The following is a 57,671-nucleotide window of genomic DNA, read 5'->3' on the forward strand; positions in this document are numbered from 1 at the left end:
GCACAAAATTCGAAACCAGCCAAAAAAACCAGCCCACCACACGGGGTGCGGCAGACCAGCCAATTCAACCAATCAAAAAACAATCGGTATCAACAAACTTGGCACACTATTGAGTTCTCAAACAACAGGCACTACCGGCACCACACAACCCGACAAAACCAGGCCATCCTCGCTCCGGAGCAACTTCACAAGCCTACCCGCACCCAACCATCCCCGCAAATCGGCTGGTTTCCACCGTTCCGGCTGTTTCCAGCTGGACCCCCAACCGGCTGGATTCTGGGATCGAAAGATCCCGTTCCCAACCGTTCTTGTGGTCGCCATCCGACCGAGAACTTCGATCAGCGCGGATATAAACACTAGCACCCTTGAGCGCTGAATGTAAACCTCCGCCGGACCTCGGTGAGGCCCGGCGGAGGCCGGATAAGCGGGTTACGCCTTAGCGGTCCGGGGCGCCAGGTACAGGACACCCAAGGGGGGAACGCGCAGATCCGCATGGGCCGGCTGGCCGTTGTGCCCACCTTCGATGGCGGTGATGGTGCCGTTTCCGACCCCTGACCCGCCGAACTGCTCTGCGTCGGTGTTGATGACCTCGGTCCACTCCCCCGCCCAGGGCAGGCCGACGCGGAAACCCTCGTGCGGGCCGCCGGCGAAGTTGGCGATGCAGACGAGCGGGTTGCCCTGGTGGTCCCACCGGATGAAGGAGAGGGTGTTGCGTCCGCCGTCGTTCTCATCGATCCACTGGAAGCCGGCCGGCTCGTTGTCCCGCGCATACAGCGCCGGGGTCTCCCGGTACACCGTGTTGAGCGAGCGCACGAGTTCCTGCACACCGCGGTGCGGCGGGGTATCGCACAACCACCAGTCGAGGCCGTGCTGTTCCGCCCATTCGGACTCCTGGGCAAACTCCGAGCCCATGAAAATCAGCTGCTTGCCCGGGTGGGCCCACTGGAAGGCAAGGTAGGCCCGCACATTGGCCAGCTGCTGCCAGCGGTCCCCGGGCATCTTCCGCAGGAGGGAGCCCTTGCCGTGCACTACCTCGTCATGGCTGATGGGGAGGAGGAAGTTCTCGGTGTATGCGTACACCATTGAGAACGTCGCCTTACCGTGGTGGTAAGACCGGTTGACCGGGTCTTCGGCCATGTACTGGAGGGTGTCGTGCATCCAGCCCATGTTCCACTTCAGCCCGAAGCCCAGACCGCCTGCGCTCGTTGGCCGGGTGACGCCCGGGAACGCCGTGGATTCCTCAGCGATCATGACGATCCCCGGTGCCCGCTTGTACGCGGTGGCGGTCACTTCCTGGAGGAAGGAGATGGCCTCAAGGTTCTCCCGTCCGCCCAGCCGGTTGGGCCGCCACTGGCCTTCCTCCCGCGAGTAGTCGAGGTAGAGCATGGAGGCGACCGCGTCGACCCGCAGCCCGTCGATGTGGAACTCCTCAAGCCAGTACAGGGCATTGGCGACGAGGAAGTTCCGCACCTCCCGGCGCCCGAAGTCGAAGATCAGCGTTCCCCAGTCCATGTGCTCGCCCAGCAGCGGGTCGCCGTGCTCGTAGAGGGTCCCGCCGTCGAACTTGGCCAGAGCCCACTCATCCTTCGGGAAGTGCGCCGGAACCCAGTCCATGATGACGCCAATGCCGGCCTGATGGAGCTTGTCGACGAGGTACTTGAAATCGTCGGGGTGCCCGAACCGGGACGTCGGCGCGAAGTACGACGTGACCTGGTAGCCCCAGGATCCGCCGAACGGGTGCTCCGCGACGGGCATCAACTCGACGTGCGTGAATCCCTGCCAGGTGACGTACTCGACGAGCTGCTCCGCGAGGTCGCGGTAGCTCAGGCCGACGCGCCAGGAGGCGAGGTGCACCTCATAGACGCTCATTGGCCCGTTGTGCGGGTCCTTTGAGGCGCGTTCGGTCATCCAGGCGTCATCTTCGAAAGCATAGCGTGACTCAACGACGCGCGAACCGGTCAGCGGAGGCACCTCGGTGCCGCGTGCCATGGGGTCGGCCTTCTCCCGCCATTGCCCGTCGCTGCCGAGGATCTCGTACTTGTAGACGGCACCGGCCTGAGCGCCGGGGATGAAGATTTCCCACACTCCCGAGCTGCCGAGCGCGCGCATGGCGTTGATGCTGCCGTCCCAGCCGTTGAAGTCGGCCTTGACCCGCACGGCTCGAGCGCTGGGCGCCCAGACGGCGAAGGAGACGCCGTCGATCGCCCCGAGCACCGAGGAGTAATGCCGGACGTGGGCGCCCAGGGCGGTCCACAGGGTTTCGTGCCTGCCCTCGGCAATGAGGTGCATATCGATCTCGCCGAGGGTTGGGAGGAACCGGTAGGGGTCATCCACCAGCTGGGGCTCGCCGTCGTAGGCGACCTCCAACCGGTAATCCGGAACGTGGCCCGGAGTTTCCGCCGCGACTGTCCCGACCCAGACTCCATTGTGCTCGTGCGTCAGCTCTGCCCGCCCACTGCCGGTCACGACGACGACGGAACGCGCCAGCCGGCGCAGGGTGCGGATGGTGACGGTCCCGGAATCGTCGAGGTGCGCACCGAGCACCGCATGCGGCTGGTGGTGCATGCCGTCCGAGACCTGCTGCAGCACATCCTGCGGCACCGGGATGGGAGTGGGGTCCGACGGCGGACCGGAGGACGCCGAGGTGCCCTTCGGCGCGCCGGATGCGGAACCTCCGGCCAGCGACGACGACGCCGGCGCACCACCGCGAGCTGGTCGGGTGCCGGAGGTGGAGCCGGCACCCGATTCGGCTCCGGTGGGAGCGGGCGGTGCGGTAGGGGGCTCGGCCGCGGCACCTGAGGAAGCGGGAGTACCGCTGGGCACCGCGGCCGCCATGACGCCTACGGGCACGGCCAGGGGCTGCCCGGTCAGGGCGTGGCGGACGTCGCGCGCCGGCATTTCAACCCACTCGGGCCGGTTCCGCAGTTCGTAGACCACCTCGTAGAGGGCCTTGTCGAGCCAAAGTGCCCGGAACAGGGGCGAAGCGGGATCGACCTCGCGGCCCGTCTCGGAGGCATATCCGGCAAGGAATGCCGAGGTGGCCGCGGCGGCCCACTGCTCACCGGCAAGTGCCTCCGGAGAGCCTTCGGGTGATGCGCCGCGGGACGCGGCGGCGTATTCGAGGGAGCGGACCATGCCCACGACGTCGCGCAGCGGCACATCCGGGACGCTCCGCTCGGCGGTGGGACGAAGCGGTTCGCCTTCGAAGTCGAGCATGAGCCAGGAGCCGTCCGGGGCCCGCAGGATCTGCCCGAGGTGGAGGTCTGCATGGATCCGCTGCAGGGCGGGCAGCGCCTCAAGTCCGCGCACCTGGGCGAGGACGGCCTCGATGTCATCTTCAAGCGGCCCGACGGCCGTGCCTGCCTCGGCCCAGGCCCATTCGATGCGCCGGGTGAGTGCATCCTTGAAGGCCTCCTGCTCGGCGGCGGAGGCCTGGCTGCTGCCGAAGGCTCCCTCAAGCTGCCGGTGGATCCGCGCCACGAGGGCGCCGAGTTCGTGGGCCTCTGCGCTGAAGTCGGTTCCCGCCGAGGCGGCCAGGGCGGCGACGCGCCAGGCGTCGGTGCTGTCCTCGATAAAGTCGCGCAGCACGCTCAGGTGGCCGGTGACGTGATTTCCGGGCTCCGCGTGCGGCAGCTGCCATTCGCCGGTGACCCAGCCGAAGGTGGCCGGTACATCGGTTGAACCTCCAGCCGTCAGCCCCGCGCACACCTCGACGTCGGGGCTCTTCCCCGCCGCGATCACGCGGAAGAACTTCACGATCATCGATGACGGTCCGGAGCCGACGACGACCGAGGTGTTCGACTGTTCGCCCTTCAGCACCTTGATCGGCTGCTTCGGGGTGGGTGCCGGCAGGTTCTCGAGGGCCAGGCCCTTCACGCGTCCGTCGGCGCTGGCGCCCGAAACGCGCATCAGCTCGACCCAGGCGTTAACGAACGCCGGGTCGTGGGTGGCGTCGTAGACCCAGCGCCTGCCGAGTTCCGGATGGTCAATCTGCCCGACGAGCCCGGAGGCCGCCTCCGGAAGGGGCTCCGCCCGGTAGCTGAGCGGGACGTGGACGACGTCGGTGCGCCGGCCGGAGCCGACGGCGAGGAAGTTGACCTCGAGGGCGGCCTGGCCGGTCGGATCGTCCAGGACGGTCCCGCCGACAACGGTGAGTGAAATGTCCTTGCCGCGGGCCGGGAACCAGCGCTGTGCCGGGAGCCACTCGGTGAGGATTTCTGGAAGGAAAGGCGTGTGGGTTCCCATTACTTAATAGCCTCCGGGATAGGTATGACTGGCAGCGCCGCAGTGTGGGGCGATGCGCTGTTCGAGCTTGCCGATCGCAGCCGGAGCCAGTAGAAGGCATGGCTTCCAAGGGTCAGGGTGATGTTGCCGTCCTTGGCGAAGGCCGGGAAGGGCATTCCGCCGAACAGGTCCCGCAGGCCCCTGCCGGCGAATTCGGGCAGATGAAGGTTTGCTGCAACGGGGTGCTGGGAGAGGTTAAAGATGCAGAGCACCACTTCCGGACGCTCGGCCTCGGAGTTGCCCTCGTGGACCTCACGGACGAACGCGAGGACGGAATCCGCCTCGGTGGGCACATTGCGGTAGTCCCCCAGCCCGAAGGCCGGGTTGGCCCGGCGGACGGCCAGCATCTGGCGCATCCAGTGAAGCAGGGAGCTGGAGGTGGCAAGCTGCGCCTCAACGTTGACGTGGTTGTAGTGGTACACCAGGGACTGCACCACGGGCAGGTACAGCTTGCCCGGGTCGGCGGTGGAGAACCCGGCGTTGCGGTCGGGGTTCCACTGCATCGGGGTCCGGGAGGCGTCCCGGTCCTCGAGCCAGATATTGTCCCCCATGCCGATCTCGTCCCCGTAGTAGAGGAACGGGCTGCCCGGCAGGGACAGCAGCAGGGCGTGGATCAGCTCCACCTCGGACCGGGAGTTGTCGAGCAGCGGCGACAGCCGGCGCCGGATGCCGACGTTGGCGCGCATCCGGGAATCCGGCGCGTACCAGCCGAGCATCGCCTCGCGCTCTTCGTTGGTGACCATCTCAAGGGTGAGCTCGTCATGATTGCGCAGGAAGGTCCCCCACTGGGCTCCGCCGGGGATCGACGGGGTCTCCTTCATCGTCTCGATGATGGGGGCGGCCTTCTGGTCCCGCAGCGCGTAGAAGAGCCGGGGCATGATCGGGAAGTGGAACGCCATGTGGCACTCCGGCCCGGTCTCGTCGCCGAAGTATTCGACGACCTCCTCCGGCATCTGGTTCGCCTCGGCGATGATCACGCGTCCGGGGTAGTTCTCGTCAACCATGGCGCGCAGGTCCTTGAGGAACTCGTGCGTCTTGGGCAGGTTCTCGCAGTTGGTGCCCTCCTCCTCGAAGAGGTAGGGGATGGCGTCGGCACGGAACCCGTCGATGCCCTGATCGAGCCAGAACCGCACCACGTTGAAGATCGCCTCGATCACCTTCGGGTTTTCGAAGTTGAGGTCCGGCTGGTGGCTGAAGAACCGGTGCCAGAAGAACTGTCGGCGGACCGGGTCGAAGGTCCAGTTGGACTCCTCGGTGTCGACGAAAATGATGCGCGCGTCCTGGTACTTCTCGTCGGTGTCGCTCCAGACGTAGAAGTCGCCGTAGGGGCCCTCGGGGTCCCGGCGCGACTCCTGGAACCAGTGGTGCTGGTCCGAGGTGTGGTTCAGGGGCAGGTCGATGATGACGCGTACGCCACGGGCGTGCGCCTCGGCCACCAGCCGCTTGAAGTCGCTGATGGTGCCGAACTCATCGAGTACGTCGTAGTAGTCGGCGATGTCGTAGCCACCGTCGCGCAGCGGTGACTTGAAGAACGGGGGCAGCCAGAGGCAGTCCACGCCGAGCCACTGCAGGTAGTCGAGCTTGTCGATCAGCCCGGAGAAGTCACCCGACCCGTCGCCGTTGGCGTCCGCGAATCCCCGCACCAGTACTTCGTAGAAGACGGCCTTGCGGTACCAGTGGGGGTCGTGCGCAAGTCCGGGTGCATTGAGTTGGAAGGGGTTGGGCACTAGTGCTTCCTCCTGACATAGAGAATGTGTGCCGGTTCCACATGGGCGTCCAGCCTGACGTAATTATGTTCGCCCCAGTTCCAGCTCGAACCGGTGAGGAGGTCGTCGACGCGGAACGTGCCGTCCTCGTTGCGGTCGCCCGGATCGATCGACAGGGCGTCGAGATTGAGGGACACGGTGCTCTCCCGGGCACTGTGAGGATCGACGTTCACCACGATGATGAGCGTGTCCTTGCCCTCCGCGGTCTCCTTGTGCTTGGAGAACACGACGGTCGCAGAGTCGGTGCTCGAATGCACCGTGAGGTTCTCGAGATCACCGAGCGCGGGGTGCGCGCGCCGGATGGCGTTGAGGCGCGTCAGATACGGGGCCAGCGAACGCCCCGCGGCCTCGGCCGCCGCGTAGTCCCGCGGACGGTATTCGAACTTCTCGTTGTCGATGTACTCCTCGGCGCCCGGGCGGGCGACATGCTCGAACAGCTCGTAGCCGGAATACACGCCCCACAGCGGGCTCGCCATTGAGGCAAGCACGGCGCGGATCTTGAAGGCGGCCGGTCCGCCGAACTGCAGGAACGCGGTGAGGATGTCCGGGGTGTTCACGAAGAAGTTCGGCCGGAAGTACGGTGCCGAGACCTTGCTGACCTCGGTGAAGTACTCCTCGATCTCCGTCTTGGTGTTCCGCCACGTGAAGTAGGTGTAGGACTGCTGGAATCCGGCGCGCCCCAGGGCGTGCATCATCGCGGGGCGGGTGAAGGCCTCGGCGAGGAAGACGACGTCGGGGTGCTGAGCATTGACCTTGCCGATGAGCCACTCCCAAAACTGAACCGGCTTGGTGTGCGGGTTGTCGACGCGGAAGATCTTCACGCCGTGCTCCACCCACAGCAGCACGATCCGCAGGATCTCCTGCGGCAGGCCCACCGGATCGTTGTCGAAGTTGATCGGGTAGATGTCCTGGTATTTCTTCGGCGGGTTCTCCGCGTAGGCAATCGACCCGTCAACACGCGTCGTGAACCACTCGGGGTGCTCGGTGACCCAGGGGTGGTCGGGGGAGGCCTGAAGCGCGAAGTCGAGGGCGACCTCAAGGTTGAGCTCCGCGGCCCGCGCCACGAAGGCGTCGAAATCCTCGAAGGTGCCGAGGTCCGGGTGGATGGCGTCGTGGCCGCCGGCGGCCGAGCCGATGGCCCACGGCGAGCCGGGATCCCCCGGGGCCGCGGTGAGGGTGTTGTTCGGGCCCTTGCGGTGCGTTTCACCGATGGGATGGATCGGGGGCAGGTAGACGACGTCGAAGCCCATGGCCGCAACTGCGTCGAGCCGCTTGGCGGCCGTGCGGAAGTTGCCGGAGATCCACCGCGCGTCGGCGGCGTCATACTCGGCGCCCTCGGAGCGGGGGAAGAACTCGTACCAGGCGCCGCGTCCGGCCCGGTCGCGCTCCACCAGAATGGGGTAGGCCTTCGACGGGGTCACCATGGAGCGGATCGGCTCGCGCTCGATCGCATCGAGGATGTCGGGCGTGCTGCCTGCCGAGAGGCGTTCCTCGACGCTGAACGCCGTGTCCTGGAGGGTTGCGGCGGTGCGGCGGAACAGCTCGGCGTCGCGGGGTGAGCGGTCAGCGGCGGCCCGGGTGAACAGGGCGGCCCCTTCGGCGAGCATCAGTTCGACGTCAACGTTCGCGGCGATCTTCACCGTCGCATCGTGGACCCAGGTCCCGTAGAGGTCGGACCAGCCCTCGATGGTGAAGGTGTTGAGTCCGACGGTGGTGGGGCGGAGCAACCCCTGCCACCGGTCCAGGCCTGCGCCCACCGGCTGCAGCCGGATCCGCTGCGCTTCCTTGCCCTCCGGGCCGTACAGCACCGCTGAAACACCCAGTTGATCGTGGCCTTCACGGAACACGGTCGCGCCGACGACGATGTCCGCCCCGGGCACCGCCTTGGCAGGGAATTGGCCGCCCTCGACGACCGGGCTGACGCCCGTGATGGGAATGCGGCCGAACCGCAGGCCTTCCGCATACGTGCCTTGACGTGGTAGTTCGCTAGATAGGGTCACCCACAGCACGTTAGCGAGTATTGAAGCGAAATGCTAAGGGGGCTTGGCGTAATACAACGAGATGTTCGGCGATTACGTAAGCGGTTACGCCCGTGGCTCCCCCAGCTGAACGCAAGTGCGCTAGCGTAACCAAAGTGAAGGCAATCCGTAGATTTACAGTCCGAACCGTCCTCCCCGAAAGCATTGCCCCGCTGGGCAAGCTGGCGGGCAATCTGCGCTGGTCCTGGCATCTGCCAACAACGCGCCTGTTCGAGGACATAGACCCTGCGGCCTGGGAAACGAGCAACCGCGATCCCGTGACCTTCCTCGGCTCGGTGACGCGCGAGCGCCTGCAGCAGCTCGCCGCCAATGAGGAGCTCGTCGCCCGCATCCAGCAGCTCGGCGCCGACCTCGACAGCTACCTGACCGAGCCGCGCTGGTACCAGTCCCTCGGCGAGGACGCTCCCCGCTCCATCGCCTACTTCTCCCCCGAGTACGGCATCAGCGCCGTGCTGCCCCAGTATTCGGGCGGCCTCGGGATCCTTGCCGGCGACCATCTCAAGGCGGCCTCCGACCTCGGGGTGCCCCTGGTCGGCGTCGGACTGCTGTACCAGGCCGGCTACTTTATGCAGTCGCTCTCCCGCGATGCCTGGCAGCAGGAGACCTATCCCGTGCTTGATCCGGACGGGCTTCCCCTCACTCTGCTCCGCGAGGAGGACGGCACGCCGGCCCGCGTGGTCCTCCCGCTGCCCAACGGGCGGCAGCTGATCGCGCACATCTGGCGCGCCGACGTCGGCCGCGTTCCGCTGCTGCTGCTCGACTCCAACCTGCCCGCCAATGACGAGGCGGCGCGCACCGTCACCGACCGGCTGTACGGCGGCGGCGGGGACCAGCGCCTCCAGCAGGAACTCCTGCTGGGCATGGGCGGGGTCAAGGCACTGCGCATCTTCCAGCGCCTCACCGGCGCTCCGGCGCCCGAGGTGTTCCACACGAATGAGGGCCACGCCGGTTTCCTCGGCATCGAGCGGATCCGCGAACTGATGGATCCGGCCAGCGAATCGCCCATGAGCTGGGAGGAGGCCCTCACCGCGGGCCGCGCCTCGACGGTGTTCACCACCCACACCCCGGTGCCGGCCGGCATCGACCGCTTCGAGCGGGCGCAGATCGAGCACTTCTTCAACGCGGGCCTGGCCCCGTCCGTGCCGACCGACAAGGTGCTGGCCCTGGGCGCCGAAAACTACGAGGGCGGCGACCCGGCCAAGTTCAACATGGCGGTCATGGGCCTGCGGCTGGCGCAGCGGGCCAACGGCGTCTCCAAGCTGCACGGCGAGGTGTCCCGCGGCATGTTCTCCGGTCTCTGGCCGGGGTTCGACACCCGCGAGGTGCCCATCGCCTCGGTGACGAACGGCGTGCACGTCCCCTCCTGGGTCGACCCGCTGATCGCCGACTTCGCCCGCGAGAACTTCGGGGCCGAGTCGGTCCTCGACCAGCGGTGGGCCCGCGTGTACGACGTCGCCGACGAGAAGATCTGGGCGCTGCGGCGGAGCATGCGCTCCAACCTCGTCGACGACGTCCGCGGCCGCCTGCGCTCCTCTTGGAAGAAGCGCGGGGCCGCCGACGCCGAATTGGCATGGACCGATACGGTGCTCGACCCTGATGTGCTGACGATCGGGTTCGCCCGCCGCGTCCCTACCTACAAGCGCCTGACCCTCATGCTGCGCGACCCCGCCCGGCTCAAGGCGCTGCTGCTCCACCCCGAGCACCCCATCCAGCTCGTGGTCGCGGGCAAGTCCCACCCGGCGGACGAGCAGGGCAAGCGAATGATCCAGGACATGGTGCGATTCACCGACGATCCGGCGGTCCGCCACCGGATCGTGTTCCTGCCCAACTACGACATCGCCATGGCGCGCGTCCTGTTTCCCGGCTGCGATGTCTGGCTGAACAACCCGCTGCGCCCACTGGAGGCCTGCGGCACCTCCGGCATGAAGGCGGCGATCAACGGCGGACTCAACCTTTCGGTGCTCGATGGTTGGTGGGATGAGATGTACGACGGCGACAACGGATGGTCAATTCCAACGGCCAACAACGGAGCCTCCGCCGACGAACGCGACGACATCGAGGCGGCGGCGCTCTATGACCTGCTCGAGAACCAGGTCGCTCCACGTTTCTACGGTTCGGTGACCGCTGCCGCAGCCGGTTCGGCCGGCCCATCGGAGCCGTCGCACGACGGCATCCCGCACCAGTGGATCGCCATGATCAAGCACACCATGGCAACCCTCGGCCCGGCCGTCTCGGCCGAGCGTATGCTCCAGGACTACGTTGGCCACCTGTACCAGCCGGCCTGGCGGGCCGGCCGGGATGCCTCCGAAGATCGGTACGCGCTGGCACGGCGCACGGCCGCGTGGCGCACCCGCATTCAGGGCGGCTGGCCCGCCGTCCAGGTGGAGCACGTCGATTCCCTCGGCGTGAGCGAGGATCCGCAGATCGGCGACGCGCTCACGGTCAACGCCTACGTCGCCCTCGGCAACCTCGATCCCTCCGATGTTGCGGTGGAGGTTGCGTACGGCCGGGCCGCCGGTGACGACGAGCTCAGCGATGTGACTCTGGCCGAACTGCGGGTCGCCGAGAACCTGGGCAGCGGGCGGTACCTCTTCACCGGGGACACCCGGATCGAACACTCGGGTTCGTTCGGCTACACGGTCCGGGTGCTGCCGCGGCACGCGACCCTGGCCTCCAGCGCCGAACTCGGGCTGGTCGTCAACGCCTGACCTCCGGTGGGCAGCGCCGCCTGGCGGTGCTGCCCACCGATCCGCCGGCCCCCGGACCGGCTCCGCGGAGAATGCCTTCCTCCCGTCGGTTCCAGCCAGACGGCGGAATGAACCGCGACCTGTGGCAGATCGGACCGCCTGAGCGGTACGCGGAGTAACTTTGGGGCATGACTACTCCCCGCACCCAGCTCAGGACCCGCTGTTCCCTCATCGCCGCCCTGACGGTGGCACTCGCCGCTGCTCCTGCCGCCGTTCCGGCGGCGGCGGCCCCCAAGGCCCCCGTCGACTACGTCGCACTCGGCGATTCATACGCCTCGGGCTTCGGCGCGGGATCCTACACTGCTTGCGGCCAGTCGCCGCTGGGCCTTCCCGGGGTGCTGGATTCGAAGAAAAAGGTGGAATTGACGGCCAACGGTACCTGCGCTGGTGCGGCCGCCACCGTGGTGCCCGGCGGGGCCGTCGATGTTCCCGAACAGATTGCCGGGCTTGTGGCCGCGGGCAAACTCGGCGCCCGAACAAAACTCGTGACTCTCTCAGTGGGTGGCAACGACGCCGGTTTCTCGACCGTGGCCGGCACGTGCGCCGTCCAGCCCCTTGAAGCCTGTGCCCGCGCGCTCCAGCTGAGCTCCGCCGCCGCGCAGACGACCGTGGCTCCGAAGCTCGACGCCGTGTATGCCCAGCTGCGGGCCGCAGCCCCCAATGCCGTGGTGGTGGTGACCGGTTATCCCCACCTTTTCTCACCGGAGTCCTCCGGCCCGGCCCCGTTCCCGGCCGCGGCCCAGCAGCTTTTCAATGACGCCACCGACACGTTGAACGCGGTCATCGCTTCCCGGGCCGCCACCGCGGGATTCACCTATGTGGACGTCGTCGACGAATTCGCCGGGCACGGCGTCGGATCGCAGGATCCATGGATCACCTTCACCGGGTTCACCGCTCCCGATGACCTGCATCCGACGGCCACCGGGTACTCCAAGGGCTACCTCAAGGCCGTGCGCAGCGAGGTGAATCTCGCACAACTGCGGAAGTAGCTGCGCAGGGAGTCACTGGGCAGATATTGCCCGGTGACCGTGACAGGTCGGTGGGCATAAGGCACCCTAAACCGGCGTCCCGTTCACTGGCGAGGCTGGGTCAGTGGTCAGGCCCGGCTGACGAGCCCGTTCAGGAGGCCGAACGGCCCACGTACCTCTGACACAGATAGACGGCGACCGAATTGGCCGCCAGGGAGTCAGACTCCCCCAGGGAGATACGGGCCCCGGACCGACGCAGCGCCGGATCGGCCGAATCGAAAGCCAGTTCCATGGTGGTGGCCCTCGCCTCCGCCAGGCCCTGTCCCTGCAGGATCCAGGCGGCCGGAAGGTGGATCTTGCGGTCCGTGAGCGAGCCATTGACCGCGATGAGGGCCCCGGCCTGCCCGTCCGGATCGGCAAGCATCAACTGGACCACCCGGGTGGACGGGTCATCCCAGTCGGCCGGAGTCATGGGGAGGCCCGAGGCGTTGAACCACAGCAGCGCCGAATCGGCGACCCGGCCGGGAAAGGCCGGCGACTGCCCGGCGAGGAACCGCCGACGGATCCGAAGCAGCGCACGCGTGGCGGTGAGCATCCGTTCCGCCGCGGCGTCCTGCTGCCAGGAGATCCACGCGAGCTCGTTGTCCTGGCAGTAGGCGTTGTTGTTGCCCCGCTGGGTCCGTCCGAGCTCATCGCCGGCAGTGATCATGGGAACTCCGACCGACATCAGCAGCGTGGCCATCAGGTTCCGGGCCGTCTGCTCCCGTGCGGCGATGATCGCGTCGTTCTCGGTGCGGCCCTCTGCACCGTGGTTGTAGCTGCGGTTGTCGCTGGAGCCGTCGCGGTTTTCCTCCCCGTTGGCCTCGTTGTGCTTCCGGTCGTAGGCGGTGAGGTCCGCAAGGGTGAACCCGTCATGGGCGGTGACGAAGTTGATCGAGGCAAGCGGGGTCCGGCCCGAGTGGCGGAACAGGTTCTGCGACCCGGCCAGGGAGTCGGCGAGGCGAGCCGGTGAGCCGGCGTGCCCTACGGCCCGCAGCGAGGCCTGGTCCCGCAGCCAGAAGTCGCGGGCCGTGTCCCGGAAACGGTCGTTCCAGTCACCCCAGCCCTGTGGGAAGTTTCCGGTCTGCCAGCCGCCCATGCCGACATCCCAGGGTTCGGCGATGAGCTTCGTTCCCCGCAGCGCGCTCGATGCGCCGACGGCGACCAGGAAGGGATGCCGCGGAGTGTAGGTGTTTGTCTCGTCCCGTCCCAAGGTCACCGCGAGGTCGAACCTGAAGCCGTCGATCTGGAACTCCTCGACCCAGTACCGCAGGGAGTCGAGCGCGAACTCGATCACCTTCGGCTGCGAGAAGTCGAGCGTGTTGCCCACTCCGGTGGTGTCGAGGTACCGGCCCGCACCGTCGTGCCGGTAGTAGTCGGTGTCGCCCAGACCCCGCCAGCAGAGGGTCGGGAGGTCCTTGCCGCCCTCGGCGGTGTGGTTGTAGACGACGTCGAGGATCACTTCGAGGCCGGCCTCATGCAGCGCCTTCACCATCGACTTGACCTCCGCGAGGACCGCCGCCGGGCCCGCGGCCCGTGCCGCCGCGGTCGCGTACGCCGAGTGCGGGGCGAAGAAGCCGAGGGTGTTGTAGCCCCAATAGTTTGAGAGGCCGAGCGGCCCGAGGTGGGGTTCGTCGATCGAAAAGTGGACCGGGAGCAGCTCGACGGCGGTTACGCCCAGTTCGAGCAGGTACTCGATCATCACGGGGTGGGCCAGGCCCGCATAGGTGCCGCGCAGCTCCTCGGGAATCCCGGGGTGCAGCTTCGTCAGTCCCTTGACGTGCGCTTCGTAGATAACGGTGTCACGCCACGGCCTACGCGGCCGGGAGGAGCCGCCCCAGTCGAAGGATTCCTCAACGAAGACCGAGAAGTACACCGGGTCCTCCCCGGTCCCGCCGGCCTCTTCCACCTCGATGGCGCGCGCGTACGGGTCGAGCAGCAGCTGTCCCGGGCCCGGGCCCGGACTCGGGGGCAACGGCTCGCCGGTCGGCCAGAACCCGTAGCGGGCGCCCGGAGGGATCGGGCCGACCACCCCGTGGTGGACGCCGCCGTCGAGTCCGGGCAGCGTTTCGAAGGCCCACCGGCCGTCCTCCCGCTGAAAGTGCACGTCAATCGAAGGGATCGACGGCGCCCACACCGCGGCGTTGACGTGGAGACCATCCGAGAAACGGCCCTTGAGCCGGTGCATCCCCTGCGGGAATTCACTGGAGGCGACGGGGGCCTGCTGCGACATGCTCATGACGGGATCCGGCTCGGCGCGATCAAGCGGAACGCTGGCGGGAGATTTCGTAAAGGCTGATTCCCACCGCCATTGAGGCGTTGAGCGATTCCATGGCTGAATCGATCGGGATCGAGACGATCTGGTCGCAGTTCTCGCGCACCAGCCGGGACAGCCCCTTGCCCTCCGACCCCACCACCAGGCACACCGGGTCTTTTCCGAGGGTCAGCTCCGGCAGCGAGATGTCGCCGTCGCCGTCGAGCCCGAGCACAAAGATGCCCTTGTCCTTGAACGACTTCAGGGCCGAGTTGAGGTTGCCCACCCGGGCCACGGGCACGCGGACGGCAGCTCCCGCACTGGTCTTCCACGCGGAGGCGGTCACGCCGACGGAGCGCCGCTCCGGCACGATCACGCCGTGGGCGCTGAAGGCGGAGGCCGACCGGATGATGGCGCCGAGGTTGCGCGGGTCGGTGATTCCGTCAAGGGCGATGAACAGGGGCGCGTTCGCAATGTGGCCGCGCTTGAACTTGTCCACCGTCTCGTCGACCAGGTCGAGCGCATCGGCGTAGTCGTAGGGCGGGATCTGCAGCATCAGCCCCTGGTGCACCGCACCTTCGGTCATCCGGTCGAGTTCGGGCTTGCCGGTTTCCATCACCGGGACGCCGCGTTCGGTGGCGAGCTTGAGCGCCTCCCGGACCCGGTCGTCCATCTCGACGCGGATGGCCACGTGGAGCGCCTTGGCGGGGATGCCGGCGCGGAGCGCCTCAACCACTGAATTGCGGCCGGTCACGATTTCCTCGGTGGCCTTGCCCTTCCGGCCCGAACCGGGGTTCTTGCCGCCGCCGCGCTTGGCGGCGGAGCGCTCGGCCAGTTCCTTGGTCTTGTACGCCTTGTGGTACGGGCGGTCCTCCGCCTTCGGGGTGGGGCCCTTGCCTTCGAGCGCCTTGCGGCCGTGGCCCCCCGTGCCGATGGTGGGGCCCTTTTTCAACTTGCGCACCGCGCCTGGACGTCCGTGACTGGCCATGGGGAAACACCTTTAAATAGAGGAAAAGTCTCCACCAGTTTACGCGGACCACACCCGGAGGCATTCACGGACGGAAACAGGTGCGTTCAGCGGCCGGCGATGCTCCACTCGGCGCCGTCGGCGGAGTCCTCGACGGCGATGCCGGCGCCGGCCAGCGCGTCCCGGATGGCGTCGGCACGGGCCCAGTCCTTGGCGGCGCGGGCCGCCTCACGCTCGCGCAGAGAGGACCGGATCAGGGCGTCGAGTGCGGCGGTCTGTTCGGTGTCGGCCGTCCCGGTGTCGGTGGCATCATCGAGCCCGAGGACGCGGACCATCGCGGCGACCCCTGCCTGCGCGGTGCGCGCCCCCTCGGCGTCGCCTGCCGCCAGGGCCGTGTTGCCGGCCCTCACGGTTTCGTGAAGGACGGCGAGGGCCTGCGGGATGTTCAGGTCGTCATCCATCGCGTCTCCGAAGGCCTCCGGCAGGTCCGCCGGTGCACCGGCGGCCGGCCCGAAACGGGTGAGGGCCTTGCCCAGGAATCCATCGATCCGGTCGACCGCTGCCGCCGCTTCCTCGAGCGAGGACGGGCGGTAATCGAGCACCGACCGGTAGTGGGCCTGCCCGAGGTAGTACCGCACCACGCGCGGCTTGGCGCGGGCGATCATTTCCTCGGGGCTGACCGTGTTGCCGATCGACTTGGACATTTTCTCGCCCTCGAAGGTGACAAGGCCGTTGTGCATCCAGAACTGCGCGTACCCGCGCTTGGCGGCGCGCGCCTGAGCCAGCTCGTTCTCGTGGTGCGGGAAGCGCAGGTCGAGCCCTCCGCCGTGGATGTCGAACTGCTCCCCGAGGTATTTGTGCGTCATTGCGCAGCACTCGGTGTGCCAGCCGGGCCGTCCGGCACCCCAGGGGCTGGGCCATGACGATGAGGCAGGGTCGGTGTCCTTGTGGCCCTTCCACAGGGCGAAGTCCCGCGGGTCGCGCTTGCCGCGCGGGTCGGCGTCGGTGGCGGCCTGCATGTCGTCGATGTTCTGGTGGGTGAGGGCGCCGTACTCGGGCCAGGAGCGGACGTCGAAGTACACATCCCCCGATCCGTCGGGGGCGGGATAGGCGTAGCCGGTGTCGATGAGTTCCTGGATCAGGGCCTGCATCTCCGGGATGTGACCGGTGGCCCGCGGTTCGTAGGTGGGCCGGCGTACCCCGAGGGTGTCGTAGGCCCGGTTGAACTCGAGCTCATAGCGGTAGGCCAGCGCCCACCACTCCTCGTTCCGGATCCCGCCCGGCGCCGGTTCCCCGTCGTTGAAGGAGGCCTTCGACTTTTCGAGGATCTTGTCGTCGATGTCTGTGACGTTCCGGACCGAAGTCACCCGGAACCCGCGGGCCTCGAGCCAGCGGGTCAGCTGGTCGAACACGATGGCCGAGCGGACGTGGCCCACGTGCGGCATGCCCTGGACGGTGGCACCGCAGTAGTAGAGGCTGACGGCTCCCGGGGTCAGGGGGACGAAGTCCCGTACCTCGGCGGTGGCGGTGTCATACAGTCTCAGGCTCACTGCACCAGATTAGCCGAACCGCCGCCGCCCACCGGGCTGTTACCCGTATGAACGACGACGGCGGTGGCCAGCGCGGCGATGCCCTCGCCACGCCCGGTCAGACCGAGACCGTCGGTGGTCGTCGCCGAGACGCTCACGGGTGCGCCGGCCGCCGCCGAGAGGACCGCTTCGGCCTCGCTGCGGCGGGCGGCGAACCGGGGACGGTTGCCGATCAGCTGCACGGCGATATTGCCGACGCGGAAGCCCGCCCCCCGGACGATCGCGGCCGCCTCTGAAAGGATTGCCACCCCGGAGGCCCCGGCAAGTTCAGGGCGGTCGGTGCCGAAGTGGGTGCCGAGGTCGCCAAGGCCCGCGGCGGAGAAGAGCGCATCGGCGGCGGCGTGGGCGACGACGTCGCCGTCGGAGTGGCCCGCCAGCCCGCGCTCACCCTCCCAGGAAAGGCCCGCGAGCCACAGGGGGGCCGGCGCATCCTCCGGGGCATAGGCGTGGATGTCGGTGCCGATACCGGTCCGGGGCAGGGGCGCCGCCGGGGGCAGTGCGCTTTCGGTCATAGGGGCCTCTTCGGGGTCGGCGGTGGGTGCAGGGGGCGTGCCGGCCGCAGTTTGAACGAGCGTTTCGGCGAGCATCAGGTCCAGCGGGGTGGTCACCTTGAAGGCGGCCGGGTCGCCCTCGACGGTGACGACGGGGGTGCCCGTGGCCTCGATGAGCATCGCGTCGTCGGTGATCAGCGGATCCCCGGCGCCGGTGCCCGCGTGCGCCTCCCGCAGCAGGCGCGCGGTGAAGCCCTGGGGAGTCTGGACGGCGCGCAGGCCGTTCCGGTCGGGAGTGCCTTCAACCCGGCCGCCGCGCACGGCCTTGACGGTGTCGGCCACCGGGACCACCGGGACCACCGCGTCCGCGCCCGCCCTGAGGCGGGAAACCACGCGTCTGAAGACCTCGGGCGGGGTCAGGGCGCGTGCGGCGTCGTGGACGAGGATGACCGGAGCGTCGGTGGAAAGCGCGGCGATGCCCGCCCGCACCGAGCCGGCCCGGCTGGCTCCGCCGTCGACGACCCGCACCGGGACCGCACCGGGGAGGCCTTCCGCCACCGACCGCAGGACGGCATCACCGGCGGGGATGACGACGGCGATTTCCGCGGCGACACCGGAGTCGAGCACCGAGCGCAGGGACCGCTCAAGGAGTGTGAGGCCTCCGCAGAGGACGCGGGCCTTGGGGATTCCGTGTCCCAGCCGCTGCCCGGAACCGGCGGCGACGATCACCACGCCCGCCGTTCCGGCTGGAGGCGTGCTGGGAGGAAAAGGCGCTTTCGGGGAAGGCGTGGGGCGGGAGGACACCAAATCACCCTACGGCAGCCGAACGCAAAAGAAGGACCCCCCTCAGGGAGCCCTTCTTGTGCTTTATGGACCTGCCGCCTAGGAGGCGAGGACCTCGTCGAGAACGCTTGCGGCCTTCTCTTCGTCGGTCTTCTCCGCCAGCGCGAGTTCGGAGATCAGGATCTGCCGCGCCTTGGCGAGCATCCTCTTCTCCCCGGCCGACAGCCCGCGGTCGTGATCACGGCGCCAGAGGTCGCGGACGACCTCGGCCACCTTGATGACGTCGCCGGATGCAAGCTTCTCAAGGTTCGCCTTGTATCGGCGCGACCAGTTGGTCGGCTCCTCGGTGAACTCGGCACGCAGTACGTCAAAGACGTGCTCCAGGCCTTCCTTGCCCACCACATCACGAACCCCGACAAGGTCGACGTTTTCTGCTGGTACTTCGATCGTTAGATCACCCTGTGCCACCTTGAGCTTGAGATACATCTTCTCTTCGCCCTTGATGACGCGCATCTTGATCTCTTCGATCTTCGCTGCGCCGTGGTGAGGGTAAACAACTGTTTCGCCAACCTCAAAAACCATGTGGACTTTCCCCTTTCCCGCAAGTCAGTTTATCACGGCGGCGACACGCCGACGGCGCGTTTTCGCAGGTCAGCGGCCTCCAACGGACCGGTTTCGCTATGATTCGCCTCTTGACGCGGCGGCGAATCGATGATCGGGCCCTGTCACGCGCGGCGAAACGGACTCCGCCAAACGGGCGCTTTGGCGATAGTGTGTTTCTAGTTTCACCACCCACCCCCGGCGCCGTGCCGGAAGACCCCAGGAGTTTGAGCTGTGAGAATTGCACCGAACCGCCGAGTGCAGCAGGCCGCCGTCGCCGGCGTCGTGCTGGCCATGCTGGGGATCACCGGCTGCAGCGTGATCAACGAGCAGTCAACCACCCGTCAGTACGCGGCGTCCGACGGCATTGTCGAGAACCTCGGCCCGGTGGAGCTGCGGAACATCCTGATCATCTCCACCGACGAGGGCGAGCCGGGGACCCTCCTCGGCACCGCATTCAACACGAGCGACGATCCGGTGCAGCTCACCATCGAGGGTGAGAACGAGACCTCCGAAATCACCATTGACGGCGGCGACAAGTACGTGTTCGAAGATGAGGTCGACGACGACGGCACCCTCGAGGGCATCAGTGAGATCCCGGGCTCCCTCGTCGACCTCGACTTCACCGTCGAATCCGAGACCGCGACCTATGGCGTACCGGTGCTCGATGGAACCCTGGCGGAATACCGCGAGTTCGTCCCGGGCGGATACACTCCGGAGCCAAGCGAGCCGGCCGCGACCGAAGAGGCCCACGGGGGCGAGTAGCTCCCCTCCGCCAGGCTGAGCCGGGGCCCGATTCGGGCCCCGGCTCAGCGCTTTAACCCCGGGACAGGACCCCTAGGGTCAGGTGTCCGACCCGCTCAGGGCTCGAACTTGTACCCGAGGCCGCGCACGGTGATCAGGTGGCGCGGCGCGGAGGAGTCGGGCTCGATCTTTCCCCGCAGCCGCTTGATGTGCACGTCGAGGGTCTTCGTGTCGCCGACATAGTCGGCGCCCCATACCCGGTCGATCAGCTGGCCGCGGGTGAGTACCCGGCCGGAGTTGCGCAGGAGCATCTCCAGCAGCTCGAACTCCTTGAGCGGCAACGCCACCTGGGTGCCCTCGACGCTCACGACGTGCCGTTCGACGTCCATGCGGACCGGACCGGCCGAGACAGTGCCGGAGACGAGCTCCTCGGGCTCCCCCTGCCGGCGCAGGACCGCCCGGACCCGGGCGACGAGCTCCCGGGACGAGTAGGGCTTGGTGACGTAGTCGTCGGCGCCGAGCTCGAGCCCCACCACCTTGTCGATCTCCGAGTCCTTCGCGGTCAGCATGATCACGGGGACGCTTGAGCGCTGCCGCAGCTGACGGCATACCTCGGTCCCGGAAAGCCCCGGCAGCTGGAGGTCGAGCAGGACGAGGTCCGCCCCCGCCCGGTCGAATTCGGTGACCGCGTCGAGCCCGTTGTCGACGACGGCGACCTCGAAGCCCTCCTTCCCCAGCAGGTACGACAGCGGGTCGCTGAAGGACTCCTCATCTTCGACAATCAAAATCCGGGTCAAGCGCTCACTCCCTGCTCCTGGGCGTTGGTTCCGCCCTTTTTCTCTGGCTTTGAATCCGGCTGCGGTGTCGGCTGGGCGGCCGGCTGGGCTTCGGCGCCCTGCCCGTCGTCGGCCGATTCCATCTCGGGAAGCCGGACGGTGAAAGTGCTGCCCTGCCCGGCCATCGACCAGACGGTCACCTCGCCGCCGTGGTTGGAGACCACATGCTTGACGATGCTCAGCCCCAGACCCGTGCCTCCGGTCGACCGCGAGCGCGCCGCGTCGATGCGGTAGAAGCGTTCGAAGATGCGTTCCTGTTCCTCGGCCGTGATCCCGGTGCCCTGGTCGGTGACCGAGACTTCGGCCAATCCGTCCCGGGAGCGCAGGCCGATGCCGACCCGGGTCCCCTCCGGCGAGTAGCGGATGGCGTTGTCGATCAGGTTACGGAACGCCGTCATCAGCTGGTCGGGATCGCCGAAGACCGGCTCGTCGACGGTGCCGCGGACGACGATCTCAATGGAGTTACTCTCTGCCGGGAGCCGGTTCCGGTCGACGGCCTCCTGGATGACGGTGTTGAGGTTCACCGGCTTGCCCTTGCGCACGATGTCGGCGCCCTGCAGCCGGGAGAGCTCGATGATGTCCTGGACCAGGGCGGAGAGCCGCCCCGATTCCTTATGCATCCGCTGGGCGAACCGGCGGACCGCCACCTCGTCCTCGGCCGCGTCGTCGAGGGCCTCGGCCAGCAGAGAGATGGCGCCCACCGGGGTCTTCAGCTCGTGCGAGACGTTGGCGACGAAGTCGTTGCGGATCTCCTCGGTGCGCGTGATCTCGGTCCGGTCATCGGCCAGGATCAGGATGTACTCGGCGCCGAGGGAGGCGACGCGCACCTGCAGGATGATGGTGCCCTTGCCGAGCGGGCCGCGCGGCAGTTCGAGCTGCTGCTGCTCGATCACGCCGTCGCGGCGGACACGCGCCGTCAGGTTCAGCAGCTCGTCGTGCACCACCGTGTGTCCCCGGACCAACCCGAAGGCGTAGGCCGCGGGGCTGGCGCGGACGACGCCGTCGATGGCGTCGACGATCACGTAGGCGCGTCCAATGATGGAGAGCACCTCCGCCGCACCCTCGGGAAGGGTCGGTTCGTCATCGAAGAGGAGCTGGCTGTGCTTGGCCTCGCTGGCCCGGTAGGCCAGCATCCCGAACACGCCAAGGGCCAAGCCGACGAGCCCGGTGACCAGGCTGAGCAGTACTGGGTCCACGGTCATAGCTTATGCGCTGGAATCCCGGCCGGGCCCGCATCCGGTGGCAATAGGCGGGTGGTTCAACTAACGTTCACCTAAAGCTGCGGGAACGTTCATGAGGGGCTGAAAAGCTGGCCCGCGGACCTGTTCCCGCAGGTGAGTAGAAACTTCCTACGGAAAGGACGCCCACGTGCGTAAGGTTTTTCAGGCCGAACTCCACCAGATTGGCGAGGAACTGATTGAGATCTCGCAGCTGGTGTCGGAGGCCATCCAAAAAGCCAACAGCGCTTTCCAGGGTGCCGATACCGAGCTTGCCCAGGAAGTGATCGCGGCCGATGCCCGCATCGACTTCCTGCAGAACTCCCTCGACGAGCGGGCGATCGACATCCTTGCGCTGCAGGGGCCGGTCGCCAGCGACCTGCGGATGATCGTCGGGGCCCTGCGCATGAGCGCCTCCCTTGAGCGGATGGGTGATCTGGCCCGGCACGTGGCCCAGCTGGCACGCCTGCGCTACCCGGCCCACGTCATCCCCGAGAAGATCCGACCGACCTTCGATGAGCTTGCCGTCCTGGACATCCAGATCGCCGGCAAGGTCACCGAACTGCTGGAGACGCGGAACCTCGACCTCACCAACGAGATCAACGCCGCCAACGCCCGGGTGAACGAGCTTCACGCAGGGGTGTTCAAGGCTGTTGCCGCCGCCGACTGGAACGAGTCGGCGCCGACCACCGTCGACGTCACCCTCGCCAGCCGGTACTTCGAACGCTTCGCCGACCACGGGGTATCGGTGGCCCGCAAGGTCACCTACCTCGTCACCGGCGAGTGGCACCCCAGCGCCCCGCTCAACTGAGCAGCGTGGACTGGACAGACGACGACGGCGGCTTCCGGAAGGAAGCCGCCGTCGCCTTTAAGCTCAAGTGCCTAGTGCTTGCCCTGGTTGGCCACGGCCCGGATTGAGGCAGCGGCGGCCTCGGCGTCGAGGTAGGTGCCACCGGCCTTGATCGGGGTGAGGTTCTCGTCCAGTTCGTACACCAGCGGAATGCCCGTGGGGATGTTCAGGGCGGCGATATCCTTGTCGCTGATCCCGTCCAGGTGCTTCACGAGGGCGCGCAGCGAGTTGCCGTGCGCGGCGACGAGCACCGTCTTGCCGGACAGCAGGTCCTTGCTGATGTCCGACTCCCAGTAGGGCAGGAACCGGTCGAGGACATCCTTGAGGCACTCGGTGCGGGGCAGGTCCTCGCCGAGGTCCGCGTACCGCGGATCGTTGCTCTGGGAGTACTCGCTGGAGTCCTCGAGCGGCGGCGGCGGGGTGTCGTAGGAGCGGCGCCACAGCATGAACTGCTCCTCACCGAACTCGGCGAGGGTCTGGGCCTTGTCCTTGCCCTGGAGGGCACCGTAGTGGCGCTCGTTGAGGCGCCAGTTGCGCTTGACGTCGATCCAGGTGCGGTCGGCGGCCTCGAGGGCGAGGTTGGCCGTAATAATCGCGCGCTTCTGCCGCGAGGTGTAGACGATGTCCGGGAGGAGGCCCTCCTCGACAAGGAGTTCACCGCCGCGGATCGCCTCCTTACGGCCCTTTTCCGTCAGTGCCACGTCGACCCAGCCGGTGAACAGGTTCTTTTCGTTCCACTCGCTCTGTCCGTGGCGCAGCAGAATCAGTTTGTGAGAAGTCATGGGTCCTAGTCTGCCGTATCCGGCGCCGGCGGGCATCCGTGCACCTGTGGTGCAAGTACCCTTGGACGGTGCACTTTCACCTCCGCGCCGGGAAGCCCGTAGGCGCCATCACACGCGGAACCACGAATCCCAACCGGCTCCGCCGGGTCGACCGGTGGCTGGCCGGGCCGCAGGCATGGCGCCTGCGCCGCGCGGAGGACCCCCTCGTCGTCGACCTCGGCTATGGCGCCGCACCGGTGACCGCCGTCGAACTGTTCGGCCGGCTGCGCCGGGTGCGCCCCGACAGCGAACTGATCGGCATCGAGATTGACCCGGCCCGGGTCGAGGCAGCGCGGCCGCTGGAGCGGGCGGGCCTCAGCTTCCGCCAGGGCGGCTTCGAAGTTCCGGTGGCCGGACGCCGCCCGGTGCTGGTGCGCGCGTTCAATGTGCTCCGCCAGTACGACGAGGAGGACTATCTGGCGCACTGGGACACGGTGCGGTCCCGGCTCTCCGAGGACGGGCTGTTCATCGACGGAACGTGCGATGAGATCGGCAGGCGGTCAACCTGGGCCGCCATCGACCGGCACGGTCCAGTGTCACTGAGCATCTCGATGCGCTTCGGCGCCTTCTCCCTGCCCTCGGACGTCGCCGAGCGCCTTCCGAAGGCCCTGATCCACCGCAACGTTCCCGGCGAAAACATTCACCGCTTCCTGCTGGCGATGGACCGGGCCTGGCTTGATGCGGCTCCGCTGGCCGCCTTCGGGGCGCGCCAGCGGTGGACGGCGATGTGCGCGGCGCTGGCGGAGGCAGGCTGGCCCCTGCTCGACTCGCCGTCGCGCTGGCGCCTCGGCGAGGTCACCGTGGCGTGGAGCGCCGTCGAGCCGGCCGGCACAGCCGGGCTGGCAGCGTAGAGGTCGGGATAGCTCCCGGGGCCTTACCAGGGGCCGTACGGACCCTGGTTGCCGCGGCCGCGGATCTCGCTGACCGCCGGCTTCACGTCGGCGAGGTAGACGCACGCGGCGACGACGGCGACCAGCTTGAACAGGCCGAATCCCGGGCTGAGTGCGCTGAAGATGCCGACGACCACGGCGCCGCCGGTGATGGCCATCCAGAAGCCCTTGGTGCGCTTGAGGGTCGCCTCAAAGGACGCCGCCGGGCGCCGCACGCAGTCGGCAAAGGCCCACAGCTCGAGACCCAGCGCAACATAGCCAAGAACGAGGTACAGGTAGAACTCGAAAGTCAGGATGATACCCACGGAGTTAGCTTAGCCGCTGGGATGCCTTGAGCGCGTTTTCGAGGTCCGCCCACAGATCCTCGACATTCTCGATGCCCACCGACAGCCGCACGAGGGCCTCGGGGACCGTGGCCGGCTCCCCCGGCTGGCGGCGCCGGCGTTCGATGAGGGATTCGACCCCTCCGAGCGAGGTTGCCGGCAGCCACAGGCGCACCGCCCCGACCAGCGCTTCGGCGGCTTCGACGCCCCCGGCCGGCTCGATGCAGACGATGGCGCCGAATCCGCTCAGCTGCGCCTTGGCCCTTTCGTGGCCGGGATCCTGCGGCAGTCCGGGGAACCGGACGCGGTCAACCGCCGGGTGGGCGGAGAGCCGGGCGGCGAGTTCGGCCGCGTTGGCCTGCGCCCGTTCCATCCGCACCGCCAGGGTGCGCAGCCCGCGCAGCGCCAGCCACACCTCGAAGGGACCGGCGACGGCGCCGTGCAGGGTCCGGTGGGCCAGCAGCCGCTCCCGCAGGGCAGGATCGGAGGTGGCGAGCGCCCCCAGGACGACGTCGGAGTGGCCCGAGAGGTACTTGGTCACCGAGTGCAGCACGATGTCGACCCCGGTCGCGAGCGGCCGGGAGAGCAGCGGGGTGTTGAAGGTGTTGTCGGTGACGACCAGCGCCCCGGCGGCGCGCGCGGCATCGGCCAGGCGCGTGGTCTCGGCCACCTCGAGCATGGGGTTGGTAGGGCTTTCCAGCCAAAGCATGCCTGCCGGTGAGCCGGGCAGCGCGTCGATCTCGCGCAGCACGGCGTCGGTGTCGGCGATGTCGACGGTGCGCAGTGTGAATCTGCCGGAGGCCGCCTCGGCCGTGGCGAGGCTGACGGAACCGGCGTAGGCGTGGCGCGGCATGATGACGGTGCCGCCGGCCGGCACGAGGGAGAGGGCCGCGGCGGCGGCGCCCAGCCCGGAGCTGAACACCAGGGCAGGGAGGGCCGCGCCCTCAAGCCGGCCCAGCGCCTCTTCGAAGGGGTCCCAGCTCGGGTTGGACATGCGCCCATAAATCCGGTCGCCCGGCTCCGGCGCCCGGGTTTCGTGGAAGGTCGTCGACAGCACCAGGGGCGGGTTGGCCGGGGCGTCATGCTCCCGGGCGGGCCGACCTGCCGCGACGACGACGGTATCGGGAGCCAGGTCGGGGTCGGAATTAGCCATGGGGAAAGGGTAGCCCGGAGGGTTTGTCCCTGCCGCACCGGCGGCGTCGGCAAGTGGGGGCGGCACTCGGTAGGCTGGGCGTGTGACTCTGTCGAATCCGCATCCGCTGCCGGGGCTTTTTATTGCTTTCGAGGGCGGCGACGGCGCGGGCAAGTCGACCCAGGTGGGCGCGCTGGTCCGGGCGCTGGAGGCCGAGGGCGTCCCCGTGGTGCGGACCCGCGAGCCCGGCGGCACCCCGGTGGGCGAGAAGCTGCGGGCCCTGGTGCTTGAACACGGGCAGGGCGAGATCGACGCCCGGACCGAAGCGCTGCTGTTCGCCGCCTCGCGTGCGGCCCACGTGCAGCAGGTGATCCTGCCCGCCCTGCGGCGCGGCGACGTCGTCGTCTGCGACCGGTACATCGACTCCTCGGTGGCATACCAGGGCGCGGGCCGCGGGCTGGGTGCCCGGGATGTCGAGGACCTCAATGTGTGGGCGGTCGGGGGGCTCCGGCCGGACCTGACCGTGCTGCTCGATGTGGAGCCGCAGGAGGGCCGCAACCGGCGCACCGCCGGCGATGCCCCCGAGGACCGGATGGAGTCCGAGCCCGACGACTTCCACGCGCGGATCCGCAGCGCCTTCCTCGAGGCGGCCGACCGCGATCCGGCCCGCTACCTGGTGCTCCCCGCAGCCTCTCCCGTCGGCGACCTGGCCCGGCGCGTGCTGGCCGCGGTCCGGGAGCGCCTCGCGTGAGCGTCTGGACCGACCTGCGCGGGCAGGAACCCGTGGTGGAGCAGCTGCAGCGGGCCTCCCGGTCCGGCGCACCCACCCACGCCTGGCTGTTCACCGGCCCGCCCGGGTCCGGCCGTTCAAACGCGGCGCGGGCGTTCGCCGCGGCCCTGCTGTGCGACCGGGACGTGACGGAGCGGGGCTGCGGCACGTGCAAGTCCTGCCGCACCGTGCTCGCCGGCTCGCACGCCGACCTGACCAACGTCACCACCGAGAAGGTCACCATCACCATCGACGAGGCGCGGGAGCTGGTGCGCAAGGCCCAGGACAAGCCCTCGACCGGCCGCTGGCGCGTGATCATCGTCGAGGATGCCGACCGCATGCAGGAACGCAGCACCAACGTGCTGCTGAAGGCCATCGAGGAACCGCCACCGCGGACCATCTGGCTGCTGTGCGCCCCGAGCCCCGGCGACGTCCTGGTCACGATCCGCTCGCGCTGCCGCAGCGTCAGCCTGCGCCTGCCGCCGGTGCGCGATGTCGCCGACCTGCTGGTGCACCGTGACGGGATCGATCCGGCCACCGCGGAGGCGGCGGCACGGGCCGCCCAGAGCCACATCGGGGTGGCCAAGCGGCTCGCCACCGACGACGGCGCCCGTGAGCGCCGCAACCAGATTGTGCGGCTGCCGCTGACCCTGCGCTCGGTCTCCGGGGCCATGCAGGCCGCGGCTGACCTGGTGAAGCTTGCCGAGGCGGAGGCGCAGAGTTCCTTCGAGCAGCGCGACGCCTCCGAGCGGGCCGCCCTGCTCACCGCCCTGGGCGCACCGGAATCGGGAACCCTTCCCCCCTCGATGCGCAGCCAGGTCAAGCGCCTCGAAGAGGACCAGACGCGGCGGGCCAAGCGGTCGAAAAACGACTACTTCGACCGCGCCCTGACCGATCTGATTTCCTTCTACCGGGATGTGCTGATGCTCCAGGTCTCCAGCGGCCGCGACCTCGTCAATGAACCGCTGCGCCCCGAGCTCGAGGCCTTCGCGCGGCGGGAATCGGCGGAGGACACCCTGCGGCGCATCGACGTGATCAACGAGGTGCGCGAACGCCTCGTCAGCACCAACGTCTCGCCACTGCTGGCGATCGAGGCGATGGCCGTCGGCCTCCTGTCCCGGAAGGACCTTGCCTCATGACCGAGAATCCCGGGCGAACGCCCCGGCTGCGCCGCTGGGTGGCCTCCGGTGCAGCCGCGGCCCTGCTGCTCTCGGGCTGCACGCTGCTGCCCGGGCCGTCGGCGGACAAGGCCCCGGACACCGGAGCCGTGACGGCGGACCCGGACGCCGTCGGCGACGTCCCCGCCGGCCTTGAGCCCTTCTACAGCCAGGAGGTGGAGTGGGAGCCGTGCGAGGACGACTTCGCCTGCGCCCGGGTGGAGGTCCCCCTGGACTACAGCGACCCGGGACGGGCGACCATCGAGGTCGCGGCCATCCGTGCCGACGCGACGAAGGGTGAGCCGCAGGGCACGATCCTGGTCAATCCGGGCGGCCCGGGTGGGTCCGGGTACAACATCGTGCGGGACGCCCTCGACCGGGTGGTCAGCGACCGGCTCCGCGGGGGCTACGACGTCGTCGGATTCGACCCGCGCGGAGTCAACCGTTCCTCGGCGGTCGAGTGCCGCACGGACAAGGAGCAGGACGCCGCCCGCGAGGAGTTCATTCCGGCCGACACCCCCGACGGGGAGGCGCTCGAGCTGCTGCGGGCCGAGGCCCGGGAGTATGCCGACGTCTGTGCGGAGCGGACCGGGGAGCTGCTCGGTTTCGTCGACACGGACAGCGCCGCCCGGGACATGGACATCCTCCGCGCCCTCGTGGGCGATGCGAAGCTCAACTACCTTGGCTTCTCCTACGGCACGCAGCTGGGCGCCGCCTATGCCGGGCTGTTCCCGGAACGCTCCGGCCGCCTCGTGCTCGACGGCGCGCTGGACCCTGCCCTGAGCAACGAGCAGGTGACCCTGGGGCAGGCCGCCGCCTTCGAGAAGGCCCTGCGCGCCTATGTCGCCGGATGCCAGGCCGGGGACGACTGCCCGCTGCCCGGCGACGTCGACGCCGGCGTCGCCGCCCTGCAGGACCTCTTTCAGGAAGTCGAGGAGAACCCAAAGCCGGCCGAGGACGGGCGCCTGGTCACGATCGGCAGCTTCGTGCAGGGCTTCATCCTTCCCCTGTACGACGACTCGAACTGGCCCACGCTCACCAGCGCGGTGAACACCGCCCTGCAGGGCGACTACACCGACATGATGTACCTGGCGGACCTCGCCTTCGAGCGGGAGGCCGACGGCACCTACAGCACCAACGCGACCGACGCCTTCCTCGCGGTGAACTGCCTCGACTACCCGATGGTGTCCGATCCCGACCAGATGCGCCGGGACGAGGCGGCGCTGGTGGCGGCGTCGCCCACCTTCGGTGCGTTCCTCGCCTACGGCGGGCTGACCTGCGAGGCATGGAAGTACGGCCCGGTGGGAGAACCGGCCCCTGCCAGAGCGCAGGGGGCGGACCCGCTGCTGGTCATCGGGACCACCGGTGATCCGGCCACCCCGTATGAGTGGTCCCTGGCCCTGGCGGAGCAGCTTGAGTCCGCCGTGCACGTCACCTGGGAGGGTGAGGGGCACACCGCCTACGGACGCTCCAACGACTGCATCACGGACATCGTTGATTCCTATTTCCTCGAGGGCGCTGTCCCCAAGGACGGGGTCCGCTGCTGAACGGGCAAGCCCGGGCACAGGTGGGCGTGCTTTTGACCACCGGGCGCAGGCTCTTATAGAGTTGCTTCTTGTGGATTGAGGGACCAATCGGTCCGGCTCATGAAGCGTGCCTCCTTAGCTCAGTCGGTAGAGCGTCTCACTCGTAATGAGAAGGTCGCCAGTTCGACTCTGGCAGGAGGCTCCACCGGAACCCCGCGCTTCGACGAAGCCGCGGGGTTTTTTGTCTCCGCTCCCGCCATCACGCCCTCAGGGAAACGCCTTTACGCCCGGCGGCGTTGGAGGGATCATCGACTGCGGGAGCTGATGTGGAAAAGATTAGAAACACCATCGACGGCGCAGCGCTGAGCGCCGCCCACTTCCTCAGCGCCAAGGCGTCAGACCCGATCTCCCTGGGCGACGTCGCCGACCACGTCGGGTACAGCCCGTCCCATCTCGTGCGCCTCTTCGAATCCGTCGTAGGAGTGCCGCCCGGACGCTACCTGGCCCAGCTGCGCTTCGAACGAGCCAAGACCCTGCTGCTCACCAGCGGTGAGCCGGTGCGCGACATCTGCTTCGAGGTCGGCTTCACCTCGCTGGGCACCTTCAGCCGGCGTTTCGCCGAGGGTGTCGGGTACAGTCCCGGGCGCTTCCGGGTGCTGCCCCACATCCTCGCGGACCATCCACCGCGCCCCCTCCACCTGCCCACCGGACTTACCAGCGGAGGAACCATCTCCGGGGTGACCGTCCTGAGCCGCGCGGCCACGGAGGCCGTCGGGCCCAACCCCGCCCTGTACGTGGGGCTGTTCACCACGCCCTCTGCGAAGGGCCGGCCCGTGACCAGTTCACTGCTCGACGGCGTCGACACCTTCGCGTTCGTCAATGTCCCGCCGGGGAGGTTTTGGGTGCTCGCCTCGGCCCTGCCGGGTGCGGCCGAGCCGCTGCGGCAGCTGGTCCCGCTGCGCAGTGTGTACGGCAGGACGATGCGGCCGATCCTTGTGGGGCGGGGCGCACCACACCACCATGTCGCCATCGAGCTGGAGCCGGCCGAGGAATGGCAGCTGCCGGTCCTCCTCGCCGTGCCGGCGCTCGCCTCGGCCGGGACCTGACGCAGCCCCGGCCGGGGCGCGCCAGCCTCAGTTCATCGCGGGCCCGGTCTGGCCCGAGCGCATCCGGGGCACTGTCGCGCGCCACCCGGCTGAAGACGCAGGAAGGCCACCCGGCACACCGGGTGGCCTTCCTGCAAGGGACAAGGTCCCTTGATGTGGCTTAGCCTACGGAGCCGCGCGGGCTCGGCCCACGCGCGGCGCCTGGCTGGAATCAGGCGAAGTCCGCCGTCGCGGGGTCGGTTCCGATACGGCCCGCCTCACCCTTGTCCAGCGCCGAGATGGCCTGGATGTCCTCGTCGGCGAGCTCCACGTCGAGTGCGGCCCAGTTCTCCGCGATGCGCGACTCGGTGACCGTCTTGGGGATCACGACATTGCCGAGGGCGAGGTGCCAGGCGAGGACAACCTGGCCCGGGGTCGCGCCGCGCTTGGCGGCGATGTCCTTCAGCACGGGGTCCTCGAGAAGGCCCTTGCCGGAGCCGAGGGGCGAGTAGGCCTCGTGGAGAATGTCCTTCTCCGCGTGGAAGGCCCTCAGCTCGGGCTGGCTGAAGTAGGGGTGGGACTCGACCTGGTTGATGACCGGCACGACGCCGGTCTCGTCGATGATCTCCTGGAGCGCCTCGATGGTGAAGTTGGAGACGCCGATGCTGCGCACGCGCCCCTGCTTCTGCAGTTCGATGAGCGCCTTCCAGGTGTCGAGGTACTTACCCTGCTTCGGCTGGAGCCAGTGGATCAGGTACAGGTCGAGGGTTTCGAGGCCCAGCTTCTCCATCGACTTATCGAAGGCCCGCAGGGTGCTTTCGTAGCCCTGGTCGGAGTTCCAGAGCTTGGTCGTGATGAACAGATCCTCGGTGGGGATGCCCGAGGCCGCGATCGCGCGTCCTACCCCGGCCTCGTTCCCATAGATCATCGCGGTGTCGATGTGGCGGTAGCCGGCCTGGAATGCCTGGCCCACCACCTTTTCTGCGGTGTCGTCCTTAACCTGCCACACGCCAAAGCCGAGCTGGGGGATCGAGAGTCCGTCGTTGAATTTCAGTTCCGGTGATGTAGTCATAGGGACCTAACTAATCACATCCGGCAGCTATTTCACAACGTCAATCTTCAGCACCCTTAGTACCGGTAGTGTGCCTAGCCCGGAAGCTGACGTTCCGCTTCGAGCACGTCCTCAACCACAAGTTCGGCGCGCCGCCGGACGTTGTCGAGCCCGGCCGAGGCCACGCCCCACCGCTCCCCGTCCAGGCGCGTCATGGCCGCGGCCTCCGCCGTCGTGGCAAGGGTGTTGCCGGCGCGGGAAAGAGCCCGATGGACCGAAATGACGGCGCCGGGGATATCGAGGCCCTCGCTGGGCCATCGAGCCTGGGCCTGGGCGCACACAGCGCGGACCCGTGGCAGCAGGTCCCCCAGCTGGTTGGCGACGGCGACGAGTTCGTTGTACACGTCGTCGTCCTCGACCCCCTCGAGGATCTGGTGGTACCGGTCGAGGCCGCGGCGGAACCGGTCGTGGGCGCGGCGCCACACCCCGTTTCCCAGGTCGGCATCATCCTTGCGGCCCTGCCGGGCCGCAGCAAACAGTCCCATGGTCCGCTAAAGGTATTGGCCGGGCCCGCGGTGCTCCGGGTCCGCCGGTGCCTGCTTGCCCGGGGTCCGGACGGGTTCGCCGTCCGCGCCGACGACGACGCCAGGGGCGATGACGGTACCCGGCGGAAGCTGGCGGAGCTGGAGCTTCGCGGCGAGTTGCTGGTTGGCCATCTGCTGGGCGGCGAGGGCCGTCTGGATGCCGTGGAAGAGTCCCTCGAGCCAGCCGACGAGCTGTGCCTGGGCAACCCTCAGCTCTGCGTCGGTGGGGACGGAATCCTCCTCGAAAGGCAGGTTGATGCGGTGGAGTTCCTGCACCAGTTCCGGCGCGAGGCCGTCCTCGAGCTCCTTGACCGAGCGTTCGTGGATCTCGGCGAGGCGGGTGCGGCCGGCGTCGTCGAGCGGTGCCGAGCGCACCTCCTCGAGGAGCTGCTTCAGCATGGTGCCGATCCGCATGACCTTGGCCGGCTGGTCCACGAGATCCGCCAGCGACGCGCGGGCCGGCCCGGGTGCGTCCGAGGCCGATCCCGGCGCGTCGGGGCCCGACCCCGGGTTATCGGAGGCCGAGCCCGGCACCGCGGGCCCGGACAGCGGGCCGTCGCCGCCAAGTACCGGTTCGGAGTCGGGGACGCCGGATGAAGAACTGCCTGGCTGCTGTTCGGTCATGGGTTTATGTTCTCACGGGCGGCCGGAGGGGTGCTGGTGACGCTCCGCCGGCTCCGCACGTGCCGACCCGTGAAAAGGACCGGCCGGAGACGTCCCCCCAAGGGCATCTCCGGCCGGCCCGGTCGGTGGGCGCGTAGCCGCGCCGTTCGGTGGGAGCCTAGCAGCAGCGCCCTTCGGGGTTGGCGTCCTGGCGGTCCGTGCGGTCCCGCCAGAACTGCCGCTCGGTCATGGGCGGCTCGGAGCAGTGCGAGGCCTCGTGGTGCTCAAGGTACGCCGCGTAGGCGTTCTCGCCCAGCACGCCCTTGAAGAACCACGCCACCCCGCGTGCCGCGTCCCGTGCCCTGCCGAGGGCAGTTCCGGTACTCATCAGTGACCGGACCTTACCGGGCGCTTGGTGGCCCCGAGCGCGTGCCACTGCGCCTCCAGCTCCTTCTCGGGCGGGGTTGGGATCAGCCCGGCCGGCGCGTAGGTGCGGGAGGGCACCGGCGCGTCCTCGGTCTCGACTCCACCGCCGTTGCGGTAAGCCTTGATCGTGGCGAGGATCGCCGTGATGATCACGATGATCGCCAGCGTTACGAAGACAATGGACAAGGTGCCCTGGATGAAGGTGTTGGTCACCACCTTCTCCATGGCTGCGGTGTCCGCGGCGTTGCCGAAGCTCTCCTCACCGGCGGCGAGAGCGTCCTTGAACGCGTTGTGCTGCGCCCAGTAGCCGATGGCGGGCACCGGGGAGAAGATCTTCAGGAACGACGCCGAGATGGTCACCACGGCGGCGAAGGCCAGCGGAAGCGCGGGGATCCACAGGTACTTGAAGGCCCCCTTCTTCGCGCAGATCGCCATGCACACGGCCAGCGCGATGGCGGCAAGCAGCTGGTTGGCGATGCCGAACAGCGGGAACAGGGTGTTGATGCCGCCGAGCGGATCGGTGACACCCATGATGAGGATCGCGCCCCAGCCGGCGACCATGATTGCCGTGCAGAGCCAGGCCCCGACCCGCCACGAGGTGTCGCGGAAGCGGGGGATGAAGTTGCCGATGCTGTCCTGCAGCATGAACCGCGCCACGCGGGTTCCGGCGTCGACGGCGGTCAGGATGAACAGCGCCTCGAACATGATGGCGAAGTGGTACCAGAACGCCATGGCTCCCGATCCGCCGAACAGGCCTTGCATGATCTGGGCGATGCCGACGGCAAGGGTGGGCGCCCCGCCGGTGCGGGAGACAATCGATTCCTCACCGACGTTGCCGGCCAGTGAGGTCAGCGCCTCTGGGGTGAGGTTCACGCCGGTCAGCCCGAGGCCGTTGACAAAGGCTACAGCGCCCTCGACCGTTCCTCCCGTGGCCGCTGCGGAGGTGTTCATGGCGAAGTAAATGCCCCGGTCGATTGAGAGGGCGGCAACGAGGGCCATGATCGCGACGAAGGATTCCATCAGCATGCCGCCGTACCCGATGAAGCGGGTCTGGCGTTCCTTCTCGATCAGTTTCGGCGTCGTCCCCGACGAGATCAGGGCGTGGAAGCCCGACAGCGCGCCGCAGGCGATGGTGACGAAAAGGAACGGGAAGAGCGGGCCGGGGACCACCGGGCCGGTGCCCGTTGCGGCGAACTCGCTGATGGCGGGAACGCTGATCTCGGGGCGGGTGATGATGATGGCCACGGCCAGCAGCACGATGGTGCCGATCTTCATGAAGGTCGACAGGTAGTCACGGGGTGCGAGGAGCAGCCAGACCGGCAGGACCGCGGCGATGAAGCCGTAGATGATGATGCCCCACGCGATGGTGACGCGGTCGAGGGTGAAGAGCGCGACGCCCCATTCCGTTTCGGCGATCCAGCCGCCGGCGACGATGGCGAGCATCAGCAGGGCGAAGCCGATCAGGGAGACCTCGGTGACCTTGCCCGGGCGCAGGAAGCGCAGGTAGACGCCCATGAACAGCGCGATCGGGATGGTCATGGAGACCGAGAAGACGCCCCAGGGGCTCTCGCCGAGGGCGTTCACGACGACCAGGGCGAGGATGGCCACGATGATGATCATGATAGTCAGGGTCGCGATCAGCGCCGCCGTACCGCCGATGACGCCGAGTTCCTCGCGGGCCATCTGGCCCAGGGAGCGGCCGCCGCGGCGCATTGAGAAGAACATGACGAGGTAGTCCTGCACCGCGCCGGCGAGGATCACCCCGACGATGATCCACAGCGTGCCGGGAAGATAGCCCATCTGGGCGGCGAGGACCGGGCCGACGAGCGGGCCGGCGCCGGCGATTGCCGCGAAGTGGTGCCCGTAGAGCACGCGGCGGTCGGTGGCCACGTAGTCCTTGCCGTCCGCCTTGTACTCGGCGGGGGTGGCACGACGGTCATCGGGCTGCAGCAGTTTGCGCTCGATGAACTTGGAGTAGAACCGGTAGGCGATGAAGTAGGTGCTGACCGCCGCGAAGACGAACCAGATGGCGTTGACGGTTTCGCCGCGGACGATGGCCAGCATGATCCAGGCGATGCCACCCAGCAGGGCGATGCCCAGCCAGAGCGCGATTTTGGCCGGTGTCCACCGGCGGTCCTCCGCGTCAGCCACCGCCGCGTCGATCGCGGTGGGCGGAAGATCGGGGTCGGTCTCGAGCACGCCTTTGTGCCCGTGCGCCCCGTTGTGCTTCTCACTCATGATGCTCCTTGGAATACGAGTGGTGTGATGCACATGAAGGTAGCAACCTACTGAGGTGCACGTCACATCTCAAGGCGCCGACGGGGCTCTCGTCGCCGAAGGGCACCGCCGGTGCGGTGAACGGTACGGCCTCAGCGGCCGTCGTTGTCCCGGGCGTTCGATCCTTCGCTCAGGCTGGCATGGGTGTGCGTGCGGGGGTCCTCGCCCTCGTTGGCGGTGTCCTGCGGGCCGCTGTCGACGCCGTCGGGAACCTGGTCCGCGAGGTTCTCGGTGAAGCTGTCGGCGGCCTGCGCCAGGCCGCTCTTGTCCTTCTCCCCCGCGTCGTCGTTGGCACTGGATGTCATGGTGTTCCTCCTCGGTCCGGTTGGACGCCTCAAGATTCGCACACTCCCCGCCCGCAAGGAAGCATGCCGATGGTCCCGGCGGAGGTTGACTAGACGGTCAGGAGGATCTTGCCCGTGTGCTCTCCGGAATCGAAGTACTCATGGGCGGCGGCGGCCTCGGCGAGGGGGAAGGTGCGGCCCACCAGGGGTCGTACGCGTCCGGCTGCGACCAGCGGCCAGACCTCCCGTTCCACGGCGGCCATGATCTCCGCCTTCTGCTGCGGCGGCCGGGCCCGCAGGGTGGATCCGGCGATGCTGGCCCGCTTGGTCATCAGGGCTCCAAGGTTCACCTCGGCCGTCGTGCCGCCCTGGAGGCCGATCACCACGAGACGGCCGCCGACGGCGAGCGCGGAGATGTTCCGCTCCAGGTACTTCGCCCCGACGACGTCGAGGATCACGTCGGCGCCCGCGCCTCCGGTGGCAGCCCGGACCTCTTCCACGAAGTCCTGCTCACGGTAGTTGATGGCGGCAGCCGCGCCCAGGGATGCCGCCAGCTGCAGCTTGTCCGGCGACCCCGCGGTCACCAGCGGCACTGCCCCGAAGGCCCGGGCGAGCTGGATGGCCATGGTGCCGATGCCGCCGGCGCCGCCGTGGATCAGCACGGTCTCCCCGGCCTTCAGGCCCGCCGTCAAGAACAGGTTCAAGTACACCGTCGCGGCGGTCTCCGGAAGGGCGGCGGCCTCAACCAACTCCACACCGTCCGGCACTTCAAGGACCTGCCCGGCCGGCACAGCGACCTTCTCCGCGTAGCCTCCGCCGGAGAGCAGTGCCACTACCTCGGCGCCGGCCGGGAGGGCGGTGCCGTTCGGGTCGGAAATCCTGCCGGAGACCTCGAGGCCCGGGTATTCGGAGGCGCCGGGCGGCGGCGGGTAGACCCCGCGGCGCTGCTGCACGTCGGCCCGGTTCAGGCCGGCGGCGACGACGTCGATCACCACCTCGCCCGGCTTCGGCTCCGGCTCCGGAACCTCCCGCAGTTCGAGCATTTCCGGTCCTCCCGGACCGCGGATGACGACTGCTTTCACGGGCGTTCTCCGATCGATTTGGGATTTGGGTGGGGCAGGTTCCCATGAAACACTACTCAGTGGGGAAGGTTGTCCGAGCGGCCGAAGGAGCTGGTCTTGAAAACCAGTGGGCGGTTACCCCGTCTCAAGGGTTCGAATCCCTTACCTTCCGCTCCCTGAAGGAACGGCCCCGGCAGCAGCCGGGGCCGTTCCTTTTTCGTGGGTCGGCCCCTCTTTTTTCGTGGGTCAGCCCCGCCGAAACTGCAGATAACCACCCTTCGAACGCGCCATAGCGTGGTGAGCTGCCAACTCGACGCGGGGAGGCCGGCGTCGCGCCGACGTGGTCGGCCCCCACACGCGCGAAACTGCAGATAACCACCCTCCAGGCGCGCCATAGCGTGGTTACCTGCCAACTCGCTGCGCCGGGCGATGTGCGCTGTCAAGATGCTCCGCGAAAAGTCCAGTAATTGCCTCCCCGCCACTTCCCCGGAGGCTACCTCTTGTTCACCCTTAGTTGGTTGGATTATCACTAGTCACGTATGTCACAGGTGACCCATACTGTCTAAGCCATCACCAACCGCCGTCCGGACCATCAGTGCGGGCCCGCGGACTCACCGGCTGAACACCAGCCAGTCTCAAGGAGAGTTCTACCGAATGATCAATTCGCCATGGAAAGGCGCGCTGTGCTCGGTGCTGACGGTGGGACTGCTCGCCGCGCCCGCAGCAGCACTCCCGGCAAGCGCCGAGGAAGCGACGCCGGCCAGCACGGGCGGCGTCGTCATCAACGAAGCGTATGTAACGGGCGGCAGCACCGGCGCGCCGTTCGTCAGCAAGTTCGTTGAGCTGTACAACCCCACCGACACCCCCGTCAGCGTCGACGGGTGGTCCCTGCAGTACCGGTCCGCGACCGGCACCGCCGCACCCACCGGCATCACTCCGCTGACCGGCACGATCCCCGCCCGGGGGTACTTCCTGGTGCAGGGCTCAAGCAATGGAACGGCCGGCCAGGCCCTCCCCGCTCCGGACGTCAAGGGCTCACTCAACGCCAGCGGGAGCTCCGGAACGATCCTCCTGTCCCGCCAGGCCACCGCCGTGAACCCGCTGCCCACCGACTCCGTCGTCGGCCACGCCGCCGTGGTGGACCTGCTCGGCTACGGGACTTCCAACACGTTCGAGGGCGCCCGGGCGACCGGCCCGAGCGGCGGGCAGAGTTCGATGAACCGCACCAACGGCGCCGACACCAACAACAACGCCGCCGACTTCACCCTCGCGACGGCCGTAACACCCACCAACTCCACAGGGACGGCGACGCCGCCTCCCGTGGAGCCGCCCGTCGAACCTCCGGTCCCGGGGCAGGTCGTCCCCATCCGCGAGATCCAGGGCACCGGCACCGAGACCCCGCTCAAGGGGACCACGGTGACGACCCGCGGCAAGGTCACTGCCGCCTACGCCACCGGCGGTCTCGCCGGCTTCTACCTGCAGACCGCGGGAACCTCAGCGGCCGAGGGGCAGAACGCCTCGGACGCCATCTTCGTCTACTCCCCTGCCACCGTGGGCTCCGTTGCCGCCGGCGACTTTGTCGAGGTCACCGGAACGGCCGGCGAATTCTTCGGCCTGACCCAGCTCACCGTCACCGCCGGCGGAACCACGAAGCTCGCCGAACCGGCCGAGGAGGTCAAGGCCGCGGCACTTTCGCTGCCCGCAACCGACACCGCACGCGAGGCCTACGAGGGCATGCTCTTCCAGCCTGCCGGCGACTTCACGGTCACCGACAACTACGCGCTCAACCAGTACGGCGAAATCACCCTCGCCGCCGGCACCACTCCCCTGCTGCAGCCCACCGAGGCCGCGGCACCGGGCACGCCGGAGAACGCCGCCGTCGCCGCGGACAACGCCGCCCGCCGGATCGCACTCGACGACGGCGCGACGACGAACTTCTTCAACGACGCCAACCGGGGCAAGCCGCTTCCGTACCTCACGGTGGACCAGCCGGTCCGGGTGACGTCGAACGCGAAATTCACCTCGCCCGTCGTACTCGACTACCGCAACACCGCCTGGAAGTTCCAGCCGCTCACCGAGCTGACGCCGGCCAACGCCGGCACCGTCCAGCCGGTGGCCTTCAGCGGCGAGCGCCCGGCGAGCCCGAAGGACGTCGGCGGCTCGCTGAAGCTCGCGTCGTTCAATGTGCTCAACTACTTCCCCACCACGGGTGACCAGTTCGCCTCCTGCACCTTCAACAACGACCGCCAGGGCAACCCCATCACGGTGCGCGGCGGCTGCGACGTGCGCGGAGCGGCGAACGACGAGAACTTTGAGCGCCAGGAAGCCAAGATCGTCAAGGCGATCACCGGGCTTGGCGCCGACGTCGTGAGCCTGGCCGAGGTCGAGAATTCGGCCAAGTTCGGCAAGGACCGGGACAGCGCCCTGGCGACGCTGACGGCGGCCCTGAACGAGCAGACGCCGGGGGTCTGGGACTACGTCCGCTCCCCCGCGGCGCTGCCGGCGCTGGAGAACGAGGATGTCATCCGCACCGCGTTCATTTACAAGTTGGCGGCGGCCAAGCCCATTGGCGACTCGGTCATCCTCGATGACAACACGGTCTTCGCGAACGCACGCAAGCCCCTCGCGCAGGCCTTCGAGACCGTCGACGGCGGCGAGGAGAGCCGCTTCCTCGCGATCACCAACCACTTCAAGTCCAAGGGCTCGGGCCCGCGCACCGGGGAGAACGCCGACTCCGGTGACGGGCAGGGCGCCTGGAGCGCCGCCCGCGTCCTCCAGGCCCGCGCCCTCGTCGGGTTCGCCGACCGGCTCAAGGCCGACGCCGGCACCGACAAGGTGTTCCTGACCGGTGACTTCAACTCCTACTCCGCCGAGGACCCGATGCGGGTGCTCTACGACGCCGGGTACGTCAACCAGGGCATCAAGACCGGCGGACACTCGTACGTGTTCGGCGGACTGGTCGGCTCCCTCGACCACATCCTCGCCTCCCCTGCCGCCGACGCCACGGTGGCGGGAGTGGACACCTGGAACATCAACGCCGTCGAATCCGTCGCGCTTGAGTACAGCCGCTACAACAGCAACATCACCAACTACTACGCACCCAATCCCTACCGCTCCAGCGACCACGACCCGGTGATCGTCGGAATGAACCTGGGCGACGGCACCAGCGAACTGAACCTGCTGAACATCAACGATTTCCACGGGCGCATCGACGCCAACACTGTGCGCTTCGCCGGCACCGTCGAGAAGCTGAAGGCGGCCTTCCCCGAAGGCAGCTCGGCGTTCCTCTCGGCCGGAGACAACATCGGCGCGTCGCTGTTCGCCTCGTCGCTGCAGCAGGACAAGCCGACCCTGGATGTCCTCAACGCGCTGGACCTGCGCGCCTCCGCCGTCGGAAACCACGAGTTCGACGGCGGCCTGCAGGACCTTCTCGGCCGGGTCGACGAAGCCGCGGACTTCCCGTACCTCGGCGCGAACGTCTACGCCAAGGGCACCCAGGACCCGGTGCTCGACGAGTACACCCTGCTTGAGCTCGACGGGGTCGACGTTGCCGTCATCGGTGCCGTCACCGAGTCCACGGCCACCCTGGTGAGCCCGGGCGGCATCGCCGACATCGAGTTCGGTGATCCGGTGGAGGCCGTCAACCGCGTCGCGAAGGAGATCGAGGCGCAGGATCTCGCCGACGTGATCATCGCCGAGTACCACGACGGCGCCGGGGACGGTGTGGTCGAGGGCGGAACCATCGAGGAGGAGGTCGCGGCCGGCGGAGCGTTCGCCGACATCGTCACCCTCACGGACCCCCTGGTCGACGCGATCTACACCGGGCACACCCACAAGCAGTACGCGTGGGACGCACCGATTCCGGGTGCCGAGGGCAAGACCCGCCCTATCGTGCAGACCGGCTCCTACGGCGAGTTCATCGGACAGATCACCCTGACCGTCGACAGCGCGACCGGCGACGTCGAGTCGTACACGGCCCGCAACGTCGCCCGCACCACGGAGGCGAACGACACCCTCGTCGCCACCTACCCGCGGGTCGCGGAGGTCAAGCGCATCGTCGACGCGGCCCTGGCCCAGGCGGCCGTCATCGGCAGCCAGCCGGTGGCATCGGTGACCGCCGACATCACCACCGCCTTCATCGGGACCACCCGTGACGACCGGTCCTCGGAATCGACGCTGGGCAACCTCGTCGCGGACTCCCTCAAGGCCAGCCTCTCCGCCCCCGAACGGGGCGGCGCCGAGATCGGCATCTCGAACCCCGGTGGACTGCGCAACGAGCTGTACTACGGGGCGGACGGCGTCATCACCTACGCCGAGGCCAACGCGGTGCTGCCGTTCGTCAACAACCTCTGGACCACCACGCTGACCGGTGCGCAGCTCACCGCGCTGCTCGAACAGCAGTGGCAGCCCGAGGGCAGCTCGCGGTCGTTCCTGGCCCTGGGCCTTTCGGACAACGTCAGCTACACCTACGACCCGGCACGCGAGCGCGGCTCACGGATCACCTCGGTGACGGTGAACGGCGAGCCTATCGACCCGGCGCGCGGCTACCGGATCGGCACGTTCAGCTTCCTCGCGCAGGGCGGCGACAACTTCACCGCCTTCAAGGACGGCACCGACGTACGGGACTCCGGGCTGGTGGACCGCGACGCGTGGATCTCCTACCTGAAGGCCAGCAGCCCGCTGTCGCCGTCCTTCGACCGCCGCGGCGTGCTCGTGCAGAACGCACCGACGACGGTCCAGGCCGGTGGCCAGGCCTCCTTCACGGTGTCGAAGCTCGACCTGACCTCGCTTGGAAGCCCGGTGAACACCTCGCTCAGCGCGGCGTATGTCGGAGCGGACGGCGTCCGCGTCGACCTCGGGAACACCCCGGTCACGGCCGGGTCGGCCGCCGTCACGGTCACCATCCCGACGACGGCGAACGGCCCGGGGCGGATCGTCCTCACCGCCGCCGAATCAAAGACCACGGTGACGCTGTTCGTCACGGCCGAACCCGTGGTCGTCGAGCAGCCGGTGTGCGGCAAGGGTAACGGGCCCAAGGCCGACAAGCCGGCCAAGGGCGACGACAAGCCCGGCAGCAAGAAGTGCACCCCTCCGGGTCGCAGCTGACGGTTCCAGCCCTGACATGATGCTCCGGGCCTGTGCGGTGATCCGCGCAGGCCCGGAGCTGTTTAAGGGGCGGACCACCACGCCGTCGAGCCTTCCTCACCACCGCCGAAACTGCAGCTAACCACCTGAGACAGCCCGGCGCAGAGCGTGGTGATCTGCAGACTCGACGGGGGGAGGGCGGCGCAGAGCGTGGTGAGCTGCACACTCGACGGGAAGGACGACGGCGCAAAACGTGGTGAGCTGCACACTCGACGGGAAGAGAGAGGGATAGGTTAGGCGCGGGCATCCGCCGCCTGCAGGTCCGGGGAGTCCCGGAAGGACGCGATCAGCGCCTCCGCAATCGCGTCGGCATCCTGCAGGGTCCGCGCCCCCGCGTTGAGGGAGGCTCCGGCCTCGGCCGCAATCGCCGTGCCCCACTGCACCGAGGCGAGCTGCAGCCCGCACACGTACAGCCCGGGCTGCGCTTCGCCGGTGCCGCTGAGCGGCCGGTAGGGCGGCAGTGTCACGTCCAGTCCGGCCGAGACGACGGGCACCCCGTCCTCAGCCATCCGCAGGTGGGGACGCACCACGCCCTCCTCGAGCATCTGCCGCATCAGCACCGACAGGCTCGTCGATACCTGGTTCGCCGGCATCATCGCCTCGACCAGATACCCGGCAGTGAAGCCCGGGTCCCCGACCCACGGCGAGGCGGCCCGGAAGACTCCGTCGTCGGGGTCGAGGGCGAACAGCGGGTTGGGCCCGACGAACCGCACCAGGTCCGCCCGGACCAGGGCCGCGAGCTGCGCGATGCGAAGCGGCGGCGGCCCGCTGGCGAGGCCCTCGACCAGCGGCTCGAACCAGCCGCGCAGCTCGGCGTACCAACCCGAATCGGTGAGCCCGCCGTCGGCGACGACCTGCTTGATCACGGTCCGGCCGGCGTTCATCGCCCCGATCGCCATCTTCAGTGGGTCGTCCTCCCCGCGGGCGGAGCCTGCGGCGTCCTCATCGAGATAGTTCAGCACCGCCTCGGTCAGGGCGGCGCTGTCGGCGAAGCGCCGGCCGGCGAACGGCTGCGCCAGGGCCTCGACGTTCAGCTGCAGTTCCGCCGGCACGTTGCGGTCAAGGAACTCCTGAAGCGCCGGCAGCCAGCCCGGCCCGGCGATATCCAGCGCGGTCCGCAGCTCCGCGAGCGCGGCGTCGGCCGGGCGGAGGAAGGCGTCGGGCCGGACGCGGGCGAGGGTGCGGTAGTACGCCGCGAGGACGTCGCGGTGCAGCAGCGGCCAGACGTCGTGGTCGAATCCGGGCTGGATGCCGCCCTCCGCGAAGGCGCCGAGGGTCTCGACGGTGCAGTAGGAAAGGCTGATGCCCCGGGGGATGTAGCTCGGAATGGTGGCCTTCGCCCGGTAGGGGACGCCGCGGCGGGAGGCCGCGATCAGCACCGGTTCACGCCCCGACGGTGTGTAGGCGAGCCGGCCGCTGCCGTCGTCGGTGAACCGTCCGCCGCGGCCCTCACTCAGCTGGATCATGACGTCGAAGAAGTTGAGCCCCAGCCCCCGCACGAGCACGCTCTTGCCCGCGGGAAGCCGCTTCCAGTCGAGGTCCCCCGGCACGGCAGGCGGCCAGTACTGAAGCCCGAACCGCGCCGCGCCGTCCTGCAGCACACCCTGCTCGGGGTTGAGGCGTGCGGGAAGGTGCCCGAGGGCGAGAACGACGCCGTCGACGCCGAGGACCTCTCCCCCGTCGAGCTGCAGCTCCCACCGGACACCGGCCCGGCGGAGCGAAAGCGCCTCCCGCCGGTGGTGGATCACCGTCACGCCCTCGCCGGGATCGGCAATCAGCGCCGCGTACACCCAGGCCAGGTAGCGCCCGTAGAGTGCGCGGCTGGGGAACCCGGCGCTGCCGACCCGCGCGGCTTCGGCGGTCTCCTCCGGGGTCAGGCCCTCGACGCCGCCGGCCGCCGCCAGTGTGCGCCAGGAGTCGAAGTCGACCGGCACCGGCGACGCCGGAACCTCCGCCGCCGCCTCGCCGACCGGCACCACCGTGGGAAAGAGGGAGGGGGTGTTCATCAGGAACAGCCGTGACTGATCGGTGCGCCAGACGTGCCCCGGACCCGGGTCGAACGGGTCCACAATGTGGATGGTGAGTGGCTCCTGGGGGCCGGCGGAGGCCTTCCGATGCGCTATCAGGCGCTCCAGGACGGAGGTGCCGCGGGGCCCGCCACCGATAACGGCAACTTCCGCGCCCTCCATGCTGATCATGGCCCAAGCCTATCGAACCGCCGGGGTGGTCCCGGCCGGGCCGCCCCCGCGCCCGCGCCCCCACCCCCGCCGGGGATTGCACTGCTTAGGATGGCATCATGAACAGCGCACCCGAGCAGACCACCGCCGACGACGAGTTCCTGTGGCTCGAGGACATCTACGGCGAGCGCCCGCTCGAGTGGGTGCGCTCGCAGAACGCGGTCACCGAGGGAATGCTCATCGATCCGGGTTTCCTCACGCTTGAGGGCGGGGTGCTCGAGGTCCTGGACTCCACCGACCGGATCCCGATGGTCGCCAAGCGCGGCGACCACTACTACAACTTCTGGCGCGATGCCGCCCACCCCAAGGGCCTGTGGCGGCGCACCAGCTGGGAGAGCTACCGCACCGAGGACCCGGAGTGGGAGATCCTGCTCGACGTCGATGCGCTGAGCGCGTCCGAGGAGACCGAGTGGGTGTGGGGCGGGGCCCTCTTCCTGCGGCCCCCGGAGGGCCAGGAGTACACCCGCGCGCTGGTCGTGCTCTCCCCCGACGGCGGCGACGCCGCCCGCTACCGGGAGTACGACGTCACCACCCGGTCCTTCATCGAGGGCGGCTTCGACATCCCGACGGCGAAGAGCCGGATCAGCTGGGCAGGCCCGGATGCGCTGTACGTGGGCACGGACTTCGGTCCGGGCTCCATGACGTCGAGTTCCTACCCGCGCACCGTGCGCACCCTCACCCGGGGACAGGACCTCTCCGACGCCGAGCTCTACTTCGAGATTCCCGCCGAGCACATGATGGCGGTCGTGGTCCACGATTCGACGCCCGGGTTCGAGCGGGACATCGCCATGGACACCATCGACTTCTATTCGCACCGCACCCACGTCCGGCGCGGCGGGGAGTGGGTCCAGCTTGACCTGCCCGACGACGTCAATGTCTCGCTTCACCGCGAATGGATGGTGCTGCGGCCGCGGACCGACTGGACCGTCGCCGGCACCACGTTCCCGGCCGGATCGCTGCTCGTCATCGGCTTCGAGGACTTCCTCGCCGGCGACCGGACGCTGCGGGTGCTCTTCACTCCCGACGCATCGACGTCGCTGCAGTCCTGGAGCTGGACCCGGAACTACCTCCTGCTGAACCTGCTCCGGGATGTCTCCTCGGAGATCCTCATCCTCGACCCGGCCGACGGGTGGTCCGCGGAGTCCCTCGACGCACCGGCCCTCCACACGGTCGACGCCTATGCCGTGGACGACGAGGACGAGGAGGCAGGCAACGACTACTGGGTGGTCTCGACCGGTTTCCTCACCCCCTCGACACTCAGCCGCGGCACCATCGGCTCGGACCATCGGCCGGTGAAGGCCACCCCGTCCTTCTTCGATGAGAGCGCGTACGCCGTGGAGCAGCACTTCGCGCTGTCCGCGGACGGCACGAAGGTCCCCTACTTCCAGGTCGCGGCGAAGGACCTGGTGCTCGACGGCGGGAACCCGACGCTCCTGTCGGGCTACGGCGGCTTCGAGCACGCCCTGACCCCTGCCTATAGCGGCGTCATCGGCAGGGGCTGGCTTGAGCGCCGCACGCCGGATGGCCGCGCCGGGGTGTACGTGCTGGCGAACATCCGCGGCGGCGGCGAGTACGGCCCCGGCTGGCACGCCGCGGCGCTGCAGGAGAACCGGCACCGTGCCTACGAGGACTTCGCCGCCATCGCCCGCGACCTGGTGGAGCGTGGAGTTACCGTTCCGGCGCTGCTCGGCTGCACCGGCCGCAGCAACGGCGGCCTGCTGGTCGGCAACATGCTCACCAGCTACCCGGAACTGTTCGGCGCGATCTCCTGCGGCGTGCCGCTGCTGGACATGCGCCGCTACACCAAGCTCTCCGCCGGGTACTCCTGGATCGCCGAGTACGGCGACCCGGATCAGCCCGAGCAGTGGGAGTTCATCCGCACCTTCTCCCCGTACCACCTGCTGCGCAGCGGGGTGGACTACCCGAAGACCCTGATCTGGACTGCGACGAGCGATGACCGGGTGGGGCCGGTGCAGGCCCGGAAGATGGCGGCGCGGATGGAGGCCCTGGGCGTGAAGGACGTCTGGTTCCACGAGGCGCTTGAGGGCGGGCACGCCGGGGCCTCCGACAACCGCCAGGCCGCCCGCATGCACGTGATGAGCTACGAGTTCCTGTGGAAGGCGCTGACCGATTCCCTGTAGCAAGAAGTCCGGGCGGCCGCCGGTGTGCCGTACCGTCCAGGCGGGGCGGGACTGTTTTGCTTGTGGCTGCCCCTTCTGGGTAACCTTGGGTGGCTAGCAATAGCCGCTGGAGACGTGCCAGAGCGGCCGAATGGGCTTCACTGCTAATGAAGTGTGGGCCTAAAGCCTACCGGGGGTTCAAATCCCCCCGTCTCCGCACTACACGCAAAAGACCCCCTGGGAACAGGGGGTCTTTTGCGTTCTCCGGCCCTGCGCCCACGGTTCAGGCGCGCACGGATCAGGCGCGCAGCGCCAGCGCGAAGGGCAGCACCGCCTCGGCACCGGCCTGCCGCAGGGCCCGACCGGCCACGGTGAGGGTCCACCGGCTGTCCGCGAGGTCGTCGACCAGCAGCACGGGCCCGGGATTCGCGGCGAACCAGGCCGGGCCCTCCGCCGGCACCTGGAAGCGGTCCCACACCGAGGCGAGCCGGAAGGCGCTGTTCCCGCCGGGCCCGCCCTCGGGCCAGCCGTTGGGTGTGCCCAGCATGCCCAGGTAGGGGATCCGGCCGACCCCGGCGAGCGCCTGGGCGAGTGACCCGATCAGCTCGGGGTGCCGCCGGGAGGGCATGGCGACGACGGCGACCGGCCGGGCCTCCCAGTTCCACTGGGAAAGGACCTTGATGCACGCCTCGATGACGCCGGGCTCCAGCGGGGCATCCGGGGTGGTGTCGGCCAGCAGGGAGCGCAGCTGGGTTCCCCAACCGAGGTCGGTCATGCGCGCCAGCGACCTGCCGGGGGCACTGACCTCGTCGGGCTTCAGCTTGCCCTTCACCGGCACGCCGAGCTTGTCCATACCCGAGGGCCACTGCCCCCGCGGCTCGAGCTCGACCCCGACCCTGCTCAGGGCCTGCTGAGCGTTATCGGAGGCGTCATGGTTCACTTCGTCGGAGTACCACCGGCCGGCGCAGTTGTCGCAGCGCCCGCAGGGGGCGGCCGTCGGGTCGTCGAGGGCATGGGCGAGGAACTCCATCCGGCAGCCGGAGGTGTTCTCGTAGTCGAGCATTGAGCGCTGCTCAGCGATGCGCGCCTGCTGGATGCGGGTGTAGCGGTCGGCGTCGTAGCCCCAGGGCTGTCCGGTGCTCTCCCACCCGCCGGTGACCTTGCGGACCGCCCCGTCGACGTCGAGCACCTTCAGCAGCAGCTCGAGCGGTGACCGTTTGAGGTTGACCCGCGCCTCAAGCGCCGGCGTGGACAGCAGGGTGCCCGGCTCCAGGGCGGCGAGGACCCGCTGGGCGGCATGCTCGGAGGGCATCGAGGCGGTGGCGAAGTACTCCCAGATGTCACGGTCCTCGGGCCCGGGCAGCAGCAGCACATCCGCGTTCGGGGTGCCGCGCCCGGCGCGGCCCACCTGCTGGTAGTAGGCCACCGGCGAGGAGGGCGCACCGAGGTGGACGACGAATCCGAGGTCGGGCTTGTCGAAGCCCATCCCGAGGGCGCTGGTGGCGATCAGCGCCTTGACCTCGTTGTTCTTCAGGGCCGCTTCGGCCGCCTCCCGGTCCGCCGGGTCGGTGCGGCCGGTGTAGGCCCGCACGGGGTGGCCGTTCTCCCGCAGCAGGCGGGCGGTGTCTTCGGCCGCCGAGACGGTGAGGGTGTAGATGATGCCGCTGCCGGGCAGGTCGTCGAGGTGGGTGAGCAGCCAGGCCAGGCGCGAGCGGGGGCTGGGCAGGCGCAGCACGCCCAGGCGCAGGGAATCCCTCGAGAGCCTGCCGCGCAGCGTGAAGACCTCGGTGCCGCCGGTGCCCAACTGCTCCTCGACGTCGTGCACCACCCGGGTGTTCGCGGTGGCCGTGGTGGCAAGCACCGGCACTCCCTGCGGAAGGGTTCCAATGAGATCGCGCAGGCGGCGGTAGTCGGGGCGGAAGTCATGGCCCCAGTCCGAGATGCAGTGGGCCTCATCGATCACCAGGAGTCCGGTGCGCCGGATCAGTTCGGGAAGCTGCCGTTCCCGGAAGGCGGGGTTGTTCAGCCGCTCGGGTGAGACCAGCAGGACGTCGACCTGGTTCGCCTCGAGCCGCGCCGTCACCTCCTGCCACTCCGTCTGGTTGGCCGAGTTGATCGCCTCGGCGCGGACGCCGGCCCGGGCGGCGGCGGCCACCTGGTCGCGCATCAGGGCGAGCAGCGGGGACACGATGAGGGTGGGCCCGGCCCCGCGCGAGCGCAGCAGCAGGCTCGCCACAAAGTAGACGGCGGACTTGCCCCAGCCGGTGCGCTGGACCACCAGGGCGCGGCGGCCGCCCTCTACCAGCGCCTGGATCGCCTCGAACTGTCCGTCGTGGAAGCGGGCATCCTCACGGCCCACGAGGGTGCGGAGAATTGCTGTCGCCTGGTCATACAGGGTGATCGTGTCGGCCATGGGCCAAGTATTCCAGCCGCCACCCCCGGAAAAGGACCGACGGCCGGTATCTGCACAACCCTGGTGAGGGGCGGCGGGTGTGCCGATAGACTTCGGGCGTGAACACTTCCTCGGATCTCTCAGCGTCCTTCAAGGCCTACGACGTGCGCGGCATCGTCGGGGAGACAATCACCGTCGAAACGGTCACGGCGGTCGGTGCGGCCTTCGTGGATTCTCTCGGCCTCGCGGGACAGACCGTCCTCGTCGGCGGTGACATGCGGCCCTCCTCCCCCGAGTTCTGCACTGCCTTCGCCAAGGGCGCCACCCGGCGCGGGGCCGACGTCCTGCTGCTCGACCTGATTTCCACGGACGAGCTGTACTTCGCCAGCGGGATGCTCAACGCGGCCGGGGTGACCTTCACCGCAAGCCACAACCCCGCCCAGTACAACGGGATGAAGATGACCCGCCCGGGCGCCGTCCCGGTCTCCTCGGAGACGGGCCTGTACGAGGTGCAGGCCCTCGCCGAGCAGTACCTCGACCGCGGCTTCATCCCCGCCGTCGAGAAGCCAGGGCGGATCGGCGTCCGCGACGTCCTTGAGGAGTACTCACGGTTCCTGCGCGCGCAGGTCGACCTCTCCGCCTCGCGTCCGCTCAAGGTGGTGGTCGACGCCGGGAACGGGATGGCCGGGCTGACCACCCCCGCCGTGCTCGGGGACAAGCTGCTGCCGGCCCTGCCGCTTGAGATTTTCCCGCTCTACTTCGAGCTCGACGGGACCTTCCCGAACCACCCCGCGAACCCGCTGGAACCGGAAAACCTGAGGGACCTGCAGGCCGCCGTGGTCGAGCACGGGGCCGACATCGGCCTGGCGTTCGACGGCGACGCCGACCGCTGCTTCGTCATCGACGAGAAGGGCGAGCCGGTCTCACCGAGCGCCATCACCGCGATGGTCGCCCGGCGCGAGATCGCGCGGGCCCGGGCCAACGGCGAAGAGACTCCCGTTATCATCCACAACCTGATCACCTCACGCGCCGTCCCGGAACTTGTCCTCCGCGAAGGCGGCCGGCCGGTCCGCACCCGGGTCGGCCATTCCTTCATCAAGGCGCTCATGGCCGAGGAGGGCGCGGTGTTCGGCGGAGAACATTCCGCCCACTACTACTTCCGCGACTTTTGGTTCGCCGACACCGGAATGCTCGCCGCCATGCACGTTCTGGCGGCCCTTGGCGAGCAGGACGGCCCGCTGTCCGAGCTGGGCCGCGAGTACGAACCGTATTTCTCCACGGGCGAGGTCAACTCCAAGGTTGCCGATGTGCCCGCGGCCATCGCCCGCGTCCGTGCCGAGTTCGAGAACGACGGCGTCAGCGTCGACACGCTCGACGGCGTCACCTTCACTGCCTCCTCCGGGAAGTGGTGGTTCAATCTGCGCCCTTCAAACACCGAGCCCTATCTTCGGCTCAACGCCGAAGCCGTGGATCCGGAAACGCTCCACGATCTCGCCGACCGGGTCCTGGCCCTGGTCCGCCGCTGAACCGGCGGCAACCGGAAGCGGACGGCCCTCAGGCGGCCGCTCCGCACCCCTGATGGAGACACCCATGAGCAACCTTGAACTCGATCCAACGCCCGTTGTGTGCAGCAGCGGGGACGACGCGCGCGGCCGCGTCGACATCCTGCTCCCGCGCGAGGTCCCGCTCGGAGGTCCCCGGGCCATGGGCGTGCGGCGCACGCTGCCCCAGCGGGACCGCTCACTGATCGGAGCCTGGTGCTTCCTTGACCACTACGGGCCCGAGCCGGTGCGCGAAGGGGGCGGGATGTCGGTCCCCCCGCACCCTCACACCGGGCTCCAGACCGTGAGCTGGCTCTTCGCCGGCGAGATCGAGCACCGCGACAGCGCCGCCAATCACGCGTTCATCCGGCCGGGCGAGCTGAACCTCATGACCGCCGGGTCGGGGATCTCCCACTCGGAGGTGGCGACCTCCGCGGCCCCGGTGATGCACGGCGTCCAGCTGTGGCTGGCCCTCCCCGACGCCTTTCGGCACACCGAGCGCGGCTTCGAGCACTACGCCCCGGAACCGGTCTCCGGCGACGGCTACACGCTCTCGGTGTTCCTGGGGAGCCTCGGCGGGTCCACCTCACCGGTCACCACCTACTCGCCCCTGCTGGGCGCCGAGCTCCAGCTCGCGGCCGGGCGGAAGGTCTCCTTCGACGTTTCCCCGAAATTCGAGCACGGCATCCTCCTCGACAGCGGAAGCCTAGAGGTCAACGGCACGCCGGTCGCGGCCGGCGAGCTCGCCTACCTCGCCTCCGGGGAGGCAGCCGTGGAGATTACCGCTACGGCAGATGGGCCGGTCCGGATGCTCCTCATCGGCGGGGAACCGTTCGGCGAGGACATTGTAATGTGGTGGAACTTCGTCGGCCGGACCCACGAGGAGATCGTGGAGTTCCGGGCCGCGTGGACTGGCGAAATCGAGCCCGGCGCGGCGCCCCCGGACGGCGCACCGCGCTTCGGCCTTCCCGGGGACAGCGGGCTGCGGCCCCTGCCAGCGCCGGCACTTCCCAACGCGCGCCTGCGCCCTCGGCAGAGGGACGGCGGGCGGCGGAACTCCTGAGTCCTGCGGGACTCCTCACCTAGTCTCATGCTTGTAATTTGCTTAAATCGTGAGAACTGGATAGCCTTGGATGCAGTTTCAGCTGCCTCCTGTGTGCGGCGGGACGCAGGGATCCCCGTACCGGCCCGGATTCCGAAATCTGCGGGCACCCCGAGATGCATCTGGGCCGCCACCGCTGCAGCCGCACCTATCCACCCCACCCAAGGAGTACCCCCATGGCAACCATCGACATCACCGAGGCAAGCTTCCCCGAGACCATCGAGAACAACGACATCGTGTTCGTCGATTTCTGGGCCGACTGGTGCGCGCCCTGCCGGCAGTTCGCGCCCGTCTACGACGCCGCTTCGCAGCAGCACGACGACGTCGTCTTCGCCAAGGTCGACACCGAGGCCGAGCGCTCCCTGGCCGCAGCCGCAGGGATCACCTCGATCCCGACCTTGATGGCGTTCCGCGAGAACGTGCTTGTCTTCTCCCAGCCCGGGGCGCTGAACTCCTCGCAGTTCTCCGAACTGGTCGACGCCGTCAAGGGCCTGGACATGAAGGCCGTCCACGAGCAGGTCGCCCAACAGCAGTCAGCCGAGCAGAACGCCAACTGACCCGAGGGCATCCCCGCCGGTCATTAGAACACGAAGCCCCCGCCTCCTAGGAGGAGACGGGGGCTTCGCTGTGTTCAGCTCAGCTCAGCTGGAAGCGTTCCTTGAGTTCGGCCAGCTGGCCACGCAGCTCATCGGGCAGGGATTCGCCGAAGCGGTCGTACCACTCCTCGATTCCCTTGAGTTCCGCGGCCCATTCGGCGGAGTCGACGTGGACGGCAGCCTCCACCTCCGCCGGCGTCATGTCCAGCCCGGTCAGGTCGAGGGCATCAGGGGTGGGCACAAACCCGATCGGAGTCTCGATCGCGTCGGCGGTTCCCTCGATGCGCTCGATGACCCACTTGAGCACCCGGGAGTTGTCCCCGAATCCGGGCCAGGCGAATCCGCCGTCGGCCGTGCGCCGGAACCAGTTGACGAGGAAGATCTTGGGCAGCCGCGCCTGGTCGGCCTTCGAACTCAGCGTGATCCAGTGCTTCAGGTAGTCTCCGGCGTCGTAACCGATGAAGGGGAGCATGGCCATCGGATCACGGCGCACCAGGCCCACCTCCCCGGCGGCCGCCGCCGTGGTCTCGGAGGAGAGCGTCGAGCCCATGAAGATTCCGTTTGCCCAGTCGCGCGACTGGGTGACCAACGGCACGGTGGTCTTACGCCGGCCACCGAAGAGGATCGCCGAAAGTTCGACGCCATCGGGCCGGTAGTATTCCTCGGCCAGCATGTCGATCTGGTCGATGGGGGTGCAGAACCGGGAGTTGGGGTGGGCCGCGGGCACTCCGGACTCGGGTGTCCAGTCGTTGCCCCGCCAGTCAGTGAGGTGCGCCGGGGTCTCGTCGGTCATACCCTCCCACCAAACGCCGCCGTCGTCGGTGAGGGCGACATTGGTGAAGATCGAGTTGCCCTTGGCGATGGCGCGCATTGCGTTCGGGTTGGTTCCCCAGCCGGTGCCCGGCGCGACGCCGAACAGGCCGGCCTCGGGGTTGACCGCCCGCAGTTCGCCCTCCTTGCCGAAGCGCATCCAGGTGATGTCGTCGCCGAGGGTTTCGACCTTCCAGCCCTCGATGGTGGGGTCGAGGAGTGCGAGGTTCGTCTTTCCGCACGCCGAGGGGAAGGCTGCCGACAGGTAGTAGCTCTTGTTCTGCGGAGAGGTGAGCTTGAGGATCAGCATGTGCTCGGCCAGCCATCCCTCGTCCCGGGCCATGACCGAGGCGATCCGGAGGGAGTAGCACTTCTTGCCCAGCAGGGCGTTGCCGCCGTAGCCGGAGCCGAAGGACCAGATCGAACGCTCCTCCGGGAAGTGGACAATCCACTTGTTGTCGTTGCAGGGCCAGGGGACATCCGTTTCACCCTCGGCCAGCGGCGCGCCCAGGGAGTGAAGCGCGGGGACAAAGTCTGCGTCGAGCTCGGTCATGCGGTTCAGCACGTCCGTGCCGATCCGGGCCATGATGCGCATCGAGGCCACCACGTAGGCGCTGTCGGTGATCTCCACCCCGAACTTGGGATCCTCGGCGTCAAGGTGGCCCATCACGAACGGGATCACATACATCGTCCGGCCGCGCATCGAACCGTTGAAGAGGGTGCGCAGCTTGCCCTTCATTTCCGCCGGGTCCATCCAGTTATTGGTGAAGCCGGCCTCACGCTCGTCCTTGGAGCAGATGAAGGTCTGCTCCTCGACCCGGGCCACGTCCTTCGGATCGGAGAACGCGGCAAAGGAGTTGGGGAAGGTGTCGGGATTGAGCCGGACCAGTGTCCCGGCTTCAACGAGCTCGTCAGTGAGGCGGGTGTTCTCGGCCTCGGATCCATCCACCCAGTACACGCGGTCGGGCTGGGTGAGCTCGGCGGTTTCGGCGACCCAGGCGAGCAGGCGGGCGTGGGTGGTCGGCGCGGCGGCGCCGTCCGTGGCCGAAGCGGCGTGCCGGTCCGAGCCGGCACCTCCCTGGTGACCCTGATCCTGCTGGCGCACGGGATTGCCCATTAGTCTTCCCTCCGTTGGGTGCGAGATGTGCTTCGATGCTAAAGGCGCCCAACGGGCCGTCCGGGGCCTTTTTTCGTCGCCGCCCCGAGACCCGGCGACGAAAAACCCTGAAATGGCGCGGATCACCAAAAGTTCCCACCGAGGTTATGTGATTAAGGTCACATAGACCGGTCTAGCTAAAACGATGCCTCCGGCGCAATTAGGCGGTACCGCGATTTGCCTGTAAAGTTGTCTACGGCCAAACAGCCACCCGGCAGGACAAGCAGCGTCACCGCTGAACTGCCCGCCGGATGCGTGCGTAGCTCAACGGATAGAGCATCTGACTACGGATCAGAAGGTTGGGGGTTCGAATCCCTTCGCGCGCACTGGAGAACCAAGCGCAAGACGTAAAAAGCCCCGGTCATCGGCCGGGGCTTTTCCGTGCCCTCCGGCGGCACGCACTCCCCGACCGTAATTTATCCCCCGCTGCAGGCCTCGCCATTGCCTTGCCCACAAGCAGGTGCAAAGCTCTGCACATGAGCGAAGCACAGGAAACCGATGTCATCGTTATTGGGGCCGGATCCTCGGGCGAGAACGTCGCCGGAAGGGTGGTGGCCGCCGGACTGAGCTCGGTGCTCATCGAATCCGAGCTTGTAGGCGGGGAGTGTTCCTACTGGGCATGCATGCCCTCCAAGGCCCTGCTGCGCTCCGGGACCGTCCTCAACCGCGCCCGCGAGGTCTCAGGGGCCAAGGAGGCCGTCACGGGGAAGCTCGACGCACAGCAGGTCCTCGAGCGGCGGACCCGCATGACCAACAACTGGGACGACACCTCCCAGGTGGACTGGGTGAACGGCGCCGGCATCACGCTGCTGCGCGGCTCGGCCCGCGTCTCGGGCGAGCGCACGGTTGAGGTGCAAATGGACGGCGAGACCACCACTGTCACCGCCCGCCACGCCGTGGTCTTCGCGACCGGCTCGACGCCGAACGTTCCGCCCGTGGAAGGCCTCGCCGGCCTCGACTACTGGGGAACCCGGGAAGCCACCTCGGCCAAGGAGGTGCCTGAACGCCTCGTGGTCCTCGGCGGCGGCGTCTCCGGGGTGGAACTCGCGCAGGCGTACGCCCGGCTCGGCTCCCGGGTTACCGTGGTGGCCCGGCACAAGCTCCTCAGCAACTACCCGCCGGAGGGGGTCAAACTCGTCGAGAAGGGCCTGCGGCGGGACAACGTGGAGATTCTGACCGACACCGCTACGGAGTCCGTGCGGCTCGACGACGACGGCCGGTTCGTCCTGACCCTTGCCGGCAACCGGCACGCGACCGGGGACAAGCTGCTCGTCTCCACCGGCAGGACCGCCAATACGAGGGGCCTTGGCCTCGAGGAACTCGGGCTGGATCCGAAGACACTGACCTTCGACCCCACCGGGCGGGCCGTGGACGGGCCCACCTGGCTCTATGCGGTAGGGGACGCCGCCGGACAGGTACTGCTCACCCACCAGGGCAAATACGAGGCCCGGGTCACCGCCGACGCGATCGTGGCTCGGGCCGCGGGCACGCTGGGCGATACGGCCGAGGAGTGGAGCAAGTACACCTCAACGGCCAACAAGTACGCCGTCCCCCAGGTGGTGTTCACCGATCCGGAGATCGCCATGGTCGGGCGGACGGCCGAGGCTGCGCAGGCCGACGGCCTCCGGGTGTCCGAGACCTCGCTGCCCATCAATGTCGCCGGAACCTCGATCCACTCCGACAAGTACACCGGCTGGGCAACGATGGTCGTCGATGAGGACCGCAAGGTGATCGTCGGCGTCGCCTTCACCGGGCCCGATGTGGCCGAACTGCTGCACTCGGCGACCATCGCCGTCGTCGGGGAGGTCCCCCTGGACCGGCTGTGGCATGCCGTGCCGCCGTACCCCACGGTCAGTGAGGTGTGGCTGCGGCTGCTTGAGAAGTACGGCCTGTAGGACCTACCAGCTGGCGGAGTGCGCCCGCCGCACCACAAAGTCCGTCACGGCGGCGTCCCGCCCGTCGAGTTCGGCCCAGTCGCGGTCATGCTCGAGAACTGTCAGGCCCGCTGTGGGGTAGTGCGTGGCCATCTCCATCACGGCGTCCTCATTGGAATCCACCGAGGCTAGGCGCATCGCCAGATCCTGCACGCCGGGCATGTGGGCCACCACGAGCAGGCTCGTCACCGTTGAAGGCACCGCGTTGATCAGCGCGAGGATCTCAACCGCCCGTGCCGCGTAAAGCCCCTCCTCGAGCTTGGGGGTCGGCCCCTTGTCTCCCAGCTCCTTGCTGACCCAGGTGCACGTCTGCCGGGCCCGCAGGGCCGTGGAGCACAGGATCAGGTCGGGGACGGCGTCGTTCTCCACCATCCAGCGCCCGGCCAGCGGCGCATCGAGGTGCCCGCGCGTGCTGAGCGAACGCTCGTGGTCGGCCACTCCGGCCCCCCACTCCGCCTTCGCGTGGCGCAGCAGCATGAGCCGTTTCAGGTGATGGGATGCCATATGCCGAATTCTATCGGCCTCCCGGACCGGGAGGCCGGGTGCGGGCTTCCGGTCCGCCTAGATGGAGTATTCGGGTGCTGCCCAGACGATGACCTCGGGGTGGTCGTAGAACCGGTACCCCTGGCCGCGTACGGTGCGGACGGTGTTCGCTAGGCGTCCGAGCTTTGAGCGCAGCCGGCGGATGTGGACGTCGATCGTGCGCTCGTTGGGCACCTCGTCGGCGTTGCGCCACAGCCCGCTCAGCAGTTCCTCGCGGCACACGGTGCGGGCACCGTTCTCCACGAGGTAGTTGAGGAGCTCGAATTCCTTGAAGGTGAGGTTCAGGGCCTGCCCGTCGAGGTGTACCTCGCGGCGCGAGAGGTCGATCAGCACCCCGGTGGGCCGGGGCGCGGAGGCGTGGGGATGCACGCCGTGGTGGTCGGGGCGGGGACGGCGGACGGTTGGGTCACCGAGGGCCGCACGGACGACGTCGATGTCCGAACCCGGCGCGTCGGCCGGCGCGAGCGCCACGGCTGCATGGCTTTCAGCAGTGGGTACCAGCGACCGGACGTAGGACCGCACATCCTGGGCGAGCCGGGAGAGGGTGGTGCCGTTGGCGGCGGCCGTCTCCTCGTCGAGCGCGACGTACAGGACGAATCCCCGGGCACTGGTGTCCCCGGTGACGGCCTGCGGCCCGGGAACGCCGTTGGGCGTGACCACGGGGGTGGGCGCAGTCATCGGATGCGCCTCGGAGCCGACGGCCTGGAGCGGCCGGTACGACGGCGGGGCGGTAGATGCGCCGGGGCCGTACGGGTAGCCCGTGCCGTATTGCGGCCTGGATGCGCCGCGGTTCTGCTGGGTGCGGAGGGAGATGTGGACGTAGCCCGAAGTTACTGACATGAAAACAACCTCAAAGTGGGTCGCCGTCGTAACGGCGCGAATGCTTGGGGGGAAGCCTGGCCCGGACGAAGCTGGGGTGGTGCCCGCCGTGGACCGGTGATGCAGAAACAGGTTGGGGTAGATCTGTTACGCGTGCATTCGACAACAGCGCGATCCCGCAACGGACGCGGTATCCGCAGCGGCAACTGCGGCTGCAGATGCTGTTGAGTTGGTGTTCACAGGAGAGATTATTGCACGTCACATTGTGTTACGCGCAAGTAACAAAGGCCCTAATTCCGCGGAATGGCGCGGATTTAGGCGGGTCAACGCGACCTAAAGTCAGCCGACGACGCCGTACAGGCGGTCGCCGGCGTCGCCCAGACCCGGGACGATATAGGACTTGTCGTTGAGTTTCTCGTCTATCGAGGCAAGTACAATCGTGACATTTTTGTCCTCGAGTTCCTCCTTCAGAGCCGCGAGGCCTTCGGGGGCGGCGAGCAGGCAGATGCACGTGACGTCGGCGGCTCCGCGCTTGAACAGGAACTTGATCGCCTCGCGCAGCGTGCCGCCGGTGGCCAGCATCGGATCGAGCACGAAGACCTGCCGTCCGGTGAGGTCATCGGGCAGCCGCTCGGCGTAGGTGATCGCCTCGAGGGTCTCCTCATTGCGGGCCATGCCCAGGAAGCCGACCTCCGCCGTGGGCACGAGCCGGGTCATGCCTTCGAGCATGCCGAGCCCGGCGCGGAGGATGGGGACCACCAGCGGGGTCGGCTTGACCAGCCCAATGCCGACCGCGGTCTCGACCGGGGTCTCGACCCGCACGGGTTCGACCCGCACCTCCCGGGTGGCCTCATAGGCGAGGAGGGTGACGAGTTCCTCGGTCAGCAGCCGGAACACCGGCGACGACGTGTTCTTATCGCGGAGAACGGTCAGTTTGTGGGCCACAAGGGGATGGTCGACTACCAGTACGCGCATAGGTCAAAAGTACCATTGGGAGCATGACCCTCCCTTCGGCAGGTGCCGCCTCCGAGCACGAGCGGTGGATGGGCCTCGCCCTGGCCGCGGCCGGGCGGACGGGCCTGGCCGCCGACGCCGGCAGCGCCGACGTGCCGA

At 68.5% G+C, this 57,671-nt stretch carries 43 protein-coding genes and 4 tRNA genes (1 of these 47 running past the window's edge); 21 read left to right on the forward strand and 26 right to left on the reverse strand.

What is annotated here, in order from left to right; translation table 11 throughout:
* A partial coding sequence (locus GVV86_RS18540) for a hypothetical protein (RefSeq protein WP_210252875.1) occupies window positions 1–360 on the forward strand: 360 nt, incomplete at its 5' end.
* Window positions 361–429: 69 nt separating this feature from the next.
* Here the strand turns inward: GVV86_RS18540 and glgB are convergent.
* From glgB to GVV86_RS04650, 3 genes are read right to left on the reverse strand one after another with little or no spacing between them, the layout of a single operon-like run.
* On the reverse strand, window positions 430–4,245 hold the full coding sequence (gene glgB / locus GVV86_RS04640; RefSeq protein WP_159801692.1) for a 1,4-alpha-glucan branching protein GlgB: 3,816 nt from the start codon (window positions 4,243–4,245) through the stop codon (window positions 430–432).
* On the reverse strand, window positions 4,245–6,011 hold the full coding sequence (gene treS, locus GVV86_RS04645) for a maltose alpha-D-glucosyltransferase (protein ID WP_159801694.1): 1,767 nt from the start codon (window positions 6,009–6,011) through the stop codon (window positions 4,245–4,247). The genes glgB and treS overlap by 1 nt, the downstream gene beginning before the upstream one ends.
* Entirely contained in the window at window positions 6,011–8,050 is a 2,040-nt protein-coding gene (locus tag GVV86_RS04650) for an alpha-1,4-glucan--maltose-1-phosphate maltosyltransferase (RefSeq protein ID WP_159801696.1), read from the reverse strand. Before GVV86_RS04650 ends, treS begins: the two co-directional genes overlap by 1 nt.
* Window positions 8,051–8,184: 134 nt before the next feature.
* Here GVV86_RS04650 and glgP point away from each other — a divergent pair, with 134 nt between their 5' ends.
* Complete coding sequence (glgP, locus tag GVV86_RS04655) at window positions 8,185–10,797, forward strand: alpha-glucan family phosphorylase (protein WP_159801698.1); 2,613 nt, start codon at window positions 8,185–8,187, stop codon at window positions 10,795–10,797.
* Between the two features lie 167 nt (window positions 10,798–10,964).
* Window positions 10,965–11,825, forward strand: a complete 861-nt coding sequence (locus GVV86_RS04660) for an SGNH/GDSL hydrolase family protein (protein WP_159801700.1) — start codon at window positions 10,965–10,967, stop codon at window positions 11,823–11,825.
* A 130-nt stretch (window positions 11,826–11,955) separates the two neighbouring features.
* On the opposite strand, the gene glgX is transcribed toward GVV86_RS04660, so the two are convergent.
* From glgX to GVV86_RS04685, 5 genes are all read right to left on the reverse strand, one after another.
* Window positions 11,956–14,082, reverse strand: coding sequence for a glycogen debranching protein GlgX (gene glgX, locus GVV86_RS04665; protein ID WP_159801702.1), 2,127 nt, complete (start codon window positions 14,080–14,082; stop codon window positions 11,956–11,958).
* A 22-nt stretch (window positions 14,083–14,104) separates the two neighbouring features.
* On the reverse strand, window positions 14,105–15,085 hold the full coding sequence (gene rlmB, locus GVV86_RS04670) for a 23S rRNA (guanosine(2251)-2'-O)-methyltransferase RlmB (protein WP_159617070.1): 981 nt from the start codon (window positions 15,083–15,085) through the stop codon (window positions 14,105–14,107).
* Window positions 15,086–15,171: 86 nt separating this feature from the next.
* A complete protein-coding gene (gene cysS, locus GVV86_RS04675) occupies window positions 15,172–16,614 on the reverse strand; it encodes a cysteine--tRNA ligase (RefSeq protein ID WP_159617072.1) in 1,443 nt (480 codons plus the stop codon).
* Window positions 16,611–17,948, reverse strand: a complete 1,338-nt coding sequence (ispD, locus tag GVV86_RS04680; RefSeq protein WP_425513917.1) for a 2-C-methyl-D-erythritol 4-phosphate cytidylyltransferase — start codon at window positions 17,946–17,948, stop codon at window positions 16,611–16,613. The genes cysS and ispD overlap by 4 nt, the downstream gene beginning before the upstream one ends.
* Before the next feature lie 78 nt (window positions 17,949–18,026).
* The gene (locus GVV86_RS04685) at window positions 18,027–18,509 is read right to left on the reverse strand and encodes a CarD family transcriptional regulator (protein ID WP_028280415.1); all 483 of its coding nucleotides are present in this window, start codon (window positions 18,507–18,509) and stop codon (window positions 18,027–18,029) included.
* 252 nt (window positions 18,510–18,761) lie between these two features.
* Between GVV86_RS04685 and GVV86_RS04690 the strand changes: the two genes are divergently transcribed.
* On the forward strand, window positions 18,762–19,292 hold the full coding sequence (locus GVV86_RS04690) for a hypothetical protein (RefSeq protein WP_159617076.1): 531 nt from the start codon (window positions 18,762–18,764) through the stop codon (window positions 19,290–19,292).
* 95 nt (window positions 19,293–19,387) lie between these two features.
* Here GVV86_RS04690 and GVV86_RS04695 read toward each other — a convergent pair whose 3' ends face one another.
* Entirely contained in the window at window positions 19,388–20,068 is a 681-nt protein-coding gene (locus GVV86_RS04695; RefSeq protein ID WP_159617078.1) for a response regulator transcription factor, read from the reverse strand.
* Entirely contained in the window at window positions 20,065–21,303 is a 1,239-nt protein-coding gene (locus tag GVV86_RS04700; protein ID WP_246199658.1) for a sensor histidine kinase, read from the reverse strand. Before GVV86_RS04700 ends, GVV86_RS04695 begins: the two co-directional genes overlap by 4 nt.
* A 172-nt stretch (window positions 21,304–21,475) precedes the next feature.
* Between GVV86_RS04700 and phoU the strand changes: the two genes are divergently transcribed.
* Window positions 21,476–22,135: a phosphate signaling complex protein PhoU gene (gene phoU / locus GVV86_RS04705; RefSeq protein WP_159801706.1), complete on the forward strand. Its 660-nt coding sequence runs from the start codon at window positions 21,476–21,478 to the stop codon at window positions 22,133–22,135.
* Between the two features lie 71 nt (window positions 22,136–22,206).
* On the opposite strand, the gene GVV86_RS04710 is transcribed toward phoU, so the two are convergent.
* Window positions 22,207–22,956, reverse strand: a complete 750-nt coding sequence (locus GVV86_RS04710) for a phosphoglyceromutase (protein ID WP_159617084.1) — start codon at window positions 22,954–22,956, stop codon at window positions 22,207–22,209.
* 68 nt (window positions 22,957–23,024) lie between these two features.
* Between GVV86_RS04710 and GVV86_RS04715 the strand changes: the two genes are divergently transcribed.
* Complete coding sequence (locus GVV86_RS04715; RefSeq protein ID WP_159617086.1) at window positions 23,025–23,846, forward strand: O-methyltransferase; 822 nt, start codon at window positions 23,025–23,027, stop codon at window positions 23,844–23,846.
* Between the two features lie 23 nt (window positions 23,847–23,869).
* On the opposite strand, the gene GVV86_RS04720 is transcribed toward GVV86_RS04715, so the two are convergent.
* Window positions 23,870–24,190 (reverse strand): DUF2516 family protein, encoded by a 321-nt coding sequence (locus GVV86_RS04720; protein WP_246018999.1) that lies wholly within the window; start codon window positions 24,188–24,190, stop codon window positions 23,870–23,872.
* 4 nt (window positions 24,191–24,194) lie between these two features.
* Window positions 24,195–25,361: a trans-sulfuration enzyme family protein gene (locus tag GVV86_RS04725; RefSeq protein WP_159617088.1), complete on the reverse strand. Its 1,167-nt coding sequence runs from the start codon at window positions 25,359–25,361 to the stop codon at window positions 24,195–24,197.
* A gap of 82 nt (window positions 25,362–25,443) precedes the next feature.
* On the opposite strand from GVV86_RS04725, the gene tmk reads away from it, so the two are divergent.
* The 5 genes from tmk (at window position 25,444) to GVV86_RS04750 (ending at window position 29,898) form a co-directional block, all read left to right on the forward strand.
* The gene (gene tmk / locus GVV86_RS04730; RefSeq protein ID WP_246199659.1) at window positions 25,444–26,091 is read left to right on the forward strand and encodes a dTMP kinase; all 648 of its coding nucleotides are present in this window, start codon (window positions 25,444–25,446) and stop codon (window positions 26,089–26,091) included.
* The gene (locus GVV86_RS04735) at window positions 26,088–27,248 is read left to right on the forward strand and encodes a DNA polymerase III subunit delta' (protein WP_159617090.1); all 1,161 of its coding nucleotides are present in this window, start codon (window positions 26,088–26,090) and stop codon (window positions 27,246–27,248) included. Before tmk ends, GVV86_RS04735 begins: the two co-directional genes overlap by 4 nt.
* Window positions 27,245–28,813, forward strand: a complete 1,569-nt coding sequence (locus GVV86_RS04740; protein WP_159801708.1) for an alpha/beta hydrolase — start codon at window positions 27,245–27,247, stop codon at window positions 28,811–28,813. The genes GVV86_RS04735 and GVV86_RS04740 overlap by 4 nt, the downstream gene beginning before the upstream one ends.
* Window positions 28,814–28,921: 108 nt before the next feature.
* Window positions 28,922–28,997 (forward strand) — tRNA-Thr (locus tag GVV86_RS04745).
* A gap of 121 nt (window positions 28,998–29,118) precedes the next feature.
* Entirely contained in the window at window positions 29,119–29,898 is a 780-nt protein-coding gene (locus tag GVV86_RS04750) for a helix-turn-helix transcriptional regulator (protein WP_201291362.1), read from the forward strand.
* Window positions 29,899–30,109: 211 nt separating this feature from the next.
* On the opposite strand, the gene GVV86_RS04755 is transcribed toward GVV86_RS04750, so the two are convergent.
* The 7 genes from GVV86_RS04755 to GVV86_RS04785 form a co-directional block, all read right to left on the reverse strand.
* The gene (locus GVV86_RS04755; protein WP_159801710.1) at window positions 30,110–30,949 is read right to left on the reverse strand and encodes an aldo/keto reductase; all 840 of its coding nucleotides are present in this window, start codon (window positions 30,947–30,949) and stop codon (window positions 30,110–30,112) included.
* Window positions 30,950–31,023: 74 nt separating this feature from the next.
* A complete protein-coding gene (locus GVV86_RS04760; RefSeq protein WP_159617096.1) occupies window positions 31,024–31,473 on the reverse strand; it encodes a hypothetical protein in 450 nt (149 codons plus the stop codon).
* Window positions 31,474–31,479: 6 nt separating this feature from the next.
* A complete protein-coding gene (locus GVV86_RS04765) occupies window positions 31,480–32,136 on the reverse strand; it encodes a bacterial proteasome activator family protein (RefSeq protein ID WP_159617098.1) in 657 nt (218 codons plus the stop codon).
* Window positions 32,137–32,293: 157 nt separating this feature from the next.
* Window positions 32,294–32,503 carry a YbdD/YjiX family protein gene (locus GVV86_RS04770; protein WP_159617100.1) on the reverse strand — a complete coding sequence of 70 codons (210 nt, stop codon included), beginning with the start codon at window positions 32,501–32,503 and terminating at the stop codon, window positions 32,294–32,296.
* Window positions 32,503–34,779 (reverse strand): carbon starvation CstA family protein, encoded by a 2,277-nt coding sequence (locus tag GVV86_RS04775; RefSeq protein WP_159801712.1) that lies wholly within the window; start codon window positions 34,777–34,779, stop codon window positions 32,503–32,505. Before GVV86_RS04775 ends, GVV86_RS04770 begins: the two co-directional genes overlap by 1 nt.
* Window positions 34,780–34,910: 131 nt before the next feature.
* Window positions 34,911–35,123: a hypothetical protein gene (locus GVV86_RS04780; protein WP_159617104.1), complete on the reverse strand. Its 213-nt coding sequence runs from the start codon at window positions 35,121–35,123 to the stop codon at window positions 34,911–34,913.
* An 89-nt stretch (window positions 35,124–35,212) separates the two neighbouring features.
* Entirely contained in the window at window positions 35,213–36,184 is a 972-nt protein-coding gene (locus GVV86_RS04785; protein ID WP_159801714.1) for an NAD(P)H-quinone oxidoreductase, read from the reverse strand.
* Window positions 36,185–36,247: 63 nt separating this feature from the next.
* Here GVV86_RS04785 and GVV86_RS04790 point away from each other — a divergent pair.
* Together GVV86_RS04790 and GVV86_RS04795 are read left to right on the forward strand one after the other, a co-directional pair.
* Window positions 36,248–36,335 (forward strand) — tRNA-Ser (locus GVV86_RS04790).
* A 482-nt stretch (window positions 36,336–36,817) separates the two neighbouring features.
* Window positions 36,818–41,269: an ExeM/NucH family extracellular endonuclease gene (locus GVV86_RS04795; protein ID WP_159801716.1), complete on the forward strand. Its 4,452-nt coding sequence runs from the start codon at window positions 36,818–36,820 to the stop codon at window positions 41,267–41,269.
* Window positions 41,270–41,541: 272 nt separating this feature from the next.
* Here the strand turns inward: GVV86_RS04795 and GVV86_RS04800 are convergent, their stop codons facing one another.
* Window positions 41,542–43,506 (reverse strand): FAD/NAD(P)-binding protein, encoded by a 1,965-nt coding sequence (locus GVV86_RS04800; RefSeq protein ID WP_159801718.1) that lies wholly within the window; start codon window positions 43,504–43,506, stop codon window positions 41,542–41,544.
* 98 nt (window positions 43,507–43,604) lie between these two features.
* Here GVV86_RS04800 and GVV86_RS04805 point away from each other — a divergent pair, with 98 nt between their 5' ends.
* Window positions 43,605–45,686 carry a prolyl oligopeptidase family serine peptidase gene (locus GVV86_RS04805; protein ID WP_159801720.1) on the forward strand — a complete coding sequence of 694 codons (2,082 nt, stop codon included), beginning with the start codon at window positions 43,605–43,607 and terminating at the stop codon, window positions 45,684–45,686.
* A 108-nt stretch (window positions 45,687–45,794) separates the two neighbouring features.
* A tRNA-Ser gene (locus GVV86_RS04810) sits at window positions 45,795–45,882 on the forward strand.
* Window positions 45,883–45,963: 81 nt separating this feature from the next.
* Here GVV86_RS04810 and GVV86_RS04815 read toward each other — a convergent pair.
* The gene (locus GVV86_RS04815; RefSeq protein WP_159801722.1) at window positions 45,964–48,078 is read right to left on the reverse strand and encodes a RecQ family ATP-dependent DNA helicase; all 2,115 of its coding nucleotides are present in this window, start codon (window positions 48,076–48,078) and stop codon (window positions 45,964–45,966) included.
* A gap of 98 nt (window positions 48,079–48,176) precedes the next feature.
* On the opposite strand from GVV86_RS04815, the gene GVV86_RS04820 reads away from it, so the two are divergent.
* The 3 genes from GVV86_RS04820 (at window position 48,177) to GVV86_RS04830 (ending at window position 51,257) form a co-directional block, all read left to right on the forward strand.
* A complete protein-coding gene (locus GVV86_RS04820; protein ID WP_159801724.1) occupies window positions 48,177–49,583 on the forward strand; it encodes a phosphomannomutase/phosphoglucomutase in 1,407 nt (468 codons plus the stop codon).
* A 64-nt stretch (window positions 49,584–49,647) separates the two neighbouring features.
* The gene (locus tag GVV86_RS04825; protein ID WP_159801726.1) at window positions 49,648–50,661 is read left to right on the forward strand and encodes a pirin family protein; all 1,014 of its coding nucleotides are present in this window, start codon (window positions 49,648–49,650) and stop codon (window positions 50,659–50,661) included.
* Between the two features lie 215 nt (window positions 50,662–50,876).
* The gene (locus tag GVV86_RS04830) at window positions 50,877–51,257 is read left to right on the forward strand and encodes a thioredoxin family protein (protein WP_159617120.1); all 381 of its coding nucleotides are present in this window, start codon (window positions 50,877–50,879) and stop codon (window positions 51,255–51,257) included.
* Between the two features lie 79 nt (window positions 51,258–51,336).
* Here GVV86_RS04830 and GVV86_RS04835 read toward each other — a convergent pair whose 3' ends face one another.
* Window positions 51,337–53,223 carry a phosphoenolpyruvate carboxykinase (GTP) gene (locus tag GVV86_RS04835; protein WP_159801728.1) on the reverse strand — a complete coding sequence of 629 codons (1,887 nt, stop codon included), beginning with the start codon at window positions 53,221–53,223 and terminating at the stop codon, window positions 51,337–51,339.
* A 292-nt stretch (window positions 53,224–53,515) separates the two neighbouring features.
* Here GVV86_RS04835 and GVV86_RS04840 point away from each other — a divergent pair.
* Both GVV86_RS04840 and GVV86_RS04845 read left to right on the forward strand, forming a co-directional pair.
* Window positions 53,516–53,588 (forward strand) — tRNA-Arg (locus tag GVV86_RS04840).
* A 150-nt stretch (window positions 53,589–53,738) separates the two neighbouring features.
* Window positions 53,739–55,157 carry a dihydrolipoyl dehydrogenase family protein gene (locus GVV86_RS04845; protein WP_159801730.1) on the forward strand — a complete coding sequence of 473 codons (1,419 nt, stop codon included), beginning with the start codon at window positions 53,739–53,741 and terminating at the stop codon, window positions 55,155–55,157.
* Between the two features lie 3 nt (window positions 55,158–55,160).
* On the opposite strand, the gene GVV86_RS04850 is transcribed toward GVV86_RS04845, so the two are convergent.
* The 3 genes from GVV86_RS04850 to upp all read right to left on the reverse strand — a co-directional run bounded on the left by GVV86_RS04850 (window position 55,161) and on the right by upp (window position 57,533).
* The gene (locus GVV86_RS04850) at window positions 55,161–55,700 is read right to left on the reverse strand and encodes a SixA phosphatase family protein (protein WP_159801732.1); all 540 of its coding nucleotides are present in this window, start codon (window positions 55,698–55,700) and stop codon (window positions 55,161–55,163) included.
* 57 nt (window positions 55,701–55,757) lie between these two features.
* Window positions 55,758–56,579, reverse strand: a complete 822-nt coding sequence (locus GVV86_RS04855) for a winged helix-turn-helix domain-containing protein (protein WP_159617128.1) — start codon at window positions 56,577–56,579, stop codon at window positions 55,758–55,760.
* A 318-nt stretch (window positions 56,580–56,897) separates the two neighbouring features.
* Entirely contained in the window at window positions 56,898–57,533 is a 636-nt protein-coding gene (gene upp / locus GVV86_RS04860) for a uracil phosphoribosyltransferase (protein WP_159617130.1), read from the reverse strand.
* A gap of 23 nt (window positions 57,534–57,556) precedes the next feature.
* Between upp and GVV86_RS04865 the strand changes: the two genes are divergently transcribed.
* Window positions 57,557–57,671 carry the 5' end (the start) of a nucleoside deaminase gene (locus GVV86_RS04865; RefSeq protein ID WP_201291363.1) on the forward strand. 398 nt of this gene lie beyond the right edge of the window, so only the first 115 of its 513 coding nucleotides appear in the window; it begins with the start codon at window positions 57,557–57,559; its stop codon lies off the right edge, out of view.

Origin of the sequence: Arthrobacter zhaoguopingii (assembly GCF_009828595.1) — a bacterium.
In the GTDB taxonomy this organism is placed as follows: domain Bacteria; phylum Actinomycetota; class Actinomycetes; order Actinomycetales; family Micrococcaceae; genus Arthrobacter_D; species Arthrobacter_D zhaoguopingii.

Excerpts from the sequence above, each read along its gene's own strand:
- glgB (WP_159801692.1), bottom strand. The coding sequence starts at position 4,245 with ATGGGAACCCACACGCCTTTCCTTCCAGAAATCCTCACCGAGTGGCTC.
- GVV86_RS04660 (WP_159801700.1), top strand. The coding sequence starts at position 10,965 with ATGACTACTCCCCGCACCCAGCTCAGGACCCGCTGTTCCCTCATCGCC.
- glgX (WP_159801702.1), bottom strand. The coding sequence starts at position 14,082 with ATGAGCATGTCGCAGCAGGCCCCCGTCGCCTCCAGTGAATTCCCGCAG.
- rlmB (WP_159617070.1), bottom strand. The coding sequence starts at position 15,085 with ATGGCCAGTCACGGACGTCCAGGCGCGGTGCGCAAGTTGAAAAAGGGC.
- GVV86_RS04685 (WP_028280415.1), bottom strand. The coding sequence starts at position 18,509 with ATGGTTTTTGAGGTTGGCGAAACAGTTGTTTACCCTCACCACGGCGCA.
- GVV86_RS04710 (WP_159617084.1), bottom strand. The coding sequence starts at position 22,956 with ATGACTTCTCACAAACTGATTCTGCTGCGCCACGGACAGAGCGAGTGG.
- GVV86_RS04725 (WP_159617088.1), bottom strand. The coding sequence starts at position 25,361 with ATGGCTAATTCCGACCCCGACCTGGCTCCCGATACCGTCGTCGTCGCG.
- GVV86_RS04740 (WP_159801708.1), top strand. The coding sequence starts at position 27,245 with ATGACCGAGAATCCCGGGCGAACGCCCCGGCTGCGCCGCTGGGTGGCC.
- GVV86_RS04755 (WP_159801710.1), bottom strand. The coding sequence starts at position 30,949 with ATGACTACATCACCGGAACTGAAATTCAACGACGGACTCTCGATCCCC.
- GVV86_RS04760 (WP_159617096.1), bottom strand. The coding sequence starts at position 31,473 with ATGGGACTGTTTGCTGCGGCCCGGCAGGGCCGCAAGGATGATGCCGAC.
- GVV86_RS04765 (WP_159617098.1), bottom strand. The coding sequence starts at position 32,136 with ATGACCGAACAGCAGCCAGGCAGTTCTTCATCCGGCGTCCCCGACTCC.
- GVV86_RS04770 (WP_159617100.1), bottom strand. The coding sequence starts at position 32,503 with ATGAGTACCGGAACTGCCCTCGGCAGGGCACGGGACGCGGCACGCGGG.
- GVV86_RS04775 (WP_159801712.1), bottom strand. The coding sequence starts at position 34,779 with ATGAGTGAGAAGCACAACGGGGCGCACGGGCACAAAGGCGTGCTCGAG.
- GVV86_RS04780 (WP_159617104.1), bottom strand. The coding sequence starts at position 35,123 with ATGACATCCAGTGCCAACGACGACGCGGGGGAGAAGGACAAGAGCGGC.
- GVV86_RS04795 (WP_159801716.1), top strand. The coding sequence starts at position 36,818 with ATGATCAATTCGCCATGGAAAGGCGCGCTGTGCTCGGTGCTGACGGTG.
- GVV86_RS04800 (WP_159801718.1), bottom strand. The coding sequence starts at position 43,506 with ATGATCAGCATGGAGGGCGCGGAAGTTGCCGTTATCGGTGGCGGGCCC.
- GVV86_RS04805 (WP_159801720.1), top strand. The coding sequence starts at position 43,605 with ATGAACAGCGCACCCGAGCAGACCACCGCCGACGACGAGTTCCTGTGG.
- GVV86_RS04815 (WP_159801722.1), bottom strand. The coding sequence starts at position 48,078 with ATGGCCGACACGATCACCCTGTATGACCAGGCGACAGCAATTCTCCGC.
- GVV86_RS04825 (WP_159801726.1), top strand. The coding sequence starts at position 49,648 with ATGAGCAACCTTGAACTCGATCCAACGCCCGTTGTGTGCAGCAGCGGG.
- GVV86_RS04830 (WP_159617120.1), top strand. The coding sequence starts at position 50,877 with ATGGCAACCATCGACATCACCGAGGCAAGCTTCCCCGAGACCATCGAG.
- GVV86_RS04835 (WP_159801728.1), bottom strand. The coding sequence starts at position 53,223 with ATGGGCAATCCCGTGCGCCAGCAGGATCAGGGTCACCAGGGAGGTGCC.
- GVV86_RS04845 (WP_159801730.1), top strand. The coding sequence starts at position 53,739 with ATGAGCGAAGCACAGGAAACCGATGTCATCGTTATTGGGGCCGGATCC.
- GVV86_RS04850 (WP_159801732.1), bottom strand. The coding sequence starts at position 55,700 with ATGGCATCCCATCACCTGAAACGGCTCATGCTGCTGCGCCACGCGAAG.
- GVV86_RS04855 (WP_159617128.1), bottom strand. The coding sequence starts at position 56,579 with ATGTCAGTAACTTCGGGCTACGTCCACATCTCCCTCCGCACCCAGCAG.
- upp (WP_159617130.1), bottom strand. The coding sequence starts at position 57,533 with ATGCGCGTACTGGTAGTCGACCATCCCCTTGTGGCCCACAAACTGACC.